Origin of the sequence: Humidesulfovibrio sp. (genome assembly GCF_031082295.1) — a bacterium.
GTDB lineage: Bacteria > Desulfobacterota > Desulfovibrionia > Desulfovibrionales > Desulfovibrionaceae > Humidesulfovibrio.
Window position 1 is genome coordinate 173,015 of record NZ_JAVHLD010000001.1, and the last position, 56,163, is coordinate 229,177.

The window sequence follows — 56,163 nt, forward strand, 5'->3', positions numbered from 1 at the left end:
CAGGAAGCCCCGCAGGCCGCGCAGTTCACCGACGAACTGGTGCTGCTCTGCTCTCTGGCCTACATCCCGCTCATGCTCCAGTTCCTGCTTGCCTTGAGCACTCGCGAAATCATCCTGGTGGTGCTCTCCACCACCGTATCCGATACGGCGGCCTTCTACGCCGGAACCCTCTGGGGCAAACGCAAGATCTGGCCGCAGATAAGCCCCAAGAAGTCCTGGGCGGGCAGCATAGGCGGGCTTGTCGGCTGCCTCCTGGCCGTGACGGCCTACGGCCTGACTCTTGGGCAGGCACCGCTTCCTGCCTGGCTGCTGCTGGGCGCGCTCTTGAACCTGTCGGCGCAGATGGGCGACTTCTTCGAGTCCGCCCTCAAGCGCAGCCTTGACGTGAAGGATTCCGGCACGGTCCTGCCCGGCCACGGTGGCCTGCTCGACCGCATCGACAGCCTGCTGCTGGCCCTGCCCTGCTACGCCCTGCTGCGGCTGGTGCAGCCCTACTTCGCGCCCTAGCGCAAGCCAAGGCCGTCCTCATGAAAAGCTACATCTCGCTCTGGCCTGCTCACGCACCAAAACTCCGCTTCCCGCGGACCCTGGCCATACTGGGCTCCACCGGCTCCATCGGCGTCAGCGCCCTGGATGTGGTGGCCCAGCACCCGGACCTGTTCCGCGTGGCCGCCCTGGCCGGGGGCAAGAACGCTGCGCGACTGGCCGAGCAGGCCGCGACCTTCCGGCCTGGCGTCCTGGCCGTGCTGGACGAGGACGTTGCGACCGAGCTCAAAGGCCTCCTGCCCGGCGGCTACGCCCCCGAGATACTGGTCGGCCCGGCGGCCTACGAGACCGTCGCCGCCCTGCCGGAGGCGGATCTGGTGCTCTCCGCCATCGTCGGCGCGGCGGGCTTTTTGCCCACGCTGGCCGCGGCGCGCGCGGGCAAACGCATCGCGCTGGCCAACAAGGAGAGCCTGGTCCTGGGCGGGCGGCTCATCCGCAAGGCCTGCCAGGCCTCGGGAGCGGTGGTCCTGCCCGTTGACTCCGAGCACAACGCCCTGTTCCAGGCCCTGTGTGGCCACAACGGCGACGAGGAACTGGCCAAGCTGATCCTCACGGCCTCGGGCGGACCGTTTCGCGGCAGGGACGCGGCCTTCCTCGCAAGCGTGACCCCGGCCCAGGCGCTCAACCACCCCAACTGGAGCATGGGCGCCAAGATATCCATCGACTCGGCCACCCTCATGAACAAGGGCCTGGAGGTCATCGAGGCCTGCCACCTCTACGGCCTGCCCGTCTCACGCGTTGACGTGCTGGTGCATCCGCAGAGCATCGTGCACTCCCTGGTGGAGTATGTGGACGGCTCGCAGTTGGCGCACCTGGGCGTGCCAGACATGCGCATCCCCATCGCGCACAGCCTGTGCTACCCCCGCCGCGTGGCCCTGGCCATGCCCCGGCTGGACCTCGCCAGCGCGCAGAACTTGACTTTCGAGGCCCCGGACGACACGCTGTTCCCGTGCCTGGGCTTGGCCAAGGCGGCCTATGCGGCCAGCCACAGTCATCCCGTGGCGCTGAACGCCGCCAACGAAGTGGCCGTGGAGCTGTTCCTCAAGGGGCGCATCGCCTTCCTGGACATCCCCCGGCTCATCGAGGCCGCCCTGGCCCGCCATGCGGCCTTGCCTGAAGACTGCGACGCGGCGGAACTCATCGCCGCCGACAATGATGCGCGGCGCGAAACCATGGCCGCCTGCTGCTGAACGACTGAATTGAAGCGTCGCCCCAGACGCATGAGGAGTATTACGTGGGAGCAATAGCCGTCCTTCTGGTCCTTGGGGGCCTTATTTTCTTCCATGAGCTTGGCCACTTCCTCATGGCCCGGTCCCTCGGCATCGGGGTCAAGGCCTTTGCGCTCGGCTTCGGCCCCCGCATTTTCTCCTTTACCTGGGGCATGACGGAGTACCGCCTTTGCGCTGTGCCCCTGGGCGGCTACGTCATGCTTGCGGGCGAATCCCCGGACGCTCCCGAAGATCCCGCCATCCCCAAAAACCTGCTCTTCTCCGCCCGGCCCGTGTGGCAGCGCATGGCCGTCGTGGCCGCTGGCCCAATGGCCAACTTCCTGCTGGCCTGGGGACTGTACTGGGCGCTTTTCGCCTCGCAGGGGCAGATGGGCCTGGCCCCCGTCATCGAGCAGGTGCTGCCGGACTCCCCGGCTGCCCAGGCCGAAATCAAGGCCGGCGACACAGTACTCTCAGTGGACGGCCACTCCATCATCTTCTGGGAGGAGCTCACCGAGCTCGTCCAGAAATCCGAAGGCCGCACCCTGGTGCTGGACATCAAGCGCGGCAAGGACCACGTGAAGGTGAGCGTGGCACCGGAGATGCGCCCCCGCAAGAACATCTTCGGCGAGACCGTGTCCTCGCCCATGATGGGCATCGTCGCGGCCAAGCAGATCATCTCGGTTGAGCTGGACGCTGCGCAGAGCCTCAAGGTCTCCGGCAAGGAAACCTGGCGCGCGGTGGTGAACATGGTCACCGCGCTCATCAAGATGATCGAACGGGTCATCCCGGCCGATTCCATCGGCGGCCCGATCCTCATCGCCCAACTCATCAGCAAGGAGGCCCAGAGCGGCTTCGTTGGACTCATCGCCCTCACCGCCGCGCTCTCGGCCAACCTGGGTTTCGTCAACCTGCTGCCCATTCCGGTCCTCGACGGCGGGCACCTCGTGATCTTCAGCCTGGAGGCCGTAACCCGCAAGCCGCTCAGTCTGCGCGCCCGGGCCGCGGCCATCCGCGTGGGCATCGCCATGCTGGCGGCCCTCATGATCCTGGCGACCTACAATGACCTGCGCCGACTGCTCCAGTGATTCTGGGCTCCTGCTGGCCCTGAACGGGGCCGACGAGCGCCTGCAACTCGCATTGGGGCGCATTGAGGACACTGGCGTCGCGTTTCTGGCGGCACAGGAATGGACGGTGCCCGGGTCCGCTGTGCGCTTCCTTGCGCCCGGCATCCGGCACATGCTCGACAGCCTGGGCCTGACCGCAAATAACGTTCGCCGCATCGCCTGCGTCACCGGCCCGGGCAGCTTCACCGGCCTGCGCATGTCCTTGGCTCTGGCACAGGGCCTGGCCGCCGGCACCGGCGCCGAACTGGCCGGGCTGAACCATCTGGAACTGCTGGCCGCGGAGGCCGCCCGCATGCTTGAGCAAGGCTCGGGCGCCGTGGCCTCGCTGGTCTGGTCACGCCGGGGCCAGGTCTACGCCCAGGCCTTCACGCACGGCCAAGGCCAAGCTGTCGCCGCCGCACCCCCGCAAGTGCTGGCCCTGACCGCCCTGCCCGAATTCTTCGCCACGCTGCCCAAGCCCCTGCGTCTGCTGGGCGGCGGTTTGCGCCGCAACCTGCCCTTCTTCGAGGAGTTGGCCGGACGCGACGCGAGCCTGCGCCTGCTGCCCACGACCTGGGACGCCCCGCGCCCGGCGACCCTGCTCGACCTTGCCAGCCGCGCGGGCTATGGACTGCAGGCTCTGGAGCCGGTGTACCTGCGCGCCTCGGACGCCGAGGACAACCTCGCTGCCATCGCCGCCGGGCGCGGCTTGAGCGAAGCCGACGCCCAGGCCATCCTCGACCGAGGCAGCCGTCCGGTCTAAGCTTCTCGCCAATCGTTCAAGAGGGTGCCGGTTAACGGCCTGTGAAGCTGTGGAGCCGCTAGACCAGCAGGCGGTCCACGGTGTTGCCGAGCTGTCGGCCAAGCGGGGTCTGGTGGGCGATCTCACGCTCCACGTGGATGATGCCCTTGAGCACCGTGGAATGCTTGCGGCCCAGGCGGTCGCCGATGGCGGCCAGGGAAAGATCGGTGTGGCGGCGGCAGAGATAAAAGGCGGTATTGCGGGCGAGGACGGTCTGCTGGCTGCGCGATTTCGATTTCAGTTCGCGCTCGTCGATGCCGTAGGTTTTGCAGACGAAATCCACGATGCGGTCCACGCCGGGCATGGGTGTCTGCACGGCGTAATTCTCCAGCACCTGCCAGGCAAGCTCCTCGGTGATCTGCTGGCCGAGCAGCCGGGCCTTGAGCACCAGGTTGTTCAGGCAGCTTTCCAGCTGGCGGATGTCGGTGGTCAGACGCTCGGCGAGCAGGCCGGTGACGTTGTCCGGAACCTGGACCTGGAGGCTCTTGGCCTTGCGGCGGACGATCTCCTCACGCGTGGCGTAGTCCGGCGTCTGCATCATGGCCATGAAGCCTGACGCGAAGCAGGACACGAGCTGCGGGTCCACGTCTGAGAGTTCGCGGGGCAAGAAGGAGCTGGTGAGCACCACCTTGCAGCCGCGTTGCTGCAAAGCCTTGAGCGTCAGCAGAAGCTCTTCCTGCAGCTTGCCCTTACCCTGGAAGAAGTGGATGTCCTCCAGGAGCAGCACGTCCACGGACTCGCGGAACTCGCTCTTGAAGCGCGCGGCCTCCTTGGCCTTGATGGCCAGCACAAGGCGCGTGGTGAATTCCTCGGCGGAGAGGCAGGCGATGGAGACGCGGCTGCGATTGGAGCGCTCGGCCAAATGGCGGCCGATGGCATGCAGGAGATGCGTCTTGCCCAGGCCCGGTCCGGCGCTCAGGAAAAGGTGGTCGGTGTTGAGCGAGTTGTTGCAGATGCCTTTGGCCGCGGCACAGGCCAGTTCGTTGCACGGCCCGACAACAAAGTCGTCGAAGCGGAAGCGCCAACGGCTCAAGGATTCCGTGCGGGGAGCATGGCCCAAGGGCAGCGCCAGGGACTCGGCAACCTGGCGAGGCTTGGGTTGAGCAGGAGACTGGAGCACGGAACGCTTCCCCACCGTCACCACAAACTCGACACGGCGCCCCGTCAGCTCCATGGCTGCATCGCGGATGGTTTCCAGCAGACGGTCTCGCACCCAGGCGGCCACAAACTCATTGGGGGCCGACAAGTGCATGACGTTATCCTCTACCTTGGCATCGAGCGGCTTGATCCAGAGGGTGAATAGCCCCTGTTCCAGTCGATTTTCGAGGATAGGAAGGATTTTTTGCCAGAGGTCCGCATTCATGTAGCGAGGTCTACGCTTTGGCTGGACTTTGGACAACATGGCCACAGCCTGGAAGCAGCCGAAGACAAGCCCCTGTTCTCTACAACATAACTACTTGATTTTACGTTATTCATTTGAAAAATTCGCAGTCTTGTACAAATAGCATACGTACTCGGAACGCTTGCAGAGTCTAGGCTAAGTGGCCTTCCGGCTGAATCCTCGACAACCCTGTTCAAAATATTATCAACATGGTAAAGTCTTAAAATCGACGAATTTCGAAAAATATAACTGAATTTCAGCGATACTGAAATACCGCGTGGTCATGAAACCTGTGAAACATTTGTACGCTTGGATGCCACCTCGCCAACTCGGCGACCTTGCTCGCTTGGCGGCATACGGGCCTTCCCAGCCGATTCAAGCCACTTCCCACATACCAACCGGGAGAGTTCACGAATTCAAGGCGCTAGGCGACTTTGCGGGGCGCAGAGGAAAGAACAAGGCTAACATTTTGGATTATTTTAAATAATGCTGGAGGAAAGGCAGGAAGCCTTGAGAGACGGGCAACGAGAGAAAAACCTGAAATCATATCCTATTCAAAAGGTTATTTCAATGGGCGTCAGAATTTTTCCCTATACCAACCTGCATCATTCCAGCGTCAGCGTCCGTTTCAGGGGAGACATGGCGCTACGCCTCGGCACCGTGACGGTCAGCAACCCCTCGCGCAGGACCGCGCTGATGCCCGCATCATCGGTATCCTCGGGCAACGGGAAGCGACGGGCAAAAGCTCCGTGCGCCCGTTCCAACAAATGATAGGCGGTTTCGGTCTCATCGCAATCTGCGGGGCGCTCGCCACGCACCACCAGCGCCCCGTCGGCGATCTCCACCAGAACCTGCTCGGGGGCAATGCCGGGCAGCTCGACACGAACAACAAGCGCCTGGGCCGTCTCCACGATATCGGCCAGAGGCATCCACACATACCCGGAACCGGGAACGCCAACGGGGCGTTGCCCCTGGCGAGCGGCATCCACCATCCTGTCCATCTGCTCGCGAAATTCGTCCAGGCCACGCCAAGGGTTCCATTCGCCTTTGCCCATCTTGTCCTCCTTCGTGCGCCTCATATTTTAGGATACTCAGACAAGCTATGCAAGGTTGTCCGTCATTGGGCATTGCAATCTTTCTTATTCTTGGTACTAATTTTTTGTTGCAAATTGCTAGCCATACCTTTATCAGTAATCATTCCTGTTCACAAATAGCAAAGGGGGGGGTTCTGATGGATGTTCTCATGCTCTCGCGGCTTCAGTTCGCAGCCGCAACCATGTTCCACTTCCTGTTCGTGCCGCTGACGCTTGGCATTTCGGTGCTTATCGCCTGCATGGAGACGGCCTACGCGCGCACGGGCAACGAAGTGTACAAACGCATGGCGAAATTCTGGGGGAAGCTGTTCCTGATCAATTTCACCTTGGGCGTTGTCACCGGCATCACGCTGGAGTTCCAGTTCGGCACCAACTGGTCTCGCTACTCGGCCTACGTGGGTGACATCTTTGGCTCGCTGCTGGCGATTGAGGCCACGGCGGCCTTCTTCCTTGAGTCCACCTTTATCGGCGTCTGGCACTTCGGCTGGGAGAAGCTTTCCCCCAAGGCCCACGCCATCACCGCCTGGCTGGTGGCCGGCGCGAGCAATCTTTCAGCCATCTGGATCCTCATCGCCAACGGCTTCATGCAGAACCCGCTGGGCTTTGAGATCAGAAACGGCCGCGCCGAGCTGACCGACTTCGTGGCGGTCATCACCAATCCCTGGGCCTGGAACCAGTTCGTGCACGTTGTGTCGGGCTCCTTCTGCGTCGCGTCGTTCTTCATCGCGGGCATCAGCGCCTGGCACCTGCTGCGCAAGCAGAACGAGGAGTTCTTCCTCAAGTCCTTCCGCCTTGCCGTCTATGTCGGCCTGGCTTCCTCGGCCATCGTCGCCGGGCAGGGGCACATCCACGGCAACCTGGTGGCCAAGCTGCAGCCGGTGAAGCTTGCGGCAATGGAATCGCACTGGGAGACCCGCAGCAACGCCCCCATGTATCTGCTGCAGATTCCTGACGAGAAGGGTGAGAAGAACCTGGTCGAGGCTTTGCCCGTTCCTGGCCTGCTGAGTTTCCTGGCCTACAACGATGCCAGCGCCGAGGTGAAGGGCCTGAAGGACTTTCCCGCCGAGGACCGCCCGCCCGTGGCCATCACCTTCCTTGCCTTCCGCGTCATGGTGGGCATCGGTACCCTCATGCCTCTCTTGATGCTCTTCGGCCTGCTCAAGAGCGATGTCCTGGCCAAGTACCCGCTGTACCTGAAGGCCATGGTCTGGGCCATTCCGCTGCCCTACCTGGGCATGCAGGCGGGCTGGGCCGTAGCAGAGGTCGGTCGCCAGCCCTGGATCGTGTACGGGCTCATGCGCACCTCCGACGCCGTCTCGCCCATCGCGGCCAGCCAGGCCGGAGCCTCGCTGGTGGCCATGGTGCTCCTGTACACCCTGCTCGGCGCGGCCGGTGCCTACTTGATGTTCACCTTCGCCCGCAAGGGCCCTGCGGACGCCTAAACCGTCCCATCAAAAGCCAACACAAGGGAGTCTGCTATGTTCGAGACCATCTGGTTTTTGCTCTGGGGAGTGCTTTGGGCTGTCTACTTCGTGCTGGACGGCTTTGACCTGGGCATCGGCACCTTGATGCCGTTCCTGGCCAAAAACGACTACGAAAAACGCGTCATGTACAACGCTGGCGGCCCGTTCTGGGACGGCAACGAGGTTTGGCTCCTGTCCGCAGGCGGCGTGACCTTCGCAGCCTTCCCCCAGGCCTACGCCACCATGTTCAGCGGGCTTTACTCGGCGCTCATGCTGCTGCTGTTCGCGCTGATCCTGCGCGGCGTGTCCTTTGAATTCCGCGGCAAGGTGGAGAGCGAGACCTGGCGCAAGATATGGGACACCTGCCAAGTCCTGGGCAGCTTCCTGCCTGCGCTGCTGCTTGGCGTGGCCTTCGCCAACCTGTTCCACGGCCTGCCCATCAACGAGGCCCACGTGAACACCGGCGGCCTGTTCGACCTGCTGAACCCCTACGGCCTGCTCGGCGGCGTGTTCTTCGTGGCCATGTTCTGCCTGCACGGGGCGCTGTGGCTGTCCATCCGCGCCAGGGGCGAGCTCCAGGCACGGGCCGCGGCCACCGCGGCGAAGCTCTGGCCTGCCGTGCTGGTGCTGGTGCTGGCCTTTCTGGCGTACACCTTCGTCAACACCAAGCTCTTCGGCAACTACTTCAAGAACCCGCACCTGTTCCTGATCCTGGTGGCGGCCGTGGCCGGACTGGTGATGTCGCGGGTGTACCTGGCCCAGGGCCACTACTGGAAGGCGTGGGGCGGCTCGGCGGTGTTCATCGCATGCGTGGCCATGTTCGGCGTGGTGGGCCTGTTCCCGTCCATCCTCATCTCCACACTGAACCCGCTCTGGAGCCTGACCATCCACAACGCCGCCTCCTCGCAGCTGACGCTCAAGATCATGCTCGGCGTGGCGCTGGTGTTCGTGCCCCTAGTCATCGCCTACCAGACCTGGTCGCTCATGACCTTCAGCAAGGCCATCAACTCCGAGCACGACCTGGAATACTAGTCCGCTCGCACGATCAAAAACAAAGGGCCGCTTCCGATGCATGGAGGCGGCCCTTTTCGTTCTCTCGGAAGAGAGGCTTACGTGACGCTCTTGCGCAGCGACAGCGCAAGCGCCGTGGTCAGCTTGACCACCTCTGCGTTGGAGCGGCGGATGGTGGCGGCCATGCGCTTGCCCAGCGTGAGCAGGAGCTTCACGCCCAGTTCCGGCTCGCGCCGTGCGAGATCGAAAAACTGCTCGCGGCTGGTGACGAGAAACGTGGAGTCCGTAATGGCCGTCACCGTGGCCGAGCGCTGGTCCGAGTCGATGAGCGCGACCTCGCCAAAGACCGGGTGGCTGGTGTCGTCCAAGGTGGCCAGCACCTTGCGCGGGGAGGCCATGTTCAGCAGCGGAACGCTCATTCCCGCCATGAGCATGGCCTTGGAGATCTGCACGCGCCCGCGCACCAGAATGTACATCTCCTCGCCGGTCTGGCCCTCGGCAACCACAACGCTCCCGGCCGGGCGGGTCTCCTCGTGGAAGATGGACTCGACCTTGCCGATCTCGGCGGCGTCTAGGCCATGGAACACCGGTATGGTGGAGAAATCCATGACGCTCATGACTTGTCTTCCCCTGCGTCCGCACGCAGCACCAGCACGCCGTCATAGTTGGCAAGGGGCTGGCCGTCCGGGGGATTCACCAGCACGCTGGCGCCCTGGCTGCCGAGCTTGGTCTCCCGGCCGTGGGACTGGAACAGCTCCAGGATGAACTGGTCCAGGGCCGAGCCGGCGTCGAGGATGTCCTCCAGGGCGAGGCTGCGCGCGGTTTGGCACAGGGCCAGGGCCAGGCTGCCGTCCTTGCGGCGCAGGTTGGCGGAGAGCTCTCCCCAACTGCCGGCCCTGTCCTGCTCCGAGAGGCGACGCAGACTGAGGCCCGGGCGCCCCTGAAGGCCGAGCATGGTCTGGAGCAGGCTCCAGGCCGGGGGCGCGGTGCCAAGCAGGGCCAGCACGCCGCTTGAAATCTCGCCCCGGTCGATGAGGTCGGTGACGCCGGCGCGCAGCAGGTGCACGCGGTTCTCGGCCATGGCCGCCTCGGCGTAGATGGGGACCTTTGGCGCCATGCCGCGCACGGTGAGGGCCGCGTAAATGCTCTGCTGGTCGGACTCGTGCGGGGGCATGTTGTCCTGGCGCAGGATGTAGATGAGCGAGGCGTTGTCCGGCCTGGCCTTGTGCACCACGTTTTCCTGGGCGATCTTGCCCGACACGAAGAACAACCGCTCGCCCAGGTCGAGCTGGAAGGCGATCTCGTCGCGGCGTTCCTGGGGCAGGTCCGTGACCAGCACCAGCCCGTCCCGGTCCAACAGGCCGTTATCGCGCAGGCCGCGCACCAGCCCAGGGACCGAGGAGTTCCAACCAAGGATGATGACGTGCCCGCTGATTTTCACTTCCAGGAGCCCCTTGCGTTTCTTGGCCTTGCGCTCCACCAGGAGCGAGGCCAGGTTGCCGGTGAGGGTGGAGACCAGGCCGATGCCGCTGGCCATGACAAGGATGCCGATGATCTTTCCGGTGTTGGTGGCGGGCACGATGTCGCCATAGCCCACGGTGGTCATGGTGACCACGCTCCACCACAGGGCGGCGAACAGCCCAGGCACGGTGGTGCGGCTCTCAAGCAGATAGATGCACGTGGAGCTCACGGTCAGGAGCACCACGATGGCAAGGGCGAGCTTGAAGGTGCCGCCCCGCATCCAGTCAGGCAGCGGGAGCTTGTTCACGATTCCGGATATTCCTTTGCGAACGAATGATACTCATACGCAGTGTATCAGACGCTCCGCAGGAATCAAGGTGGAAGTGGCGGGAGTCCCCGGCGGTTCAATCGTCCTTTTGCACCACGTGATGCCGAGGCTCCGGCCGCACGCGGAACAGGGGACGACGCAGGAACGACAAGACCCCGGCCAGGAAGGAGAAGGCCGCGCCCGCCGTAAGCGCCGCGCGAAAGCCCGTGCTGAAGGCCTCGACCGTGTCCAGGCCCGCAACCTGCGCCCGGCCCTGGGCCACGCTGAACACGGTGATGGCCGCTGCGATGCCCGAGACCATGCCCACGTTGCGCACAAGGGCCAGAAAGCCCCCCACCAGGCCGATCTTGTCCTGGGGCGCGCTGGTCAGCACGGAGTTGTTGTTGGGCGACATGTAGATGCCCACCCCAAGGCCGATGACGACCTGCCCCAGAAACACGCGCCACAGGGGGGTGCTCGGCACGAACAGCGACTGCCCGAGCAGGCCCACGCACAGGATGGAAAGCCCGACGGTGGTCAGGGTGGCGAAGTTGACGCGCTCGGACAGGTAGCCGCTGAGCGGGGAAACCACGGCCATGACCAGCGGCAAGGTGGAGAGCACGATGCCGGTCATGAACGGGGTGAGGTTCAGCTGCCCCTGCAGGTAGAACGGCAGCAGGATGGCGTTGGAAAACATGGACATGAAGGCCAGGAAGGCCACGATGTTGCCTGACAAAAACGGCCAGATGCGGAAAAGCGAGAGGTCGATCATGGGGTGGTTGGTGCGCTTTTCCCACAGCACGAAGCAGGGAAAGGCCACCAGGGCGACCAGCGCGCTGGCGAAAACCTCGGGCGAGGTCCAGCCCCAGTCGCGGCCGTGGGTCATGACCAGCAGCAGCCCGATCATGGCCGCGGCGAAAAGCGCCGCGCCAGCGAGATCCAGCGTTTCGTCGCGCAGGCGCTCGAGCGGGGGCAGAAAACGCCGCGTGAGCCACAGCCCGGCCATGCCGATGGGCAAATTCACGTAAAATACGCTGCGCCAGCCGAAAGCCTGGATCATGAGGCCGCCCAGGCCGGGGCCGGTTAGCGAGCCCAGGGCCACGGTCATGCCGATGATGCCGAGCGCACGGCCGCGTGTCGCGCCGGGGAAGGCCGCCATGATGATGGCCGGCCCATTGGCCATGAGCATGGCCGCGCCCACGCCCTGAAGCAGGCGCGCGCCGACGAGGGCCATGAGGTTCGGGGCCGCGCCGCAAATCATGGACGCCGCGGTGAAGGCGATGAAGCCGAGGGAGTACATGCGGCGGCGGCCATACATGTCGCCCATGCGCCCGAACAGCGGCAGCAGGCATGAGATGACCAGAAAGTAGCCCGTGACGCACCACTGGACTTCCGGCAAACTGGCCGCGAAGTTCTGCGCCACGGTGGGCAAGGCCGTGTTCACAATGCCCGAGTCCAGCGTGGCCATGAAGGTGCCGGAGGCGGCCACGCTGAATGCTCGCCAGTCGCCGGACGGCTGCTTCATTTCCTGCTGCTGCATATTCCTCCCCGCATTTGCGCGGTGTGGTGTCAGTATTCCATTTGACACCCTCAATCAAGCGTTTTAATCTAGCGTTTCAAATCGCAGCAAGGAGAGTCGCATGGCCCTGGATTCCGGTGAGGACACAAAGCGGAGGCTCTTGGACGCCGCCGGAGAGGTATTCTCCAGGCAGGGATACAAGGCCGCCACGGTGCGCACCATCTGCCGCATGGCCGGAGCCAACGTGGCCGCCGTGCACTACCATTTCGGCGGCAAGGAGGGGCTCTACTCGGCCCTGCTTTCCGAGGCCTTTGAAACCGGCCTGCGGCGCTATCCGCCGGACATGGGCCTGCCTGCGGACGCCCCGGCCGAAGCAAGGCTTTACGCCTTCATCCACTCCTTTCTCCTGCGCATGCTGGGCGAAGGCAAGAGCGCCTGGTGCGGCAAGCTCATGGACCGCGAAATGCGCGACCCCACTCCGGCCCTCGATTCGCTGGTGCAGCGCCACATCCTGCCGCTGTCCGAGCAGCTGCGCGGCATCGTGGCCCAGCTCCTCGGCAACGGCGCAGAACCCGATGCCCCGCAAACCCGCCTGTGTGCCATGAGCATCGCGGGCCAATGCCAGTACGTGTTCCGCTCCAAGGCCATCATCGACCGCCTGGCTCCGGAGATGCGCTTCGACGAGGCGGGCATTCGGGCATTGGCCGGACATATCACGCGCTTTTCGCTTTGCGCCCTGAAGAACTTCGCCGATTCCGCCGAAATGGCAGACAAGATTGGCTGCCCCCCCTAGGGCGCAATCCCATACGTTTCTCAAAGGACCTCACCGGATGACCCAGAGCGACCCCCGCGCCCGTCTCGTCCACAAGCCAAGCCTCATGCCGGGAGTCGTGTTCCTCTGCGCCTGGCTGCTGGCGGCCGGCCTGCTCTGCGCCTGCGGCAAGGGCGAGGACAAGGCGGCCAAGGGCAAGCGCCCCATCCCCGTCGCCGTGGCCGAGGCCAAAGCCATGGACGTGCCGGTGCTCGTGGTGGCAGTGGGCAACGTGGAGGCTTACGCCAGCGTGGTCATCAAGCCGCAGGTCAGCGGCGTCATCGCCAAGCAGCTGGTGCGCGACGGCCAGGACGTGCGCAAGGGCACCCCGCTCTTCGTCATCGACCAACGCACCTACCAGGCCTCGCTGCAAGAGGCACTGGCCCGCCTGCAAAAAGACCAGGCCCAGTCCAAGAAGGCCGAGGACGACCTCAAGCGCTTCCAGGCCCTGTACGAGCAGGGGGCCGTGAGCCGCGAACAGCTGGAGCAGATCCAGGCCAACACCATCGGCCTGCGCGCCTCCCTGGCGCTGGACCAGGCCCAGGTGCAGCAGGCCAGGCTCCAGCTTGGCTACGCCAGCATCGCCTCGCCCATCGACGGGCGCGCCGGGCATGTGCTCGTGCAGGAAGGCAACGTGGTCAAGGCCAACGACGACCGCGTGCTCGTGGTCATCAACCAGGTGGAGCCCATCTACGTTTCCTTCGCCGTGCCGGAACGCTATCTGCCGGAGATACAGAAGCAGGCTGCCCTGGGGGAGCTGCGCGTAGAGGCCCAGACCGCCGAGGGCGTCGTGCTCGACACCGGCAAGCTCGACAGCATCGACAACGCCGTGGACAAGGCCACGGGAACCATCCGCCTCAAGGCCGAGTTCCGCAACAAGGCCAAGACCCTCTGGCCGGGACAGTTCGTGCGCGCCTTCCTGCGGCTGGCGGAACGCAAGAACGCCGTGGTCATTCCAGCCCAGGCCGTGCAGACCGGCGTGTCCGGCTCCTTCGTCTTCGTGGTAAAGGCCGAGCAGACCGTGGAGCTGCGCAACGTCAGCGTGAGCCCGGCCCCTGAGCAGGCCGTTGTGGTGGACCAGGGCGTGGCTCCCGGCGAGAAGGTCGTGGTGGACGGGCAGGTCATGCTTGTGCCGGGCGCGATGGTGGAGATAAAGGCCGCGGCGCCGGCGGCACCGGCCAGCGCCACCCAGGCCAACGCCACCCAGGCCAACGCCACCCAGGCCAGCATCACCCAGGGCGTCGCCCCTCCGCTGGCCGGTACAAAGCCGTGAACCCCGCGCGCATATTCATCGAGCGTCCGGTCATGACCACCCTGGTCATGGCCGCCATCCTCATTTTCGGCGTCATGGCCTACTTCAAGCTGCCCGTGAGCGACCTGCCAAACGTGGACTTCCCCACCCTGCAGGTCTCTGCCAGCATGCCCGGAGCCAGCCCGGAGACCATGGCGGCCTCCATCGCCACGCCGCTTGAGAAGGAATTCTCCAACATCTCCGGCATCGACTCCATGACCTCCACGAGCACGCTCGGCAGCACCCGCATCACGCTGCAGTTCAACCTGGAGCGCAACATCGACGCCGCAGCCCAGGACGTGCAGGCGGCCATCGCCTCGGCCCAGCGCAACCTTCCCTCGGACCTGCCCTCGCCCCCGGTGCTGCGCAAGGTCAATCCCGCGGACCAGCCCATCCTGTACCTGGCCGTGTCCTCGCCCACCATGCCGCTCTATCAGGTCAACGAGTACGCCGAGACGCTGCTGGCCCAGCGCATCTCCATGATCAGCGGCGTGGCCCAGGTCATGGTCTACGGACAGCAGAAGTACGCCGTGCGCGTGCAGCTCGACCCCAACCAGCTGGCCAGCCGGGAGATCGGCGTGGACGAGGTGGCCGATGCCGTGCGCAAGGGCAACTCCAACATCGCCACGGGCACGCTCACCGGCCCCATGCGCGAGTACACCGTGCAGGCCAGCGGCCAGCTGAACGACGCCGCGGCCTACCGCCCGCTGGTGGTCGCGTACCGGGGCGGCGCGCCCGTGCGCCTCTCCGACATCGGCAACGCCATCGACTCCGCCGAGAACAACAAGCGCGCCAACCGCTTCAACAACGTGCCCGCCCTGATCCTGGCCGTGCAGCGCCAGCCCGGCACCAACACCGTGGGCGTCGTCGACGCCATCAAGAAGGTGCTGCCGGACTACGTGGGCCAGCTGCCCGCCTCGGTCAAGGTGGAAACGCTCATCGACCGCTCCGAGTCCATCCGCGAGAGCGTGGACGACGTGAAGTTCACCCTTGTGCTCACCGTTTTCCTGGTGGTGCTGGTCATCTTCCTGTTCCTCAGGAACGTCTCGGCCACCATCATCCCGAGCCTGGCGCTGCCCATGAGCGTCATCGGCACCTTCGCCTGCATGCTCCAGTTCGGGTTCAACCTGGACAACATCTCGCTCATGGCGCTGACGCTGGCCGTGGGTTTCGTGGTGGACGACGCCATCGTGGTGCTGGAAAACATCGTGCGCCACACCGAGGGCGGCCTGCTCCCGCGCGAAGCCGCCCTCAAGGGCTCGAAGGAGATCGGCTTCACCATCGTGTCCATGACCATCTCGCTGGCGGCGGTGTTCCTGCCGGTGCTGTTCATGGGCGGGGTGGTGGGACGGCTGTTCAACGAATTCGCCGTGACCATCGTCGCGGCCATCCTCATCTCCGGCTTCGTGTCCCTGTCGCTCACGCCCATGCTCGCCAGCCTGATGCTGAAAAAGGGCGCCCATGCCGAGCACGGCAGGCTCTACGCCGCCACCGAACGGGCGTTTCAGGCCCTGCTCAGGGGGTACGACACCACCCTCAAGTGGACCATGGTCCACCGAAGGATCACACTCGGCTTTTCGCTCGTGCTGCTGGTCTTCACCGGCGCGCTATTCGTTTACATTCCCAAGGGTTTCATCCCCAGCGAGGACATCGGCCAACTCACCGGCGTCACCGAGGCCGAGCAGGGCATCTCCCTTGAGTACATGTTGGAGCACCAGAACCGCGTGGCCGACATCATCGCCAAGGACCCCAACGTGGAGAGCTTCATGTCGCTCGTCGGCGCGGGCGGGCCGAACCCGGCTGGCAACTCCGGCCGGTTGCTCATCCGCCTGAAGCCCCGCCACGAGCGCAAGATGACCGCCGACGAAACCATGCAGTCCCTGCGCAAGAAGCTCGCAAGCGTGGTGGGCATCCGGAGCTTCCTGCAGAACCCGCCGCCCATCAACCTGGGCGCGCGCTACACCAAGGCCGAGTACCAGTTCACCCTGCAAAGCCCGAACACGGCGGAGCTGTTCCAGTACTCCCAGGCGCTGGAGGCACACCTGCGCGAACTGCCGGAACTCCAGGACGTGAACAGCGACCTGCAGCTGAAGAATCCGCAGCTGAACCTGACCATCGACCGCGACAAGGCCGCCTCCATGGGCCTGACGGCCATGCAGATCGAGGACGCCCTGGGCATCGCCTACGGTCCCCGCGAGGTGTCGACCATCTTCGCGCCAAACAACTCCTACAAGGTGCTGCTGGAGCTGGACCCCAAGTTCCAGCGCGATCCCCTGGCCGTGAACATGCTCTACGTGCGCGCCTCATCGGGCAAGCTGGTGCCTTTCTCCACCCTGGTGCGCCAGGAGTTGGGAGTCGGCCCCATGGCCGTGAACCACTCGGGCCAGCTGCCCTCGGTAACCCTCTCCTTCAACCTGCGGCCCGGCGTCTCGCTAAGCCAGGCCGTGGACAAGGTGCAGAACGCCGCGCGCGACCTGCTCCCGGCCGGGTTCAGCACGACCTTCCAGGGCACGGCCCAGGCCTTTCAGTCATCCTTCAAGGGGCTGTGGATGCTCCTCATCGTCTCCATAGTGGTCATCTACATCGTGCTGGGCATCCTGTACGAGAGCTTCATCCATCCGCTGACCATCCTCTCCGGCCTGCCGAGCGCGGGCGCGGGCGCGCTGCTCACGCTCATGCTCTTCGGGCTTGACCTGAACCTGTACGGGTTCGTGGGCATCATCATGCTCATCGGCATCGTCAAGAAGAACGCCATCATGATGATCGACTTCGCCCTGGAGGCCCAGCGCACGCAAGGCAAGGACGGCGCCACGGCCATCTACGAGGGCGCGCTGGTGCGCTTCCGGCCCATCATGATGACGACCATGGCGGCCCTCATGGGAACGTTGCCCATCGCCATGGGCTTTGGCGCGGGGGCCGAGGCTCGCAGGCCGCTGGGCCTGGCCGTGGTGGGCGGGCTCATGGTCTCGCAGCTGCTGACGCTCTACTTCACTCCAGTGTACTACGTGTACCTGGACAAGGCGCAAAAGAAGCTTTCCGGGGTGTTCAGACAAAACAAAACCGCCCCGGCGGGGGACCAGGGCAGTGACGGGGGGGGGACGGTTCCGGGCGGCGGCTAGCCGTCGATGAAATCCGAGATGAGCTTGACCAGCTTTTCGTAGTGGCCCACGGGATCTCCCGTGGCCACGGACTGCTCCTGGCAGCGCATGACATAGCGGCGCATGATCTGGGCCGTGGCCGAACGCAGGGCCGAGCGCACCGCCCGCACCTGGACCAGTATGTCCTCGCACTCCTTGCCTTCGTCTATCATGCGCTGGATGCCGCGCACCTGTCCCTCGATGCGCTTCATGCGCGCCATGACATCCTTCTTGAGCGCTTCCTGATCCTTGACTTCCTTAGCCATATCCGCCTCCTTGTGGGCTCCGGGCTCCCTCGCATGTGAGGTGCGGCAGCACGTCGAATGAAACTCATCCAACGGACCAGCGCATTCCCCCTGCCTGCATGGGGTACGCCGACCTTGGCTCACATCTTCTTCTATAACTGTGGCATCGAATGCGGCAGTTGGCAAGGGGAGCCTCTCAGCTTTATTCTTAGCCCGCACTCCGAACCGACGGATGGCAGATACAGAACATTTCCTACCAATGCAATCTGAAATATCCAATGTTGGAGAAGAGCCGGGAGCGGAACTGCCCGCCCCCGGCCCGTGCGGCTCTACTTCTTCTTGTTGTCGATGATTTCGCAGTTGCCATCCTTCGTGCACTTGGTGGTGGCTTCCAGGTAGTACACTTCCTTGACATCCTTGCGCATTTCGCGGGTCATATAGTAGGCCTCACCGCTGCGGGCACCGGTGGCGCACACGAACACGGTGGGCTTGTCGAACTTCATGCCGGGCAGCTTCTTCTCCAGCTCGTTGACGGTCATGTTGACCGAGCCCTTGATGTGGCCTGCGGCGAACTCGTCAGCGTCGCGCACGTCGATGATGGTGATGCTCTCCGGCTTCTCGGCGACGATCTTCTTGAACTGCTCGGTGTTGAAGGCGCCTTCCACGCCGCCGGTCTGTACCTTGAGGCCGCCGCCAGCCGCGCCATACGCCTTGGTCCAGGCGGGCTCGCCGGCCTCGAAGACCTTCACGTTGGTGTAGCCCAGGGCCTGGGCCTTCTTGGCGCTGGAGTGGCTCAGGGGACAGGCGTAGCCGCCGCAGAAGAACACCAGCTCGGTGGCCTTGTCGGCAGGCAGGAGGCCGGTCTTCTTGTCGAAGGCGGAGTCGGGAATGGAGACGGCGGAGGGGATGCTGCCCTCAAGGAACTTCACCAGCGGGCGGGAGTCGACCAACTGGAAGTTCTCACCCTTGCTGATCTTTTCCTTCACGACTTCCAGGCCAATGGCCGGGACGTTGCCAGCCTTCACCCATTCCGGGTAGCCGCCGGGGAACACCTTGACGCTCTTGTAGCCGAGCTTCTCGGCCTTCTTGGCGGAAGAGTGCGAGAGCTTGCACTCCGGTCCTTCGCAGTAATAGACCAGGGTGGTATTCTTGTCCTTGGGCAGCAGGTCGAGGTGCTTGTCGAACTCGCTGTCGGGGATGCTGACGGCGGTGGGGATGTATCCCTGGATGTACTTGCCCTTGAACGGGCGGGCATCGATGAGCATGACGCCCTCGGGGTGCGGCACCTTCACCAGGGGCTTCACGTAGTCGATGCCGACGAGGTTCTTGTAGAACCAGTCGGGGTTGGCGGCCTGGGCCTGGACCGTGAAGGCCAGAGCCAGGATCAGCGCCAGAAACACCTGGCCGATCCGGTGGTTGAGAAGCTTGCTGTGACGCATGGTTTTCTCCTGTGTGTCGAGGGTTTATGCCTTTTTCAGACCAGAGGGCTTCCCTCTGGCCCGTTCTTGACCGGTCTACTTCGTGCCCGTGTCGCCCTTGTCCAGGGTCTCCACCCACAGGCCGTGGTGATGGCGGGCGTAGTCCTCGGGCACCACGCCGGTGAACATGCTTCGGAAGCCGGGCTTTTCCTCCGGCGAGATGGCCGCCATGTAGATGTGCACGAGCAGGCCAGCGAAGACCAGGCCCACGGCCAAATAGTGCACGGTCACGGCCCAGCCGATGAGAACCGTGGCCGAGGCCGGGAGCAGCTTGTCGGACAGGAGCAGCACCGCGCCCGAAAGCACGATGGCCACACCGCCCGCAACCGAGGCCTGGGCAAAGGCCTTCTGGCCCATGTTGTAGTAGCCCTGGGGCGGCAGTTCACCGCCGATGCCCACCGTCATGCGGCCCATCTTGCGGATTATCCAGCTCATGTCGCCGGGGCGCACGCTGAAGATCTCCTTCAGGAAGAACCGTGCGCCGCGGGCGTTCACGGCAAGATAGGCGAGGATGCCCAGCACCCAGAGAACGCCGGCCACCTCGTGGATGACCAGCAGCACCGCTCCGCCAGCGCTGCCGCCGCCGAAAAGGGCGCGCAGGGCGTCGGGCAGCCATGCCCCCAGCGGGTTCAGGCGCTCGTTCTTGATGAGCCCGAGGCCGGTGATGAGCAGCACCAGCCAGCTGGCCGCGTTGAACCAGTGGATGAAGATGTCGGAAGCGTCGTGGCGCTTGAGGTTACGCATGACCGTCCTCCTTCTTGTCGCCTGTCGGCCTCTCGTCCGCCGGCTTGCCGCCATGATCATGCGGACCGGCCCCCGCGAACAGCTGCCGCCCGAGCATGGCCAGCACGCCGAGGGAGGACAGGCCCACCGCCCACTTCACCACCGGGGCCACAACCCCGGCCAGGAAGTCGAAGGACAGCGGATCCACGGGCTGCACGGCCCAGCCATCGGGCGCGGTGGAGGCGATGTAGTACATGTTGGGCTTGGTATCCCGGTTCTTGGCGACGACGCGCACCACCTTGCCCTGGTTCGCGGCCAGCAGCTTGGCGGCCTCGCTGTTCGGGTCGTTGATGTCGCCGAACACGCGAGCCTTGGTGGGGCAGGTGTCGACGCAGGCCGGGGCCAGCCCTGCGGCACGCCGCTCAGGGCAGTAGTCGCACTTGTCGGCGATGCGCTTTTGCGGATCGCGGAAACGCGCGCCGTACGGGCAGGCCTTGATGCAGTTGCCGCAGCCGATGCACAGCTTGGGGTCGATGACCACGGTGCCGTCGAGCGCGTTCTTGTAGGTGGCGCCGGTGGGGCAGGCCTGCACACAGGAAGGTTCGTCGCAGTGCATGCATGCGCCGGGCTGGAAGTGACCGTGCCCCAACTTCTTGGATCCACCAGGGCCGTTTACAAACGGAGGCACGGCCTCCTTGATCCAGTTGCGCCAGGCCCCGCGCGAGACGCCGTTGGCCTGCTTGCAGGCGGCCATGCAGCCCTTGCAGTCGATGCACTTGCTGGAATCTATGACCATGGCGAGCTTCTGGTTCATGCCGCCCCCTTCTTCTTCACGCTGAGGAAGGTCTCATGGATGGCCGAGTTGCCGCAGATGGAGTCGAAGCGGGTCTCCATGAGCTCCACGATGCTCGCCCCCACTCCCTTGGTGTGCGACAGGCCACCCGAGATGCTGCCGAAGCCGCTGAGCATGTAGACCGTGTCCTTGCGGATCTTCGGCGTGACCAGGGCCTTCAGTTCGCCCTTGCCCACCGGGCTCTCCACCAGGACCACGTCGCCCTGCTTGACGCCGAGCTCCTTGGCGGCCTCGTCGTTCAGCCAGAGGGTGTTCTCCGGCTCGAACTCGCTCAAGAGCGGGTTGTTGGTGCTGCTGCCCTGTGTGACGCAGGCGCTGCGGCCAGCCACCAGCCTGAACTTGCGGGCCGCGTCGGGCGAGGCCTTGGGCGGGGCGTAGACCGGCAGCGGGTCCAGGCCCATGCCCTCGTAACGCGAGCAGTACAGCTCGATCTTCTGGCTCGGGGTCTTGAAGGGCTGGCCGTCGGTGCCGCCCAGGGGCGGATTGGGCGGATAGAACACGCCATCGCGCTTGAGGATCTCCGCGGCCTCCGGGAAGGCGGCCAGCTGCTTCAGCCGATAGGCCGGGATGTCGAAGTCGAAGAACTCGCCCAGGCCGAGCTTGCCCGCCAGAGCCTTCAGGATGTCGAACACCGGACGGCTCTCGTACAGCGGGGGGATGACCGCGTCGCGCCAGACCAGGCACGCGCCCTCCGCGCCGGACTGCAGCGCCTGCACCGGGTCGGTGCGCTCCATGGCGCTCGGCGCGGGCAGCACCAGGTCGGCCATCCAGGCCGTGTCGCTCATGGTGATGTCCACCACCATCATGAAATCGAGCTTGTCGATCATTTCGCGGGTCTTCTGCCGCTCGGGCGCGGTGGCCATGGGGTTGGTCTTGTAAACGAACCAGCCCTTGATGGGGTACGGCGCGCCCTTGATGACCGCGTCGCGGGTGAGCACAAACGATCCCTCTTCGTCAAAGAGAAGCGGCACGCTGCCCGCGTCCACGCGGCCTGGGGGGTTGTCGTCGTACCAGGGCGGCTCGGCCGGGACCTTCTTGAGCCCCGCGGGCCGTGCCGGGACCAGTCCGCCCGGACGGTCGTAGTTGCCGAGCAGCGCGTTGACGATGGCGAAGCTGCGCCGGATCTGGGTGGAGTTCTCGTAGTCGGACGTGCGGCGCCCCGGGTAGACCATGGAGGCCGGCGCCGCGGCGGCCAGCTCGCGGGCGATGCGGGCGATGTCCGCGGCAGGGATGCCGGTCTGTTCCTCGGCCCACGCCGGGGTCAGCTCCGCCACGTGGGCGGCAAGCTTGTCCAGGCCGCTGACGCGCTCGTCGATGTATTTGGCGTCGTAGAGCTTCTCGGTGATGATGACATGGGCCAGCGCCAGCATGAAGGCCATGTCCGTGCCGGGACGGATGGCGTGCCATTCCGAGGCCAGGGCCGCGCTCTTGGTGTAGCGCGGGTCCAGCACCACGACCTTGGCGCCTTCCTTCATGATGGTGACGAGGTCCATGCTGTCGGGCGTGACGAGCGCCTCCAAACGGTTGGCCCCGGCCAGGATGACGTACTTGCTGTTCCTCACGTCCGGCAGGGGCACGTCGCCAAAGGTGTCCACAAAGGCCCGGTTGCCGGAGAGCAGGCAAAGCGACTCGTGGCTGGTGACGTTGAAGGAGCCGAAGACCTCGGCGAAGCGGTTGACAAAACCGCTCTGCATGTCCGCCCCGGCGCTGAAAAGCATGCCGCAGCGGGTATGCTTGGCGGCGATGTCCTTCATCTTGGAGGCGGCAAGCTCCAGCGCCTCGTCCCAGGAGATGGACTTCCACTTGCCCTCGCCGCGCTTGCCCACGCGCAGCATGGGGGTCTTCAGGCGGTCAGGATCGTAGACCTGCGCCACGCCCGCGTTTCCACGCGCGCAAAGCATCCCGCGCGACTTGGTGAACTTGGGGTTCGGGTCGAGCTTGGTGATGACGCCCTTCTCCACCCGGGCGATGAGCCCGCAGCGGTTGAAGCACATGTCGCAGACGCTGAACTTCGATTCCCAGTTGGGCGCCGTGGCGGCAGGCGCGGCCTTGGCCTCGGGCGCGGCGACGGCGGTCATGGCCGAGGCCGCCACCGTCGTTGCAGCCGCTCCGGCCAGGCGCATGAAGTCGCGCCGGGAAATCTGACTGGTGTCGCTATCGCTCATGGTGAGCCCCTTATTGGGTCTGGCGGCGGGCCAGAGAGGATATCTCCCGGCCCGCCGCGCGGTCCTGTGCTGCGGCTAGTTGCACTTGGCCGGCGTAGGAGAATCCTTGGCGTAGTCGTGCAGGTAGGCAAAAATGTCTGCGCGGTCGGCTTCGGAAACAGCCTTCCACTCCTTGACGCACTTGACTCCCTCCCACTTGGCGAAGGTCTTCTTCCAGTCGGCCTGTGTCTTGGAGCTGGGGGAAAGGTCGGAGGCGGTGGTTCCGTGGCAGGTGCGGCACTTCTGCCTGTACAGGAACTTTCCCTTGCGGGCGTTGCCCTCGGCATAAGCCAGGCTGGCTGCGGCCAGGGCCAGGATCAGGGCGGCGATCACGCCAATGCTGCTGCGCTTCATGGTATTCTCCTTTGTTTGCTTTCATACAGCGCGTGCAGCCCACCCGGACTCCACGCCGCTCTTCACTCTGCAATTCATATATACCCATACGGGGTACCAGTGTCAAGCCTCTGCAATGAACTTTAGCACAAAATAGATCAAAAGTATGGCCACAATCTCATGATTTCTCGCAACGTCGGAACCAGCACCCTAACCCCTTGACGTCACGCACAAAAATAAATATACATTAAAATACTCAACCAGGAGGGACAGCATGCCCGAATCTGTGCGAGAACTTGTTGAACGCTTCAAGCCGCCTGTGAGCGTGCGCACCTACGGAACCGTGTTCACGGACACCACGGAGTTCATGAACATCGGCTACGGGGATGTCATCAAGCTGGGCGGGAGGTACTACCTCGTTCTTGGCGACGAGCGCGAGCGCCGCTTCGGCATGGAGGACCCGAAGTTCTGGGTCAAGCGCTGCGTGGAAATGGAATCCGGACAGTACCGAATCCTGAAGCTGGAGTTTCAGGAGAGCTTCGACCAACACATCGGGTCGCTGACGATCACCTGCCACCGCAGCGCAGCCAAGGAGGCGCGTATTTTGCGGCTCGTCGCCGGGGACATGCGCTTCATGCAAGGCCTGGGCGTTCGCGACGAGCGCGGAAACCTTGCGCGCGTGCTCGAGCGCGTGGCCGGGCGCAGGCTGGACCTCAACATCGAGGACCTGCACCAGAGCCACCGCGAGTACTTCCAGGAGACCTTTCCCGGCATCCTGCAACGCTTCATCGGGGCGTGCAGGGCCATCCACCACCTGCACCAGCACGGCGAAACCCACGGCGACATCCGCCGCGACCACCTCTACGTGGACCACAAGACTGGCGAATACTGCTGGATCGACTTCGACTACGGCTACGACTCGGTGGAGAACCCCTTCGGCCTGGACCTCTTCGGCCTGGGGAACATTCTGTCCTTCATCACCGGCAAGGGCGTGCACACCATCCAGGACGTGGACGCCGAGGCCCTGGGCATCACTGAAGCCGACTGCGCCCTGTTCTTCCGGCATCGCGTGGTGAACCTGCGCAAGCTGTTCCCGTACATCCCCGCGGACCTGAACAACGTGCTCATGCACTACTCGGCGCAGTCGGAAGTCTTCTACGAATCCGTGCCGGAGCTGCTGGCCGACCTCGAACCCTGCCTAGAGAACCTGCGCCGGGCCTGAGGGCGCGGCCTCGTGAACGAAACGGAGGGCCTCATGGACATCAAGAACATCCTCATCAGCGTGGACGCCTCTGACAACGCCATGCGCGCCGTGGATTACGCCGCCAGCATCCTGGCCAACGCCGAGGGCGTGCGCGTGACCCTGCTCTACATCGAGCGCGCGCCCAACCGCGACAAGTTCGACGACGAGGCGGCCTGGCTGAACCAGTGCAAGCTCGACCACGACCGCGTGTTCGACTTCCTCAAGACCGCGCGCCAGAAGCTTGTGGCGGCAGGCCTCCCGGAAGCGTCGGTGCATGAGCGCACCGTCTTGTGCAGCGCCGAGCCGAGCATCGCCCAAACCATTCTGGACGTGCAGCAGGCAGAGGGCTTCGGCACGCTGGTGGTAGGCCGCCGCGGGCTCACCAAGGGCGAGGAGTTCCTGTTCGGCAGCGTCTCCAGCAAGCTGGTGCACAATGCCAAGAACTGCGCGGTCTGGGTCGTGCAGTAGGCAGCTGGCCCGCTGGACTACGCATTGCAATTCCGGGCGGTTTGGCTAACATCCCTGGACCTTTCCCCCTGCGAGGTGCCAGTCCATGATTTCGCGCGCGCTGTCCATGCTGTTCGCCGCCCTTCTGGCCGCCGTCCTGCTGTCATCCCCCGCCCTGGCGTCGGAGCGCCGCACGGCGCTGGTCATCGGCAACAGCGCCTACAAGTCAGCACCACTGAAGAACCCCGTCAACGACGCCCGCGACATGGCCGCTGCCCTGAAAGGGCTCGGGTTTGAGGTGCGGCTTTTGACCGACGCCTCGCACCAGAGCATGGAGGCGGCTGTGCGGGAGTTCGGCCAGAGCCTGCGCCAAGGAGGGGTGGGCCTGTTCTACTACGCCGGGCACGGCATCCAGGTGTCGGGGGAGAACTATCTGGTGCCCGTGGACGCGGTGATCCAGACCGAGAGCGACGTAAAGTTCGGCTGCCTGAACGCCGGGCTGGTGCTGGGGAAGATGGAGGACGCGGGCAACGGCCTGAACGTGGTCATCCTCGACGCTTGCCGCAACAACCCCTTCGCCCGCAGTTTCCGCAGCGCGGAACGCGGCCTGGCCAAGATGGACGCGCCCACGGGCTCCCTCATCGCCTACGCCACCGCGCCGGGTTCCGTCGCCAGCGACGGCAACGGCAGGAACGGCGTGTACACGGAACATCTGCTGCGCAACATGCGCACCCCGGGCCTGTCCATCACCGACGTGTTCATGCGCGTGCGCATCGGCGTCGTGGCGGCCACCGCCAAGAAACAGGTGCCCTGGGAGGCGAGCTCGCTCACCGGATACTTCTACTTCAGCGGCGCGCCCGAGGCCAACCAGCCCCTGCCGCCCGCGTCGGCCGAAACCATCGCACCCGCCGCCCCGGCGCCAGGCCCCGCCCTCGACCCCAAGGCCGAGCGCAAGCGCCTGGCCGAGGAAGCGGCGAGACTCAAGCGCGAGAAGGAAGAGCTGGCCCAACTGCAGTCACTTCAGTCCGAAAGGGAACGGCTGGAGGCGGAGCGCCACAGCATCGAGCAGGCCAAGCTGCTGGCCCTGGCTCCGCGGCCAAAGCAGCCGCCGACCTCCGAAGCGCCAGCGGCCAGCCACGCGGCCCAATTCGCGCAGCTCGCCCGCGCGGGCCTGCCCGACGCCCGCGCCTATTTCGAGCAGGCCGTCCAGGCCCGCCCTGACGACGCCGACGCCCGCGCAGGACTAGCCATCGCCCTTGTCTTCTCCGGTCGCGCCGGAGATGCGAAGTATCATGTTCAGCGGCTGAGCGAGTCCCGCACGCTGACCCCCGGGACGCGCGTGGCCAAGGGGCTCATGCTTGGGCTGGAAGGCAACGCCGACAGCGGATATCAACTGAACCGGGCCATGGAGGAAGGCGCGGACAAGGCGCTGGTGCTGCTCTGCCAGGCGGTTGCCGCGGAACGCAGAAACGAGATGGAGCGCGCCCAGAAGCTCATGGAAGACTACGCCGACCTTGCGCCCGAGCCCCAGCGCGGGGACTTCGCCAAGGCTCTCGCGCTGCGGGTCGACCTGCCGGGGCGCCTGGCCGGGTCATACACCTGGATCAACCAGGCGGGCACGGACATGGGCGAGTTCACCTTCGTCCGCGACGGCTCGGGAGCTTCCGGGCTTTCCGGCAGCGTGGCCGGGCTTGTGGATCGCGACTACCAGACCCACTCCCCGCTTGAAAACGTGCGCGTGGAAGGCCAGCGGCTCTCTTTTCAGGTGCGCCGCAGGCTGTTCTTCGCCATGCACACCTACAAGTTCGTGTGCGATCTCTCCAAGGGCCTGGACAGGCTGACCATCGTCGAGCTGGAATACGCCGGGGACACGCGCTCAAGCTACCTGTACACAACGCTTGTGCGCAAGAGCCAGCCCAGGCGCTGAAGCTGGCCCAGAACAGCCCAAGGCCGCCAACAGAAGCCTATCATCCGCCAGCGGCCTTGGGCCAAGGGTATGTTCTTTCGAGAGGTCACTCTCGCCAGTTGCCTTCTCTTCGGACGAGTCGGGCGAAAGCTTTAGCCTCCGGGCCGCTATTTCGCCGGTGCCGCGTCAGCAGCCTTGCGGTTGAAGGTCATCTTGGTGATGATGCCGGTCTTGGCCTTGTAGCTGACGAGCACGTTGTAGTCCTGGGCCGGGGCGTAGATGAGCTTCTCCTCGGCGGCCTCAAAGGCCTTGATGAAGATGGAGAAGATCTCCGTGATCAGTCCGCGGCCTGGTTCCGGCTCGGCCTGAATCTCAACTTTTCCGCCAAATTTCTCCACCTTGGACAGCCACTTGTCAATGCGTTCGGGAATGTTGTTCAGCGTGATCACAGCCGGGAAGAGCACATCCACGCTCGGCTGCTTGGCCTCAAGGGAGGCCGAGAGCTTGTAGTCGAAGCCGGTGGTGTCCATGAACTGGACTTCCTTCAAGGGCGCGGTCCCGGCTGCCGGGTTCCTGGCGGCGCAGGCCGCGAGCAGCAGAAACGCCAGGCAAGCAGCGCACAGAAACGAGATTGATTGTTCTCGCGACATGTTCCCCTCCGCTCTGATTGGAAATTATGCCATGTAAACGGCCTAGGATATCTAAGCAATCCTGTCAACACCCGGCCCCTCATCGCTTTCCCCCTGCGGGGAGCACCAGAGGCTTGCCCCTTGCCTGCTGGCGACGAATGGCGTACATCACACCCGTTTCAACGCCCTGCATACAACCACTCAAACTCACAAGCGGCGGAATCAATGCCCAAGCGCACAGACATCAAGAAGATCATGCTCATCGGCTCCGGCCCCATCGTCATCGGTCAGGCCTGCGAATTCGACTATTCCGGCACCCAGGCCCTCAAAGCCCTCAAGGAAGAAGGCTACGAGGTCATCCTGGTGAACTCGAACCCGGCCACCATCATGACCGACCCGGAACTTGCCGACCGCACCTACATCGAACCCATTGAGCCTGGCACCGTGGCCAAGATCATCGAGAAGGAGCGCCCGGACGCGCTGCTGCCCACCCTGGGCGGCCAGACCGCGCTGAACACCGCCATCGCCGTGGCCAAGATGGGCGTGCTGGACAAGTTCGGCGTGGAGCTCATCGGCGCCTCGGTGCCGGTCATCGAGAAGGCCGAGAGCCGCGAACTGTTCCGCGCCGCCATGGAAAAGATCGGCCTCAAGGTGCCCAAGAGCGGCATCGCCCGCACCATGGACGAGGTCCGCGAAATCGGCCGCTCCCTGCCCTTCCCGCTCATCATCCGTCCCGCCTTCACCATGGGCGGCACCGGCGGCGGCGTGGCCTACAACATGGAAGACCTGGAGTCCATCTCCGCCCAGGGCCTGGCCGCCAGCATGAAGAGCGAGATCATGATCGAGCAGAGCGTGCTCGGCTGGAAGGAATTCGAGCTTGAGGTCATGCGCGACAAGAAGGACAACTGCGTCATCATCTGCTCCATCGAAAACATGGATGCCATGGGCGTGCACACCGGCGACTCCATCACCGTTGCCCCGGCCCAGACCCTGACCGATGACGAGTACCAGAAGATGCGCGACGCGGCCCTGGCCATCATGCGCGAGATCGGCGTCGAGACCGGCGGCAGCAACGTCCAGTTCGCCATCAACCCCGCCGACGGCGACATGATCATCGTCGAGATGAACCCCCGCGTGTCGCGCTCCTCGGCCCTGGCCTCCAAAGCCACGGGCTTTCCCATTGCCAAAATCGCCGCCAAGCTCGCCGTGGGCTACACCCTCGACGAGATCCCCAACGACATCACGCGCGAGACCATGGCCAGCTTTGAGCCGTCCATCGACTACTGCGTCATCAAGATTCCGCGCTTCACCTTCGAGAAGTTCCCCGGCAGCGAGGACTACCTGACCACAGCCATGAAGAGCGTGGGCGAGACCATGGCCATCGGACGCACCTTCAAGGAGGCGCTCCAGAAGGGCCTGCGCTCCCTTGAGGTGGGCATGCCCGGCCTGGGCAAGAAGTTCGAGACCTGCACCGTCGAGCGCGAGGAGCTCCTGCGCCTCATGCGCAAGCCCAACTCCAACCGCCTCTTTGCGCTCAGAAACGCCATGCGCTGCGGCTTCTCCCTGGAGGAGATCCACGAGGCGTCCTTCATCGACCCCTGGTTCCTGCGCCAGATCCGCGACATCCTGCTCCTCGAGGACGAGCTGCAGTCCTTCGGCCTCAAGCAGCAGGTTTCGGCCGACAACGAGGCCGTGAAGCCCCTGCTCAAGCGCGCCAAGGAATACGGCTACTCCGACCGCCAGCTGGCCGTGCTCTGGAACATGAGCGAGGACGGCGTGCGCTCCTTGCGCAAATCGCTCGGCATCGAGCCCACCTACTACCTGGTGGACACCTGCGCGGCGGAGTTCGAGGCCTACACCCCGTACTACTATTCCACCTACGAGACCGGCCGCGAGATCGAGAGCAGGGACGTGAAGAAGGTGGTGATCCTGGGCGGCGGGCCGAACCGCATCGGCCAGGGCATCGAGTTCGACTACTGCTGCTGCCACTCCTCCTTCGCGCTGAAGGAAATGGGCGTGCAGTCCATCATGGTCAACTCCAACCCGGAGACCGTGAGCACGGACTACGACACCTCCGACCGCCTGTACTTCGAGCCCGTGACCTACGAGGACGTGCTGAACATCGTGGAGTTCGAGAAGCCGCTTGGCGTCATCGTGCAGTTCGGCGGCCAGACCCCGCTGAACCTCGCCGTTGCGCTGAAAAAGGCCGGAGTGAACCTGCTGGGCACCCCGCCGGAGAGCATCGACCGCGCCGAGGACCGCGAGCTGTTCAACGCTCTCATCCGCAAGCTGCACCTGAAGCAGCCCGCTGGCGGCACGGCCATGACCCTGACCCAGGCCACGGAGATCAAGGACAGCCTGGGCTACCCGCTGGTGCTCCGGCCCTCCTACGTGCTGGGCGGGCGCGGCATGGAGATCGTCTACGACGACGACGAATTCAACAACTACTTCAGCAAGGCGTCCATCATCTCGCCCGAGCACCCCATCCTCATCGACAAGTTCCTGGAGAACGCCATCGAGGTGGACGCCGACGCCCTTTCCGACGGCGAGGAGACCTACATCGGCGGCATCATGGAGCACATCGAGGAGGCCGGCATCCACTCCGGCGACTCGGCCTGCGTGCTGCCCCCGCACACCATCGCCCCGGAGATCGTGGCCGAGATCGAGCGCCAAGCCAAGGAACTCGCCAAGGAGCTCGGCGTGGTGGGCCTCATGAACATCCAGTTCGCCATCAAGGACGGCGAGGTATACATCCTCGAAGTCAACCCGCGCGCCTCGCGCACCGTTCCCTTCGTGTCCAAGGCCACGGGCGTTCCCCTGGCCAAGCTGGCCACCCGCATCATGCTGGGCGAGAAGCTCAAGGACCTGAAGCCCTGGGAAATGCGCAAGAAAGGCTACGTCTCGGTGAAGGAGAGCGTCTTCCCCTTCAACCGCTTCCCCGGCGTGGACATCCTGCTCGGACCCGAGATGCGCTCCACCGGCGAGGTCATGGGCATCGACCACAGCTTCGGCCTGGCCTTCATGAAGGGCCAGTTGGCGGCAGGCCAGCGCTTGCCAGGCGAAGGCACCGTGTTTATCTCCGTCAACAACCGCGACAAGGCGCTCATCGCGCCTGTGGCCAAGGCCTTTGCGGACCTGGGCTTCAAGATCGTGGCCACTGGCGGAACGGCCAGCCACCTGAAGGAGTTCGGTGTTGAGGTGACGCGCGTGTTCAAGGTGCAGGAAGGCCGGCCCAACGTGGTGGACCTGATCAAGAACAAGGCCATCGACCTGCTGGTGAACACGCCTTCCGGCAAGCGCACCATTAACGATTCCAAGGAGATCAGGCAGACCGCCCTGCTCTACGGCGTGCCCTACACCACCACGGTGGCCGGGGCTGCGGCCATGGCCCAGGCGATCCTTGAGGAACGCGGGGCAGGGCTCGGAGTCACCTGCCTGCAGGACTACTACGGCAGGCAATAGCAGTCCGCTTGCGGGCTGCGGCAAGAGCCGGGGGGCGCTGTGTCCTCCGGCGGATATCGTATTTGCTCAACCGGCGGACACAAGCCCCGGACAGGACACCCAATGAAGCGTGAGTATTGCGGCCTCTTCGGCATCTACGGACACCCTGAGGCCGCGCGCATGGCCTATTTCGGCCTCTACGCCCTGCAGCACCGCGGGCAGGAATCCGCAGGCATCGTCACCTGGGACGGCCAGGGCATCCGCGAGCAGCGCGGCATGGGCCTGGTCAACGAGGTCTTCAACGAGCGTCACCTGGGCAAGGAACTCAAGGGAACCGTCGCCCTGGGGCACATCCGCTACTCCACCACAGGCGTCTCGCTCATCAGAAACGCCCAGCCCTTCCTGGTGCGCTTCAAGGATTGGCACATCGGCGTTGGCCACAACGGCAATCTGGTGAACACGCTGGAGCTGCGGCGCGAGCTGGAAAACGACGGCTCCATCTTCCAGACCACCATGGACACCGAGGTTTTCGTCCACCTCATCGCAAAGCACATGAACGGCAGCACCATCGAGGAAGCAATCATCAAGGCCTGCTCGCGGGTCAAGGGTGCGTATTCGCTGCTCATTCTCGCCAACAACAAGCTCATCGCCGTGCGCGATCCCCACGGAATCCGCCCCCTGTGCCTGGGCCGCCTGAACGACAACTACGTCTTCGCCTCCGAAACCTGCGCCTTCGACCTCATCGAGGCCGAGTACATACGGCAGGTGGAGCCCGGCGAAATGATCGTCATCGAGAACGGCAGGCTGACCAGCCACCGCCTGCTGGAAAAAGCCCCAAAACGCCAGTGCATCTTCGAGCTCATCTACTTCGCCCGGCCCGACTCCATGGTCTTTGACGAGGGCGTGTACGAACGCCGCAAGGCCATGGGCGCCAGGCTGGCTGTGGAAGCTCCCGTGGACGCGGACTTCGTCATGCCCTTCCCCGACTCCGGCAACTACGCCGCCGTGGGATATTCCCAGGCTTCCGGCCTGCCGCTGGAGCTGGCCATGATCCGCAACCACTACGTGGGCCGCACCTTCATCCAGCCCAGCCAGGACATGCGCAACTTCAGCGTGCGCGTGAAGCTGAACCCCGTGCGCAGCATGATCGAGGGCAAGCGCATCCTCATCGTCGAGGACTCCATCGTGCGCGGCACCACCATCCGCACCCGCGTGAAGAAACTGCGCGAGATGGGCGCACGCGAGATCCACATGCGCGTGTCCTGCCCGGCCATCCGCTTCCCATGCTTCTACGGCATCGACTTCTCCAGCAAGGGCGAGCTCATCGCCGCCACAACCCCGGTGCACGACATCGCCCGGTTCATCGGCCTGGACAGCCTGCACTACCTGTCCATCCCCGGCCTGCTTGATTCCGTGGTGGAAAAAGATGCCCACTGCCTGGCCTGCTTCGACGGCAACTACCCCATTGCGCCCTGCGCGCACCAGGGCAAGATGTGCCTTGAGGCCGAGTCCAAGGTGGTAGGCTAGGAAAAGCCATGAACGACTGCCCAGGCAGCGGCACACACCCGCTTTCCGCTTCCGGCGACTGGCTTGAGCTGGCCCGCGAGGTCCTGGACATCGAGATGGAGGGCCTGGCGGCCGTTCGCGGCCAGCTGAACGGCGGCTTCACCGAGGCCCTGGGACGGCTGGCGGCCTGCACGGGACGCGTGGTGGTCACGGGCATCGGCAAGTCCGGGCTCGTGGCCCGCAAGATCGCGGCCACCCTGTCGAGCACCGGCACCCCGGCCTTCTTCCTGCACCCGGTGGAGGGTGCCCACGGCGACCTGGGCATGATCCGCAAGGAAGACGTGGTGCTGGCCCTGTCCAACTCCGGCGAGACAGACGAGCTGAACAACCTGCTGCCCGCACTGCGCGCCCTCGGCGTGTCCGTCGTGGGCATCACCTCCGGCGCGGACTCCACCCTGGCGCGCATGTCCGACGTCATCATCGAGGCCAAGGTCCCGCGCGAGGCCTGCCCCATGAATCTGGCGCCAACGGCCAGCACCACCGCGGCCCTCGCCGTGGGCGACGCGCTCGCCGTGTGCCTCATGCGCATCAAGGACTTCGGCACCAAGGACTTCAAGCGCGTGCACCCGGCAGGAGCCCTGGGCGCCCGCCTTTCGCAGCCGGTTGCGTGCCTGATGCACGCGGAGAACCTGCCCGTGGTAGACGTCACCGCGCCCGTTTCCGAAGCGCTGGCCAGGCTGAACAGCGGCGGCTTCGGGCTGGCGGCGGTGACCGATGCTACCGGACAGCTGGCTGGCGTGCTGACCGACGGCGACGTGCGGCGCATGCTCTGCAAGGCTGGCTTCGACCCCGCCCGCCCCGTGTCCGAGGTCATGACCAGGAATCCGCAAAGCGCTCCGGCCACCGCCACCGCCGCACAGGTGCTGGACCTCATGGAGGCCAGGCAGATCACCGTGCTGCCGGTGCTCACCGAAAACGGCTCGCTGGCCGGACTCGTGCACGTGCACGACCTGCTGGGCAAGGGCCGAGTGCGCTTCGCTCCGGAGTAGCCTCTGGACGCAATCGCCACAGAACCTGTCCGCGACGCGGACGCCTGCAGCCGCTGCGCGGAATACTCCGGCACCTGCTGCACGCTTTCGACCGGATCAGAGGAATTCTGCTTCCCGCTCTCAGCGCGCGAGCGCAAGGAAATGGAAGCCGCCGGGGCCACGCCCGAGGTGTTTTTCAGCCAGCCCAACACGGCTGGCTTCGTGGACAACTTGAGCCGCCTGTTCCCTGGCGAGGGCGTGCACATTCATGAGCTGTTTCCGCCCGAGGGCGTGCACGACCGCCTGGCTGTCGACGCAGACGGCGCGTGCCTGCTGCTGGGGCCAGAGGGCTGCCGCCTCCCGCGCGAGGCGAGGCCGTACTACTGCCGCCTGTTCCCCTTCTGGATACGCTCAGGCCGCCAGATGTATTTCGAGTTCAAGGAATGCCAGGCCCTGCGCGAAAGCCGCGGCGGGGCAGGCCTGCTGAAACGCCTGGGCATGACCGAAACGGGCGTGTTCGATCTGTACCACCGGTTGCGCGAGGCCTGGGGCCTCCTGGAGCGCAGATAGATGCCGCCGAAAAGCACAAGCAAAAATGCCAAGAAGAAGCCCAGAAGGGACTCATCCATGAGACGCAGCAAACGATTCAAGCGCAGGGTTCTCTGGACTCTTTTGGCCCTGCCAGCCATTGGCCTCGCCATGGTGGTCGCGGCCTTCTGGTGGCTGTCCCACGACCTGCCGGGATTCCGCACCATCACCGACTACAAGCCGCCTCTGGTGACCACCGTGCTGGCGCGCGACAACCAGGTGCTGGGCTACTTCTACAAGGAGAAGCGCTTCCTGGTGCGCCTGCAGGACATGCCCGAGCACCTGCCCAAGGCGTTCCTCGCGGCCGAGGACTCCGGCTTCTACAAGCATGACGGCATCGACCCTTGGGCCATCATCCGGGCCATGTTCATGAACCTCAAGGCCGGCGGCATCAAGCAGGGCGGCAGCACCATCACACAGCAGGTGGTCAAGCGCCTGCTTTTGACCCCGGAAAAGAGCTTCGAGCGCAAGATCAAGGAGGCCATGCTCTCCTACCGCCTGGAGCAGTATCTGACCAAGGACGAGATCCTGACCATCTACCTGAACCAGATTTACCTGGGGTCCAAGGCCTACGGGGTCGAGGCGGCGGCGCGCGAGTATTTCGGCAAGCACGTCCAGAACCTGACCCTGGCCGAGAGCGCCATTCTGGCTGGCCTGCCCCAGGCCCCCAGCCGCTACAACCCCTACTCCGACCTCCCGGCAGCCAAGGCACGCCAGAAGTACGTGCTTGACCAGATGCTGACGCAGGGCTTCATCACCAACGCCCAGCACGAACAGGCCCTGGCCCAGAAGCTCGTGTTCAAGAGCATGGAAGACCATTCCTGGAAGGTCGGCGCATACTACCTCGAAGAGGTGCGTCGCTTCCTGGTTGACAAGTACGGCGAGGACGAGGTGTACCAGGGCGGGTTGACCGTCGAGACCGCCTGCGAAATTCCGCACCAGATCGCCGCGGACAACGCCATGCGCCGGGGACTGGCCGACATCGCCAAGCGCAAGGGCTGGGAAGGTCCGGCCGGGCATCTGCAGCCGGAGGAATACGCCCGCTTCCTTGAGGACAGCCGCAACGGCGAGCCCGTGAAGCCCGGCGGCTGGCTGCGCGCCCTGGTGGTGGAAACCGCCAAGGACAAGGCCCAGGTACGCTTCGGCCAGTACACCGGCGAGATCCTGGCCAGCAGCACCACATGGTGCCGAAACGCCATCAAGGGCGTCACCGGCGCCGCGGCGGCAGTGCCCGGCGATCCGTCGCGCATCCTGCACAAGGGCGACCTGGTGTGGGTCTCCGTGCGCGAGGCCAAGGGCAACAACCACTTCATCCTCAACCTGGAGCGCGAGCCCGGCCCCGAGGGCGCGCTGGTCTCCATGATGCCCGAGACCGGCGAGGTCGTAGCGCTTTCCGGCGGCTTCAGCTTCGAGAAGAGCCAGTTCAATCGCGCCACCCAGGCCAAGCGCCAGCCCGGCTCGTCCTTCAAGCCCATCGTCTATTCCGCCGCGCTGGACAACGGCTTCACCCCCGCCTCGGTGATCATGGACGCGCCCATCGTCTTCGCCAACGTGGAGCAGGGAACCATCTGGCGGCCCGAGAACTACGAGGACATCTTCTACGGCCCCACCCTGCTCTCCACCGCGCTGGCCAAGTCGCGCAACCTCGTGACCATCCGCGTGGCGCAGAAGATCGGCATCAGAAACGTCATCGAGCGCGCCAAGGCCATGGGCATCGAGAGCGAGCTGCCGGAGAACCTGTCCATCGCGCTGGGGTCCTCCGCCCTCACCCTGATGAACCTCTGCCAGGCCTACACCACCTTCCCGCGCGGCGGCTCCTATGTGAAGCCGCGCATGGTGCTCTCCGTGCGCAGCGCCTGGGGCGAGACCCTGTTCAAGTCCGAGCCGGAGTACTTCGAGGCCATGAGCCCGCAGACCGCCTTCATCATGGTGTCCATGCTCAAGGAAGTCATCAACGTGGGCACCGGCGCCTCCGCCAAGGTCCTCGGTCGCCCGCTGGCGGGCAAGACCGGCACCACCAACAACGAGCAGGACGCCTGGTTCATGGGCTTCACCCCGTACCTGCTCACCGGCGTGTACGTGGGCTACGACCAGCTCCAGAGCATGGGCCGAGGCGGCACCGGCGCCGGGGCGGCCCTGCCCATCTGGCTGGCCTACCGCCAGGCTGTGGAGGACCGCTACCCGCCCCAGGACTTCACCCCGCCCGAGGGCATCGTCTGGTCGCGCGTGGAGAACAGCCAGGCCATCAGCTCCAAGGGCGAGCACGTGTCCGAGAGCTACTTCCTGCCCTTCGTGGAAGGCTCGCAGCCCACTGTCACCGACGTGGGCGCGGCCAGCGGCAGCGCCACCTCGGACGCGGACCTGATGAAGCAGGCGTTCTAGACGAGACATCTTCCGCAGGCCGGGGAGCCCTTCCTTGGGGCACGCCCCGGCCCTAGACATGGGAGGCCAGCCATGCCCAAGTCCTGTCCGCTGTTCCAGGTCGACGCCTTTGCCGAGGGCGTGTTCTCCGGCAACCCGGCGGCCGTCGTGCCGCTGGACGCCTGGCTGCCCGATGCGACGCTCGCCGCCATCGCGGCGGAGAACAACCTTTCGGAGACCGCCTTCTTCATACCGCTCGGCGGCGAACGGGGCTATCACCTGCGCTGGTTCACCCCCACCTTCGAGATCGACCTCTGCGGCCACGCCACCCTGGCAGCCGCTTACGTGCTCTTCCACGAGCTCGGCTTTTCCGGCCCGCGCCTGCGTTTCGAGTCGAAAAGCGGCCCGCTCTATGTGGAGCGCGTCGTTGATCAGAACGGCGAGATGCTGGCGCTGGACTTCCCGTCCTGGCCGCCCAAGCCCGTGGCCATCACCGAGACCATGGCCAGGGCCTTCGGCGCGACGCCGCTCGAGGCCTATGCCGGACGCGACCTGCTCTGCGTGTTCGCCGACGAGGACACGGTCCGCAACCTCTCGCCGGACCTGCCCGCCTTCCACGAGATGCCCTACGTCTGCAACATCGCCAGCGCCGCCGGGCGGCCCGGCGGGGAATTCGACTTCGTGTCGCGCGTGTTCTGCCCGGAGGTGGGCATCCCCGAGGATCCGGTGACGGGCTCGGCGCACAGCCTGCTCACGCCCTTCTGGGCCGAGCGCCTGGGCAAGACCCGCCTCGACGCCTACCAGGCGTCTTCAAGGGGAGGACGCCTGTTCTGCGAGTTGAGGGGCGACCGCGTGCGCATCGCCGGCCGGGCCGCGCTGTACCTGCGCGGGACGATCTACGTGTAGCTTTCCGCACTCCGACCTGCGCTCTGGCTCTGCGCAGCGTCAGGGGCCGCCCACCTCTCAATCCTGCCCTTTCCTCCTATTCCCTTGCCAATTTACACGCTGGTAACGTAAGCCCTCTCAAGGGACAACCACCAACAACCGCAGGCTTCTACATGCCCACCGAGGGCCAGATTCTGCTCGATGGCCGGGACATCCGGCGCATGGCCGCCAATGAGCTGCGGCGCAACTACGGCGTGGTGCCGCAGGAGACCATGCTCTTTTCCGGCAGCATCTACGACAACCTCATCGCCGCGCATCCGCACGCGGACTTCAAGGACATCGTGCAGGCCTGCAAGTTCGCGGAAATCCATGACGTCATTGAGAAACTGCCACAGGGGTATCAGACCGAGCTGGGCGAGCACGGCGTGGGGCTGTCCGGCGGGCAGCGCCAGCGGCTGGCCATCGCCCGCGCGCTGTTGAAGCGCCCGAAGATCCTGATCTTCGACGAGGCCACCAGCAACCTGGACGCCGAAACGGCCGAACATTTCGCGCGCACCATCAACCGACTCAAGGGTCAGACCACCATGCTCTTCATCGCCCACATGCTACCCAAGGCGCTGCTGGTGGATGAAGTCGTGCGCTTCGGCCCGCCGGAGAGCGTGAACCAGGGCTCTGGCGGGGGAGCGGGGCAGGCGACCGGACCGAGGAAGGATGGCAAGGGGCTGGATGGGGCGTGAGGGCGGGGAATCTGCATGAGCTGGAATAGTGTGCCGCGGACAGGTAAGGAGAAATCATGGTCGCTTTGATGTTATTTGGAGCAATTGCTGTTTATGCCTTACTTGCTATTGTGATTGTACGGTTCGCAACTTCATTTGCGGCTACAGAAAAGTGGAAGAAACGAACAAAAATTTTTACACTCATAGTTGCATTATATTTTCCAGTACTTGAGCCACTTGGCTCATTTTTAGTTTATCAAACATATGGCTTGGTTCTTGCGAGGGCAACAGTCTATAGTACTGCGCGTGATGTAAATAGAATATTATTAGATGGCAATGCACTTGGAGATATGATTATGATGAAACAACGTGGTGATGGTGGTGCATCGAGGAAGTTTGCAGGGTATGCATATTTTGAGTACTACAGACACGAATCAAACAAATATGTTGAGGTTGACACAAAGCATGTTGGGAAAGGGGTTGTCATTGACAATCAATGTGCAAAGTACATCATCGCAGAAAACGATTCTCCGCTCACTCCATTTTGCAAAAAGCGCACCATAACAATTAGAGATAATTCAGGCGCGGTGTTCGGTGAATATGTTGAGATCCTGTGGTTTGGCAGTCATCTGAGCCAATGGTTGGCCTCGATGACTCATGGCCGTGATCATTCCGGAACGTATTCGCCTGATCAACCGTTCCGTCAGTTCATTCAGTCCGTGCTCGTACCGGCAGAACAATCTGAATAGCTAAGGAGAGCTATATGGCGACGATCGACAGCAGATACTACACGATGTCCATCTTGAGCGGGGCCGCCTATGCTACGGACACCAATTATTCCACAACTCTTGGGGCTACACTCGGTGGCCTTGTCGGAGATGGAAAACAGTACTACACGATCGATCAGAAAGACACCGGAACCACTAAATATGGTTTCGCAGCGTATGTCTACGGGGACACGTCCAATCCGGGCGTTAAGACCATTGCCTTCCGGGGTACTGAGCTCAGTGATCCCCTTGATCTCGCTGCCGACACGGACATCCTCACCCACGGCGTGGCCATGCAGCAGATTGTGGACATGTACAACTACGTGAGCAGCCTGCGCACGGGCTCCCAAAGTCAATACCGGCTTGTAATGAGCGCGAATCCGCCGCTTGACAACACGCCCTGTGTGCAGGCCATGGGCTCACTTATTCCAGGTGCCCCTCCCTCGCTGGTCTATTATTCTCTTGAGCTTTCCGGCACGGTCGTGGGCAGCGGCGTTATCCAGCCCGGCGACACAGTGAACCTCACCGGACATTCCCTTGGCGGCCACTTGGCGCTGGATGTCAACGGCTTTGCCGAGGCCACTGGCTGGGTCGGGCCGGACAACTCCCTCAATCTGTCCACACTACATTTCTCCTAACCCCCAGAGTCACCCGTGGACAGCATCTTCATCGCCGCCATCAGCCTCATCGCGGGCGTTCTGCTGCGCCTTTCCGGGCGGCTGCCCGCCGACGCCGACCGCGTCCTCGCCGTGGTGGTCATCCAGTTCTGCGTGCCGCCGGTGGCCTTCCTGGCCGCGCGGGCCATGCCCCTCACGCCCGAGATACTCCTGCCCGGCAGCATGGCCTGGATCATGTTCGCCGGGGCCTTCCTGTTCTTCGGGCTTTTTGCGCGGCTGCTCGGCCTGTCGCGCCAGACCTTCGGCTGCCTGATGCTCACAGGCGGCCTGAGCAACGTCATCTTCATCGGCCTGCCCATGATCGAGGCCTTTTTCGGGCCGAACATGGCCTACGTTGCCTTCCTGTGCGACAACCCCGGCACCAGCGTTGTCCTGGCCGTGCCCGCCGTGCTGCTGGCCTCGCACCTGTCGGGCCAGAACGACGCCCGGAGCCGCCGCGAAGCGCTTCTGGACGCGCTGAAGCGGATGCTGCTCTTCCCGCCCTTCCAGGCCCTGGTGCTGGGGCTGCTGCTGCGGCCCGTGGCCCTGCCGGACTTTGTGCTCTCCGGCCTTTCGCGCATCGGCACGACCCTTGTCCCGCTGTCGCTGGTGACCGTGGGCCTGGGGCTGACCCTGCGCCTGCCGGGTTCACGCACCAAGGCCCTCACCGTGGGGCTGGCGTACAAGCTGGCGCTGGCCCCGGCGCTCATCTGGCTGGTGGCGGCCCAGGGCTTCGGCAACACGGGGCTGGTGGCCCAGGTGACGGTGTTCGAGGCGGCCATGCCGCCCATGGTGCTGGGCGCCATCCTGGCCACGGAGTCCGGGCTCGATGCCGAACTGGCCTCGCTCATGGTGGGCATCGGCACCTTGCTGTCCTTCGCCACCCTGCCGGTGTGGCGCTGGCTGCTGGGCGGGCTTTAGGGCAGGCGCCTAGGCGAAGCGCAGGAGCACGAAGAACCAGGCCACGCCGAAGCAGAGCAGCAGCGCGCAGGGCGCGACGAGCCGCCGCCAGGCCTGGGCCAGATCGACGTGGAAGAACTGGCAGGACAGAATGAAGCAGACGTGCAGGGGCGAGACCATGACCCCGGTGAACCCGGCGAAAAGGCCCAGCACAAGATAGGGCATGAGCTGCGCGCTGGCGCCGGTGTTGTCGATGATGCCGAACAGGATGGGGAAGGTGGAGCCCACGAAGGCCATGGTGATGCCGGAGATGGCCCCCACCAGGAAGGGCAGGGTCAGCGTGAGCACGAAGAGCGCGCCCGGCCCGGAGGCCACCTTTGTGAGCTGCTTCACCGCGCCGGAAGCCCCCAGCACGTCCTTGAACATCAGGATGGCCAGCACCAGCCCCACCACCTGGTAGAGTTCCCTCTTGCGCAGCACCCCGGCCACGAATCCCGGCCCCACGCGATTCTGCAGCAACGCGCAGAGTATCGCCAGGAAAAGCGCGGTCATGATGCCCAGTTCGAAGGGCTGGCCCGGCGCGTAGAGGGTCATGCCCACCTCAAGCCCCAGCCCGCCGATGATGGCCACCAGCATGGGCAGCCCGTCCACCAGCGCCGTCTTGAGATCGCGCGGGGCGTCCGACGGCGGGGCGTCCTTCAGGTGCGCCACGGCAGGCCGCAGGATGAACACCCAGCCGAGGGCCATGCACACGCCGATGCACGGCAACGTGTACACAACGAGCCGCGCCAGCGGAATCGCCGCCAGGGACGAGGCCAGGATGATGCCGGGGTACAGCGGCCAGCAGAGTTCCCAGAGGTGCCGGAACCAGTAGTTCACCAGGGCCGTGTCGCGGGGGGTCAGGCTGAGGTCGTCGGCCATGTCGCGCACCATGGGCGCGGAGAACACCGCCCCGCCGGGCATGGGCAAAAATCCCACAAGGGCCGGGAAGAAGGCCAGGCGCAGGCGCGGATCACGCAGGAAGCCAGAGGCCGACTGCATGAGCCGGGCGGTCTGGCCGGTCTTGTCCAGCACCTCGCTCAGGAACAGGATCAACGCCAGGATGATGACCAGGAACACCGTGTCGCGCTGGATGATGGAGGCCGCCGAGACCTGGAGCCATTCCAGCGGCGCCATGCCGAAGAGCAGGGCCAGGGCCAGGCCTCCCGCCAGCACGGAAAGCCACAAGGGCTGGCGCAGCCGCAGGCCCAGCAGCATGATGGCAAAGGCGGCGAAGACCTTGGCCAGAGGCAGGTACGTGGCGAGGAGTTCCGTCACAAGCTCTCCCGTAGAGGCACGCTGGCGCATGAGGCGTTGCCAGCGGCAAGTGCGGGTGATACTCCCTTTGCGCGCGGACGAAAAGCCCGGAGCGCCCACCCGCTTCCGTCCACAACGCGCACGACACAGCATCATCAGGAGGAATTTCCATGCCCATGACCGCAGACGACGCCCGCGCCCACATCACCGCCCTGCTCCTGGAGCGCACGTCCCAGGACGAGGCCCGGCGCAAGGAAGCCCTGCGCGACTACCTCGACGTGACCCAGGCCACCACCGACCAGGCCACCTCCGAGGCCCTGGCGGGCCTGATCCCGGCGCTGATGCCGACACTCTACGCCAAGTGGATCGGCATGTTCGCCGACAGGCTGCTCGAAACCGTGCCTCTCAACCAGGTGGAACTGGTGTGCGACGGCAGCGCGGAAAACGCCGCGGCCCTGACGCTGGCCTATGTGATGTTCCTGGAATCCGCGCGCATGGAGAAGCAGATCGACGAGGATCTGGCCGCGCTGGGCGCAGGCGCCGCAGCGGAGAGCCAGGACCAGGAACTGGCCGACATGGCCGCCAGCTACATCCGCGCGCGCCTGAGCGTCCTGGCGGAGAAGGCGAAAAAGCAGTAGTCGGCCGTTTGCCGGACCCCTAGAGGAGCCGGCCTCAGGCCTTGGCGGATAGGGCCCGTTCCACGGCCTCGGCCATTATCACCGGATCAGGCAGTTTCGACGCGTCGACGCCGTCCCCGTCATCCCCTTCCGCTTCCTGCGCAATGGCGCTCTCCACCAGGGCTATCTGAAGATTCAGCTCGCGCTGGAGCGGCACGTTGTGCGGGTCGAAGTGCAGCTTCCAGACCACGGCGGCCTTCTGCACCCGCTCCAGCCGCACCATGACCAGTCCCAGGTACACGATGGCGCGATTGTTGTTGCGGTTCTTCTGCATGATGCGCTCGAACTCGACCTTGGCCGGGATGTAGCGCCCCAGGTTGTACAGGCACTCGCCCAGGCGCTGCCGGGCCTCGACGTTCTCGCGCTCGGCCTCGAGGAATTTGCGGTACGAAGCGATGGCGGCCTCCCAGGATCCGGCGGCGAAGGCGGCGTTGGCCTCGGCCAGGACGGGCGCGGTCTCCGAGGCGCTGGCCACGGGCGCGGATTCCGGAACGCCGCGAAGCTTGTCCATGAACCCGAACAGCAGCTTGCGCCGCTTGACGTCGATCTCTTCCTTGGCCACGCGTTCCTCCCTATCAGCACTTGGCGCCCTTTTGGGCCTTGCGATTCCTGGCGGCAGAGCATACTTCTTTCGGCCACGGGGTCAAGGCCCCAATTCTCGCGAAGCAAGGGAGCAGACGCATGGCTGGGCCTAGACTCTTCGGGTGGGCAGGCAAGATACTGCGCGTGGACCTGGGCGCAAAGACCCAGGACGTGCTGCGCCTGCCAGAATCCGTGTATCGCGACTACCTGGGCGGCAAAGGCCTGGGCGGCTATCTGCTGCGCGACCACGCCACCCTGCCTCCGGGGCACCCGGACCTCCCGCTCGTCATCGCCGTTGGCCCGCTTAACGCCACCATCGCGCCCACCTCGGGCCGCTGCCACCTGACCACCCGCTCACCCCTCACCGGGGCCGTGGCCGACTCCAGCGCGGGCGGCCGCCTGGGAACGGAGCTGGCCCGCGCGGGCTGGGACGCCATCGTGATCGTGGGCCGGGCGGAACGCCCCACCGGCATCGAGATCGACGACGAGGCCGTGCGCGTGGTGGATGCCAGCGCCCTCACCGGCCTGGACACCCACGAAGTCTTCGCGCGCCTGCGCGAGCGCCGCAAAGGCGGGTCCATCGCCGCCACCGGCCCGGCGGCGGAATCGGGCTGCCTGTTCGCGAGCCTCATCGTGGACACACACCACGCGGCCGGGCGCTGCGGCCTGGGCAGCGTGGCGGGGGGCAAGAACCTCAAGTACCTGGCCGTGCGTGGCACGGGTCGGCGCAAGGTCGCGGATTTGCCCGGCCTGAAGACCGCGCGCGAGGACATCCTGCGCCTCACGGCGGCCTCCCCTGTGCTGCTCGGCCAGCACGGCTTCTCCTGCTTCGGCACGGGCAGCATCTTCGACCTCATGGACTCCCGGCGCATGATGCCCACGGACAACTTCCGGCGCACGCGCTTCCCCGGAGCCGAGGGCCTGAACGCCTACGCCTACAAGCAGCGCTACCAGCCGCGCCGCCACGGCTGCCAGGGCTGCCACGTGCTCTGCAAGAAGATCGCGGCGGACGGCCGCTCCATGCCCGAGTTCGAGACCATGAGCCACTTCACCGCGCTCATCGGCAACACGGACCTGGAACTGGTGCTCAAGGCCAACGACCTGTGCAACCGCCTGGGGCTCGACACCATCAGCGCAGGCTCCACCCTGGCATGCCACCGGGAGATTTCCGGCCAGGACCTCACCGGCGAGCGCGTGCTGGAACTGCTCACCGGCATGGGCACGGGCGTGGGGCCGGGCGCGGAGTTGGGGCTCGCATTGGCAAAAGGCTCCGCAAACTACGCCGCGAGCATGGGCCGCCCGGAGCTCTCCATGAGCGTGAAGGGGCTTGAGCTGCCCGCCTACGACCCGCGCGGGGCCTACGGCATGGCGCTGGCCTACGCCACCAGCGCGCGCGGCGGCTGCCACCTGCGGGCCTACCCCATCAGCCATGAGATCCTGCGCAAGCCCGTTGCCACGGACCGCTTCAGCTTTTCCGGCAAGGCGCGCATCGTGAAGATCGCCGAGGACGCCAACGCCTGCGTGGACTCGCTCATCGCCTGCAAGTTCCTGTTCTTCGCCGCCAGCCTGGAGGAATACGCACGGGCCTTTTCCTCGGTGACGGGCGTCGCCGCCACCACCCACGACCTGCTCGTCATCGGCGAGCGCGTGGACTACCAGGAGCGGCTCATGAACGCCCGGAACGGCTTCAGCGCCAAGGACGACGACCTGCCCGCGCGCTTCTTCAACGAGGAAGGCACCAGCGGCCCGGGCCTGCCCATCCCGCCCGTCCCGCGCGAGGACTTCCTGGCCGCCCGCAGCGCGTACTACCGCATCCGGGGCCTGACTCCGGACGGCCTGCCCACGCGAGAGACGGCGGAGCGGCTGGGGCTGCCCTGGCCGTCCGGCCTGGCCAGCGGGGAGGTTGGCCGATGAACACGCTGATGGCAAAATACGCCGCCAAGCTGTCCGCCACGGGCCTGTGCGCGCCGGGAGACGTGCTCATGGCCGCCCTGGACGACGAACTGGCCTGGAGCCAACCGACGGACACGGGCGACCCGCGCCGAAAGCTCATGGGAGCCGTGTTCGCGGGCATGAACATCAGCGCGCTGCTCCTGGCGCGACCGGCGGGCGTGTACCAGGCGGTCATGGTCGAACTGGCCCGACAGGCCCTGGCCGACGGCACCACGAGTGGATGGGGGTCCATCACCCCCGGCGACTGCGAAACGCGCACCTTCCTGCACGACCTGCCCGTGGTGGACTCCATGGGCGCGGATGTCGTCATCCAGGCGCTGCGCCAGCGCAAGGGCTGCGTGATCCTGAACGGCGACGAGGTTCTCGTGGCCGCCTTCGGCACCGTGAGCCCGGAACAGGCTTATGTCACCTTCAGCTCCATGTGCTTCGCCTGCTTCGTGGCCTACTTCGCGGACCACCTGCTCCGCGCGCGCCAGGGCAGCCTTACGCCGGAGCGCCAGGCGGCCTTCGAGCGCATCAAGGCCTTGCTGCCGGAAGACCGCGACGACCTGCCGGACCTGCTGCCCGGCCCCTTCGAGAGCGAGGACGCCGCGCGCGAGGCTCTTATCCAGGCAGGCCGCCACACGGTGGAGTACGGCCTGGTGGACTCCTACTTCGGCAATATTTCGTATCGGTTGGGCGACACCATCCTCATCAGCCAGACCGGCAGCTCGCTGGACGAGCTCGGCGCATGCATCGACCCCTGCCGCATGGACGGCAGCTCCTGCGCTGGCATCACCGCCTCCAGCGAGTACTCCGCGCACAAGGCCGTGTACGAGGCCGAGGACAACGCGCGGGCCATCCTGCACGGCCACCCGCGCTTCTCGGTGATCCTGTCGCTGGACTGCGAGCGGCTGGACTGCCCGAAGCTGGGCGAGTGCCACCGCGCCTGCGACACCCCGCGAGCCGTCACCGACCCCAGCGGCGGGCTCGGCGTGCCCATCGTGCCGGGCGAGGTCGGCACCGGTCCCTTCGGCCTGTGCAACACCCTTCCCGCGGCCCTCACCGGCACCAGCGGCGAAAAGCGCGGGGCCATCGTCTACGGGCACGGGCTGTTCACCCTGGGCGCGGTGGACTTCCGCGACGCCTTCGCCACCCTCATGGGGGTGGAGCACTTCTGCCGGGCGGAGTATTTCCGGCGAGTGGCCCGGCTCGGCGGAGAATAAATCCAGGCGGGTGAGGACTCCCGCGCCACATTATCCCCATCCATGCATTCCCATCCGCGAGCAGGGGTGATACCCCTGCCTTCCTGCCAGTGACGGCAGACAAAACGGGGTGAACACATGACAGACCTTGAACGTCGGCAGCGGCGCGCCGCCCTTTTGCCAGTGCTGGCGCTCACCGCGGCCAGCATCCTCTGGGCCAGCGCGTTCATCGCCTTCAAGCTGGCCTTCCAGGCCTACGACCCCATGTTCGTGCTCTTCGCGCGCATGCTCGTGGCGTGCCTGTGCTTTCTGCCGCTGGCCGCGCGCTTCCGCAATCAGGTCTACCTGCCCGGCGACTGGAAACCCATCCTGCTCATGAGCCTGTTCGAGCCGTGCCTGTATTTTCTCTTCGAGACGGCGGCCATCAAGAACACCGAGGCCGCCCAGGCGGGAATGATCGTGGCCATGCTGCCGTTGCTGGTCGCCATCGGCGCGCACTTCTTCCTCAAGGAAAAGGTGACGCCGCGCACCTGGACCGGGTTCGCCCTGGCCGTGGGCGGGGCCGCAATGCTCTCGCTCCAGTCGAGCGCCACGGAGAACGCACCCCATCCGGCCCTGGGCAACTTCCTTGAGTTCCTGGCCATGTGCTGCGCCATGGGCTACACGATCCTGCTCAAGAAGCTCTCGGCGCGCTACTCGCCCCTGTTCCTGACCGCCAGCCAGGCCCTCATCGGCTGCCTGTTCTTCCTGCCGCTCATGTTTCTGCCCGGCCAGCGCCTGCCCACGGAGTTCGTGCTCATCCCCGCCCTCTCGGTCATCTACCTGGGCGCCGCCATCACCCTGGGCGCCTATGGCCTGTACAGCTACGGCGTGAGCAAAATCCCCGCCAACCAGGCCTCGGCCTTCATCAACCTCATCCCCGTGGCAACCGTGCTCATGGCGCGCTTCGCCCTGGGCGAGGTCTTCGGGCTGGGGCAATATCTGGCCTCGGCCCTGGTGCTCGTCGGCGTGGTGGTGAGCCAGGACAAGAAGGGCAGGCAAGCCGAGGCCGAAGCCGCAGCCTAGACAAGCACCCGGCTCCCGTGAGAATTGCGGACATGCTTGAACTGCTGGAGATCACCCACGCGGGCCAGCGCATCCTGGTGCAGGTCCGTTACGACCGCTTCCGCACGCTGCGCCTCTCGGTGCGTCCGGAAGGCACGGTCCTGGTGCGCGCGCCGCGCCGAGCAAGCCAGACGCAGATCCGCGCCCATGTGGAGACCAAGGCCGGGTGGATCATCCGGCACCTGGAGCGCTTCCGCGTCCTGCGCGAGGCCGCGCCGCAACCGCTTACCTATCTCAGCGGAGAGACCCACGCCTTCCTCGGGCGAGAGTACACCCTGGAGGCCCGGCAGGACGAGCGCAACGCCGTGCGTCTGGAAGACGGCTGCCTGGTCGTGACCACCCTCTTCCCCCCCACCCCGGAAAAGGTGCGCAAGCTGCTCGACACCTGGCACCTGGAGCAGGCGCGGGAGCTGTTCCATCGGTTTCTCCGCGCCTTGCAGCCGCAGTTCGACGCCCTGAACGTGCCGCGCCCGGCGTGCCTCAAGATTCGGGCAATGACCAGCCGCTGGGGCACCTGCTCGCGCTCGGGCACCATCACCCTGAACCGGCATCTCACCCGGGCTCCGCTGGAATGCGTGGAATACGTCGTGGCCCACGAGCTCTGCCATTTGCGGCATTTCGGCCATGATGCGCATTTCTATGGTCTGCTGGAGCGCGTCGTTCCTGACTGGAAGGCGCGCCGGAGGCGGCTGCGGAGCGTGCCGCTGTAGAAGCAGGCGCTATGCCTCCAGAAACACGTCCGGCGGCAGGTCGCCCAGTCCTTCCGCGCGGCGAGCCTCGGCCAGGAGTGCCAGAGTGGCGGCCTCGCCTTCCGGCCCGATGTCCAGGCTGGCCTCGGTGACGAAGGTCTCGATATGCCGGGCGATGACGCCCTCGTCCATCTCCTGGGCGTGCTGCCGGATGTAGCCGAGGCTGGCCTCGGGGTGTGCGCGTGCGTGCTCCAGGCTGGCGCGGATGCCAGCGTTGACGGCCCGGGCAAGATCAAGCCCGAGCGACCGGCGCAGGATGATGCAGCCCAGCGGAATGGGCAGGCCGCGGTCCTCCTCCCACCAGGCGCCCAGGTCGAGCAGCCGCGTGAGGCCGTGCTCGGCGTAGGTGAAACGCCCCTCGTGGATGACCACCCCGGCTGCGCACCCGCCGCTGGTGACGGCGGGCATGACCTGGTCGTACACCAGCTCGACGAGTTCAGGCCTGATGCCGCGCTCCCGGCAGAGCAGGCCGAAGATGAGGTTGGCGGTGGTGCGTCGGCCCGGGATGGCCACGCGCTTGCCATGCAGATCTTCCAGGCGCTGCCCCTGGCTGGACACCAGAATCGGCCCGACGCCGCGCCCCAATGCCCCGCCCGCGCGCAGCAGACGGTATTCGCCAAGCACACCGGCGGCCGCCGCCACGGAAACCTTGCAAACATCCGGCAGCCCGGCGCTCGCGGCCTCGTTCAGGCGCTCCACATCGGCCAGGGTGATGCCGAACTCCACCCCCGGGACGCGCACAAGGCCGGCGGCCAGCGCATGGAAGATGAACGTGTCGTTGGGGCAGGGCGAGTAGTGGAACTGCAGGCGCATGGAATCCTCCGGCTGGGCCGCCTGTTCATTGACACGGAGCGGACGCGGGCATAGAAGTGACCACCTGGTCATTCCCACGCAGACTACCCAACCATGCCCCGGGAGGCAAGCGCCTTCCGCAAGGAAACCCGGCAGATGAACCTTTCGCGCTCGACATTCGACAACCTGGACCCGCAAAAACAGCGGCGCGTGCTGGACGAGTCCCTGCGCGAGTTCGCCGAGCGGGGCTACAACCAGGCCAGCATCAACCGCATCGTGGCGCGGCTGGATATCGCCAAGGGCTCGCTCTTCCAATACTTCGGCAGCAAGGAAGGGCTGTTCAAGCATCTCTTCCGCAAGGCCGTGGACGAGATCAAGGCCCCGCTCCGCGCGATCCGCGACGCCAGGGGAGCGGAGAGCTTCCCCGAGCGCCTGAAGCGCGTCTTTTCCGCCAGCGCGGCCTTTGCCCAGGCCCACCCGTTCCTCTGGAGCATCTACCGGCGCATGCTGACCCAGGAGGACTTTCCGCTCCGGGCCACCCTGCTCACCGAGGTCCGCGCCGAGGCTTTGACTTTTTTCCGCGAGCTGGTCGAGCTTGGCCAGCAGCGCGGGGAGGTTCGCGCCGACCTGGACCCGGCCCTGGCGGCCTTTGTCATCGAGGCCACGCTGGACCGCGCGCTGAGCGCCCAGGACTCGTCCGTGCTCGACGCGGGCCTTGGGCTTTCCGCCGATGCCGACACGCGCCAGGCACGCCTGGACGCCCTGGCCGAGGCCCTGTGCCTGGGCTTTTCGCAATCCGCAGCAGTCGAAGGAGTGACGCATGTCTAAGATATTGGGCCATGACCTGAAACGATACGAGGCGCTGGGCCTGGGCGCGATCGCCCGCAAGGTCCACGCCGGGGAGCGCCTGAGCCTTGCCGAGGGCCACGCGCTCTTCGACTGCACGGACGTGACCGCCGTGGGCGCCCTGGCGCACGCACGCCGCACCGCCCTGCACGGCGACCGCACCTTCTACGTGGTCAACCGGCACATCAACTACACGAACGTTTGCATCAACGGCTGCGCCTTCTGCGCCTATCAACGCGAAAAGGGCCAGGACGGCGGCTTCGAGCTTTCCGTGGCGGATGCCGTGGAGCGCCTGCTGGAGGCGCCCCTGCCTCCGCGTGAAGTGCACATCGTGGGCGGCTGCCACCCGGACCTGCACCTGTCGTTTTTCGTGGAGCTGCTCTCCACTGTGCAAAATGCCCTGCCGGACGCCGCGCTCAAGTGCTTCACGGCGGTAGAAATCGCCCACTTCGCCAGGCTTGAGGGCATCAGCACCAGGGAGGTGCTGCAGGTCCTGAAGAACGCCGGATTGGCCATGCTGCCGGGCGGCGGGGCCGAAATCTTCGCGCCAGAGGTGCGCCGCCGCATCTGCCCCAAAAAGTCCAGCGCCGAGGAATGGCTGCGCATTCACGGGGAGGCGCATGCGCTCGGGCTGGCCACCAACTGCACCATGCTCTTCGGGCACCTGGAGAGCATCGACGACCGCCTGGACCACCTGGACCGCCTGCGCACCCAGCAAGACAAGACCGGTGGCTTCACCTGCTTCATCCCCCTGCCCTTCCAGACCGAGAACAGCGCCATCAAGGTGGAGCGCCCGCTCACGGGGCTGGACGAGCTGCGGACCATCGCCGTGTCCCGCCTCATGCTCGACAACATCCCGCACGTGAAGGCCTACTGGGTCATGCTCACGGTGAAGCAGGCCCAGGCCGCGCTGTTCTTCGGTGCCGACGACCTGGACGGAACCGTTGTGGAGGAGAAGATCGGACACATGGCCGGGGCAACCAGCAGGCAAGAGCTCACCAAGTCCCAGCTACAGGACATGATCCGTGGCATGGGCCTGACCCCGGTGGAACGCGACGCGCGATTCAAGCCCATCAGCGACGAGGAGCGCCGCTCCGCGCTTCAGGAGGCCTAGGCATGAGCCAGATCATCCAGCAGATTCTCGACGAGGCGGCGGAGGGCCGCAGGCTGACCCTGGACGAGGCCAGACTGCTTCAGCGCGAGGCCGGTCTGCACGACCTTGGCCATGCCGCCCACCGCGTGCGGTTGCGCAAGCACCCGGAGCCGGTGGTCACCTACGTGGTGGACCGGAACATCAACTACAGCAACGTCTGCGTTTGCGCCTGCCGCTTCTGCGCCTACTTCCGAGCGCCCGGCAACGACGAGTGCTTCGTGCTCAGCTTCGAGGAGATCGGCAAAAAGATCGAGGAGACCATCGCCCTGGGCGGCACCCAGATCCTCATGCAGGGCGGGCACCACCCGGACCTGCCCCTGTCCTGGTACGAGGACATGCTGGCCCACATCAAAGCCAATTACGACATCCACGTGCATGCCTTCTCGCCCCCGGAGATCGTGCACTTCGCCAAGATCTCCGGGCTCACCACGGCCCAGGTCATCGAACGCCTGAAGGCCGCCGGGCTCGACTCCATCCCGGGCGGCGGGGCTGAGATCCTCGTGGACCGCGTGCGCGCGACCGTCTCGCCGAACAAATGCCCGGCAGGCCAGTGGCTGAGCGTCATGGAGGAGGCCCACAAGCAGGGGCTGCGCACCACCGCCACCATGATGTTCGGACATGAGGAAACCGAGCTAGAGCGCCTGGAGCACCTGTTCGCCGTGCGCGACAGCCAGGACAGGACGGGGGGCTTCACGGCCTTCATTCCCTGGACCTTCCAGCCGGACAATACGAGCATCGAGGCCCGGCCCCTCAGCAGTCCGGAGTACCTGCGCATGCTGGCGCTCTCGCGCCTGGTGCTGGACAACGTGGACAACGTGCAGGTGTCCTGGGTCACCATGGGACCGAAAATCGCCCAGCTGGCGCTCTACTTCGGCGGCAACGACTTCGGCTCCACCATGATCGAGGAGAACGTGGTGCGCGCCGCCGGAGTCAGCTTCCGGTTGTCGCAGCACGAGATCGACACCCTGGTGCGCGCCGCCGGGTTCGAACCGCGCCAGCGGCGCATGGACTACCGGCTTGTGGAGGCGCAGGGCTGATGCCGGAAAATGATCGCGCTCCGATCCGGCTTGGCCGCATCGGCTATCTGAACGTGCTGCCCCTGCACTATCCCCTAGAGACCGGGGTGCTCAGCGGCAACTTCGAGCTTGTGTCCGGTCCGCCAGCGGAGCTCAACCAGCTCATGGACCAGGGCAGGCTGGACCTTTCTGGCTGCTCGTGCATCGAGTACGCACGGCACCCGGAGAAGTACTACATCGTGCCGGACCTGGCCATCGGCAGCCGGGGACCGGTGCAGAGCGTGCTGCTGCTCTGCCGCACCCGGCCTGAGGACCTGCACGGCAAGACCATTCTTGTCAGCGCCCAGACGCACACCTCCGCGGCGCTTGTAGACCTCTTGCTCAAACGCCACGTCGGGGTGGCCCCGCGCTACCAGACAGGCGACGCCACTGGGTTGCTGGCCGCAGGGGAACGGCCCGAGGCCATCCTGTGCATCGGGGATGAGGCGCTGAACCTGAGGAGGCATCCCGACTACCCAGGCCGCATGGACCTGGGTGACGCCTGGCGCCAGTGGACGGGCCAGCCGTTCATCTTCGGGCTGTGGATCGCGAACAGGGAGACTGTACGGGCGAGGCGAGGCGAGGTTCAGGCCGGCGCCAGGCTGCTCATCGAGGCCAAGCGCTGGGGACAGTCGAATCTGACGGAAATCTCAGCGGTTGCAGCACAGAACAGCATCCTCACCGAGCAGGAGATGCGCTCCTACTTCGAGGGGCTGGTCTACGACTTGGGTGCGGAGGAACTGGCGGGGCTGAAGCTGTTTTACAAAATGCTCGCAGGGGCTCGCGTCATCGATGCAGCCCCGCCACTGGAGTTCCTGCCCCTTGACTGAAATCGCTGGGCCTAGCCGCCAGCGGAATTCCGCACGTGCTCGATGAAGAGGTTTGCGGCAGGCAGGAGTTCGCGCCCCTGACGCTGGATGAGGTAGAAGGAACGCTCCAGAACCTGGGGCATGACCTCAAGCGCCACAAGCTCGCCGCGCTCAAGATATGGCTGGGCCGCCAGCCGCGAAACCACGCTCACACCAAGGCCCGCGCGGGAGCACTGCAAGGCGGCCTCGGTGCTTTCCACCCACAGAGAGACCTTGAGTTCGCCGATGGACATGCCTGCGCCCTTGAGCAGGGTCTCGAGGTAGCGCCGCGTGCCGGAACCACGCTCGCGCAGGATCCACGGCCAGGGCCGAAGGTCCTTGAGGCTTTTGGGAGCTGGCCTGGCGGCAGCGATGTCGGCTGCTGCGACAAGCACAAGTTCATCACGACGCAACGGGTAGAAGGCGATACCCTGCTGCTCCGGCTGGGAGCCGACGACGCCAAGCTCAAGGCGCCCCTGGCCGACCTGGCGGATGATGGAATCCGTGTCGCCAATGGTCAAATGAACGCGCAGGGAGGGATACAAGGCGAGAAAAGTCTTGAGCAGGTTTGGCAGGATGTAATTGGCCGGGATGGTGCTGCCGCCCAAAAGCAGGTCGCCAACAACCATGTCACGCAACAATCCGATCTCCGAGTTGATGCGACCTACCTGCTGAAAGACCTGCTTCGCCCCTCTATAGAGAACCTCACCAGCTTGCGTTGGCAACACTGTACGTCCCAGACGATCAAACAAAGGGACTCCGAGTTCTTCTTCCAGGTTGGCGACATGAGCACTTATGGTCGGCTGGGAGAGCTGCAACTCCAAACCAGCCTTGGAGAAACTTTTAAGTTCATAGACCTTGCAAAAGGCCTCTAGCTTACGAAAGTCCATTGACAACCTCCGATGTTTGGAGTGTCATACATTGGTCATCCCGATAGCGCAAGCAAAAAAAGAGGGTGGACAAGCCACCCTCTCGATTACTCATAGATATAGCTCTATTCAGCTGCGGGCTCTTTCTTTGCCTTGGGGGTCTTTGCCTTGGGAGCAGCCTTTTCACCTTCTGCCTTGGGGGCTTTGGGGGTCTTGGGCTTTGCAACCTTGGCAGGCTTCTCAGCCTTTTCCTCGGCCTTGTCCTCGCTCTTGGCAGCAGCCTTCGGCGCTTCCACAGCGGGTTCTTCAACCTTCTTTTCAGCCAGCTTGGTCAACTCGAAGATGACCATGGGAGCGGCATCGCCAGGACGCACAGTGGAGAGCTTCACGATGCGGGTGTATCCACCCTGACCGCCAGCGTAGCGCGGTCCGACGTTGTCGAACAGGTGCTGCACCAGCTTGTGGTTGCCAAGAATTTTGAAGGCCTGGCGACGAGCCGGGAGGTCGTTCTTCAGGGCCAGAGTGATCAGCCCATCTACCACGCCGCGAAGCTCCTTGGCCTTGGCCTCGGTCGTGCGGATGGTTTCGTGAGCCATGACGGCACGCGCCATGTTCTTGAACATGGCCTTACGGTGCGAGCTGTTCCGGTTCAGCTTTCTTCCGGACTTATTATGCCTCATTTCTGTCTTTCCTCTTGAGCAATTCCTGGAATTTCTTCTCGGAGGTCTCGTCGGTCATGCCGAAGCGCAGGTCCATGCTTTCGAGCACACGACGGATCTCGTCCAGGGACTTGCGGCCAAAGTTCTTGGTCTTGAGCATGGCGTTCTCTGTGCGCTGAACCAGTTCGCCAACGTATGCGATGTTGGCGGCCTTAAGGCAATTGGTGGCGCGCACAGAGAGCTCAAGCTCGTCAATGCTCTTAAGCAGGTTCGGGTTAAGATCAAGATCGTTATCGGCGCTCTTTTTCTTATCCGAAGAAGTCTCATCGAAGTTGATGAAGACGGAGAGCTGATCCTTGAGGATCTTCGCGCTGTATGCCACGGCGTCCTCGGGGGACAGCGAGCCGTCAGTCCACACTTCGAGCAGAAGCTTGTCGTAGTTGGTCATCTGGCCGACGCGAGCCTGCTCCACCATGTAGGCAACTTTCCGCACTGGCGAAAAACTGGCGTCCAGGGTGATGAGACCAATCTCGTCGTCCAGGCCCTCGTGCATCTCGGAGGGCACATAGCCCTTGCCCATACGGATCTCAAGTTCCATGCGGAACTCGCGGTCCTCGGACAGGGTGGCGATGTGCTGCTCAGGGTTGAGCACGCGGACGTTCTGGTTCTCCTTGATATTTCCAGCCGTCACCGGCCCCTTCTTCTTGGCCTCGAGGACAAGCTTCTGGGGTTCGACGCTGGTCATGGCCAAGCGAACCTGCTTCAAGTTGAGGACGATCTCGGTGACGTCCTCAAGCACACCTTTGACGGTGGTAAACTCGTGCTGCACTCCTTCGATCTGGGCGGCGACGATAGCCGCGCCCTGGAGGGAGGACAGGAGCACCCGGCGCAAGGAGTTGCCAATGGTGGTGGCAAATCCGCGCTCCAGGGGCTCACACACAAACTTACCATACATCTCGGTGGACTTGGGGTCGCGCGCGAGCTGTTCCGGCTTTACCAGCTCGGACCAGTTGCGTGTGTTGATAAGCTTGTCGCCGTTTTGAATAAGCATGCTTACCCCTGCTTATTTGGAGTACAGTTCGACGATGAGCTGCTCGTTGATCGGGAACTGGATATCCTCACGGGTCGGCAGCGCCTTTACCACGCCCTTGAAGGCTGCGCCATCGCTTTCGAGCCAGGAAGGGCATCCGCGACGAGCAACAACCTGCTGGGCCTCGGTAATGACAGGAACCTTGCGGCTCTTTTCACGCACCTCGATGACGTCGCTCGGGCGCACCATCAGGGACGGGATATTGACCTTTCGGCCATTGAGCACGAACAGGCCGTGACGCACCATCTGGCGGGCCTGATCCCGGGAATTGGCAAAGCCAAGGCGATAGACGACATTGTCGAGGCGGCGCTCAAGGAGAATGAGCAGGTTGGCGCCAGTGACGCCTTTCTGCGCTTCAGCACGCTCGAAGTAGTTGCGGAACTGGCCTTCGAGAATGCCGTACATGCGGCGCACGCGCTGCTTTTCACGCAGCTGAACGGCGTAGTCGGTGAGCTTCTTGCGAAGCTTGCCGGCAAAACCAGGAGCGTACGGACGGCGCTCATAGGCGCACTTATCCGTGAAGCAACGGTCGCCCTTGAGGAAAAGCTTCTGGCCTTCGCGGCGGCAGAGCCTGCATTTCGCTTCGGTGTAACGAGCCAAGTTGATTCCTCCTTGATCTTAGACGCGACGGCGTTTGGGAGGCCGGCAGCCGTTATGCGGAATGGGGGTCACGTCGCGGATGAAGCTCACTTTCATTCCAACGTTGTTGATGGCGCGCATGGCAGCCTCGCGACCGGAGCCGGGTCCCTTGACGAAGATGCCGACAAGACGCATTCCGCAATCCTGCGCCTTGCGGGCGGCAGTTTCAGCGGCGATCTGTGCGGCAAAGGGCGTGCTTTTGCGGGAGCCCTTAAAGGAAGCGCCAGCGCTAGCGCAGCTCACCACATTCCCCTTCAGGTCAGTGAAGGAAATAATGGTGTTGTTGAAGCTGGCATGCACGTGGACCAAGCCCACCGGAATGCTCTTCTTCTCTTTCTTTTTCCCAGTGCGACGGGGTTTAGCCATGTCTGTCCTCGCTTCGCCCGGAGGCGATTATGTGCTTCTTTCAGGAAATGCCGATGCGCCATGATCGCTCATGGCGTCATCCGGCGTAGTCCGAGCCTTAAGCCGTGACTACTTGGTGGGCTTTTTCTTGCCCATCACGGTGCGCCGCGGCCCCTTGCGGGTGCGGGCATTGGTGTGGCTGCGCTGTCCGCGGACCGGCAGGCCCTTGCGGTGACGCAGGCCACGGTAGCAGCCAATGTCCATGAGGCGCTTGAT

52 protein-coding genes (2 of these 52 only partly in view) are annotated in these 56,163 nt (G+C 64.8%); 31 read left to right on the top strand and 21 right to left on the bottom strand.

Annotated features, from left to right (window positions below; genetic code table 11):
- The 4 genes in view from RDU24_RS00760 to tsaB are tightly spaced (at most 44 nt apart) and all read left to right on the top strand, a layout consistent with a single transcriptional unit that may run on beyond the window.
- Window positions 1-507, top strand: partial view of a phosphatidate cytidylyltransferase gene (locus RDU24_RS00760; RefSeq protein WP_308733809.1) — the 3' portion only. Its footprint begins 318 nt before the window's first position; only the last 507 of its 825 coding nucleotides appear in the window; its start codon lies beyond the left edge, outside the window; it ends in the stop codon at window positions 505-507.
- A 20-nt stretch (window positions 508-527) separates the two neighbouring features.
- A complete protein-coding gene (locus RDU24_RS00765) occupies window positions 528-1,736 on the top strand; it encodes a 1-deoxy-D-xylulose-5-phosphate reductoisomerase (RefSeq protein WP_308733810.1) in 1,209 nt (402 codons plus the stop codon).
- A gap of 44 nt (window positions 1,737-1,780) precedes the next feature.
- The gene (gene rseP / locus RDU24_RS00770) at window positions 1,781-2,842 is read left to right on the top strand and encodes an RIP metalloprotease RseP (RefSeq protein WP_308733811.1); all 1,062 of its coding nucleotides are present in this window, start codon (window positions 1,781-1,783) and stop codon (window positions 2,840-2,842) included.
- Window positions 2,817-3,623, top strand: a complete 807-nt coding sequence (tsaB, locus tag RDU24_RS00775; RefSeq protein WP_308733812.1) for a tRNA (adenosine(37)-N6)-threonylcarbamoyltransferase complex dimerization subunit type 1 TsaB — start codon at window positions 2,817-2,819, stop codon at window positions 3,621-3,623. Before rseP ends, tsaB begins: the two co-directional genes overlap by 26 nt.
- Before the next feature lie 58 nt (window positions 3,624-3,681).
- Here tsaB and dnaA read toward each other — a convergent pair whose 3' ends face one another.
- The gene (gene dnaA / locus RDU24_RS00780) at window positions 3,682-5,064 is read right to left on the bottom strand and encodes a chromosomal replication initiator protein DnaA (RefSeq protein ID WP_308733813.1); all 1,383 of its coding nucleotides are present in this window, start codon (window positions 5,062-5,064) and stop codon (window positions 3,682-3,684) included.
- A 584-nt stretch (window positions 5,065-5,648) separates the two neighbouring features.
- Complete coding sequence (locus RDU24_RS00785) at window positions 5,649-6,098, bottom strand: Hsp20/alpha crystallin family protein (protein ID WP_308733814.1); 450 nt, start codon at window positions 6,096-6,098, stop codon at window positions 5,649-5,651.
- 176 nt (window positions 6,099-6,274) lie between these two features.
- Here RDU24_RS00785 and RDU24_RS00790 point away from each other — a divergent pair, with 176 nt between their 5' ends.
- Entirely contained in the window at window positions 6,275-7,579 is a 1,305-nt protein-coding gene (locus RDU24_RS00790; RefSeq protein WP_308733815.1) for a cytochrome ubiquinol oxidase subunit I, read from the top strand.
- A 36-nt stretch (window positions 7,580-7,615) separates the two neighbouring features.
- Entirely contained in the window at window positions 7,616-8,632 is a 1,017-nt protein-coding gene (gene cydB, locus RDU24_RS00795) for a cytochrome d ubiquinol oxidase subunit II (protein WP_308733816.1), read from the top strand.
- Between the two features lie 77 nt (window positions 8,633-8,709).
- On the opposite strand, the gene RDU24_RS00800 is transcribed toward cydB, so the two are convergent.
- From RDU24_RS00800 to RDU24_RS00810, 3 genes are all read right to left on the bottom strand, one after another.
- Entirely contained in the window at window positions 8,710-9,228 is a 519-nt protein-coding gene (locus RDU24_RS00800; RefSeq protein ID WP_308733817.1) for a cyclic nucleotide-binding domain-containing protein, read from the bottom strand.
- Window positions 9,225-10,379, bottom strand: a complete 1,155-nt coding sequence (locus RDU24_RS00805; protein WP_308733818.1) for an ion channel — start codon at window positions 10,377-10,379, stop codon at window positions 9,225-9,227. Before RDU24_RS00805 ends, RDU24_RS00800 begins: the two co-directional genes overlap by 4 nt.
- A gap of 97 nt (window positions 10,380-10,476) precedes the next feature.
- Window positions 10,477-11,919, bottom strand: a complete 1,443-nt coding sequence (locus RDU24_RS00810) for an MFS transporter (protein ID WP_308733819.1) — start codon at window positions 11,917-11,919, stop codon at window positions 10,477-10,479.
- A gap of 100 nt (window positions 11,920-12,019) precedes the next feature.
- Here RDU24_RS00810 and RDU24_RS00815 point away from each other — a divergent pair, with 100 nt between their 5' ends.
- The 3 genes from RDU24_RS00815 to RDU24_RS00825 are packed head-to-tail and all read left to right on the top strand — an operon-like array spanning window position 12,020 to window position 17,119.
- On the top strand, window positions 12,020-12,691 hold the full coding sequence (locus RDU24_RS00815; RefSeq protein ID WP_308733820.1) for a CerR family C-terminal domain-containing protein: 672 nt from the start codon (window positions 12,020-12,022) through the stop codon (window positions 12,689-12,691).
- 37 nt (window positions 12,692-12,728) lie between these two features.
- On the top strand, window positions 12,729-13,982 hold the full coding sequence (locus RDU24_RS00820; protein WP_308733821.1) for an efflux RND transporter periplasmic adaptor subunit: 1,254 nt from the start codon (window positions 12,729-12,731) through the stop codon (window positions 13,980-13,982).
- A complete protein-coding gene (locus RDU24_RS00825) occupies window positions 13,979-17,119 on the top strand; it encodes an efflux RND transporter permease subunit (protein ID WP_308733822.1) in 3,141 nt (1,046 codons plus the stop codon). Before RDU24_RS00820 ends, RDU24_RS00825 begins: the two co-directional genes overlap by 4 nt.
- Here the strand turns inward: RDU24_RS00825 and RDU24_RS00830 are convergent.
- The 6 genes from RDU24_RS00830 to RDU24_RS00855 all read right to left on the bottom strand — a co-directional run bounded on the left by RDU24_RS00830 (window position 17,116) and on the right by RDU24_RS00855 (window position 22,994).
- Window positions 17,116-17,403, bottom strand: coding sequence for a metal-sensitive transcriptional regulator (locus tag RDU24_RS00830; protein WP_308733823.1), 288 nt, complete (start codon window positions 17,401-17,403; stop codon window positions 17,116-17,118). The two genes, RDU24_RS00825 and RDU24_RS00830, sit on opposite strands and share 4 nt — an antisense overlap.
- Before the next feature lie 308 nt (window positions 17,404-17,711).
- Window positions 17,712-18,821: a rhodanese-like domain-containing protein gene (locus tag RDU24_RS00835; RefSeq protein WP_308733824.1), complete on the bottom strand. Its 1,110-nt coding sequence runs from the start codon at window positions 18,819-18,821 to the stop codon at window positions 17,712-17,714.
- 75 nt (window positions 18,822-18,896) lie between these two features.
- Window positions 18,897-19,604: a formate dehydrogenase subunit gamma gene (locus tag RDU24_RS00840; protein WP_308733825.1), complete on the bottom strand. Its 708-nt coding sequence runs from the start codon at window positions 19,602-19,604 to the stop codon at window positions 18,897-18,899.
- Complete coding sequence (locus RDU24_RS00845; protein ID WP_308733826.1) at window positions 19,597-20,397, bottom strand: 4Fe-4S dicluster domain-containing protein; 801 nt, start codon at window positions 20,395-20,397, stop codon at window positions 19,597-19,599. The genes RDU24_RS00840 and RDU24_RS00845 overlap by 8 nt, the downstream gene beginning before the upstream one ends.
- Window positions 20,394-22,601, bottom strand: a complete 2,208-nt coding sequence (locus tag RDU24_RS00850) for a molybdopterin-containing oxidoreductase family protein (RefSeq protein ID WP_308733827.1) — start codon at window positions 22,599-22,601, stop codon at window positions 20,394-20,396. The genes RDU24_RS00845 and RDU24_RS00850 overlap by 4 nt, the downstream gene beginning before the upstream one ends.
- Before the next feature lie 75 nt (window positions 22,602-22,676).
- Entirely contained in the window at window positions 22,677-22,994 is a 318-nt protein-coding gene (locus RDU24_RS00855; RefSeq protein WP_308733828.1) for a c-type cytochrome, read from the bottom strand.
- 253 nt (window positions 22,995-23,247) lie between these two features.
- On the opposite strand from RDU24_RS00855, the gene RDU24_RS00860 reads away from it, so the two are divergent.
- From RDU24_RS00860 to RDU24_RS00870, 3 genes are all read left to right on the top strand, one after another.
- On the top strand, window positions 23,248-24,195 hold the full coding sequence (locus RDU24_RS00860) for a serine/threonine protein kinase (protein ID WP_308733829.1): 948 nt from the start codon (window positions 23,248-23,250) through the stop codon (window positions 24,193-24,195).
- Window positions 24,196-24,228: 33 nt separating this feature from the next.
- Window positions 24,229-24,684, top strand: a complete 456-nt coding sequence (locus tag RDU24_RS00865) for a universal stress protein (RefSeq protein ID WP_308733830.1) — start codon at window positions 24,229-24,231, stop codon at window positions 24,682-24,684.
- An 85-nt stretch (window positions 24,685-24,769) separates the two neighbouring features.
- Window positions 24,770-26,590 carry a caspase family protein gene (locus RDU24_RS00870; protein ID WP_308733831.1) on the top strand — a complete coding sequence of 607 codons (1,821 nt, stop codon included), beginning with the start codon at window positions 24,770-24,772 and terminating at the stop codon, window positions 26,588-26,590.
- A 146-nt stretch (window positions 26,591-26,736) separates the two neighbouring features.
- Here RDU24_RS00870 and RDU24_RS00875 read toward each other — a convergent pair whose 3' ends face one another.
- Window positions 26,737-27,219, bottom strand: a complete 483-nt coding sequence (locus RDU24_RS00875) for a hypothetical protein (protein WP_308733832.1) — start codon at window positions 27,217-27,219, stop codon at window positions 26,737-26,739.
- A 204-nt stretch (window positions 27,220-27,423) separates the two neighbouring features.
- Here RDU24_RS00875 and carB point away from each other — a divergent pair, with 204 nt between their 5' ends.
- The 10 genes from carB (at window position 27,424) to RDU24_RS00925 (ending at window position 40,067) form a co-directional block, all read left to right on the top strand.
- Window positions 27,424-30,660 carry a carbamoyl-phosphate synthase large subunit gene (carB, locus tag RDU24_RS00880; RefSeq protein ID WP_308733833.1) on the top strand — a complete coding sequence of 1,079 codons (3,237 nt, stop codon included), beginning with the start codon at window positions 27,424-27,426 and terminating at the stop codon, window positions 30,658-30,660.
- Window positions 30,661-30,762: 102 nt separating this feature from the next.
- Window positions 30,763-32,166: an amidophosphoribosyltransferase gene (purF, locus tag RDU24_RS00885; protein ID WP_308733834.1), complete on the top strand. Its 1,404-nt coding sequence runs from the start codon at window positions 30,763-30,765 to the stop codon at window positions 32,164-32,166.
- 8 nt (window positions 32,167-32,174) lie between these two features.
- Window positions 32,175-33,194, top strand: coding sequence for a KpsF/GutQ family sugar-phosphate isomerase (locus RDU24_RS00890; RefSeq protein ID WP_308733836.1), 1,020 nt, complete (start codon window positions 32,175-32,177; stop codon window positions 33,192-33,194).
- Between the two features lie 141 nt (window positions 33,195-33,335).
- Complete coding sequence (locus RDU24_RS00895) at window positions 33,336-33,743, top strand: YkgJ family cysteine cluster protein (protein WP_308733837.1); 408 nt, start codon at window positions 33,336-33,338, stop codon at window positions 33,741-33,743.
- Window positions 33,744-33,800: 57 nt separating this feature from the next.
- Entirely contained in the window at window positions 33,801-36,143 is a 2,343-nt protein-coding gene (locus tag RDU24_RS00900) for a penicillin-binding protein 1A (RefSeq protein WP_308733838.1), read from the top strand.
- A gap of 72 nt (window positions 36,144-36,215) precedes the next feature.
- On the top strand, window positions 36,216-37,028 hold the full coding sequence (locus tag RDU24_RS00905) for a PhzF family phenazine biosynthesis protein (protein ID WP_308733839.1): 813 nt from the start codon (window positions 36,216-36,218) through the stop codon (window positions 37,026-37,028).
- A 152-nt stretch (window positions 37,029-37,180) separates the two neighbouring features.
- Window positions 37,181-37,744, top strand: coding sequence for an ATP-binding cassette domain-containing protein (locus RDU24_RS00910; RefSeq protein WP_308733840.1), 564 nt, complete (start codon window positions 37,181-37,183; stop codon window positions 37,742-37,744).
- A gap of 56 nt (window positions 37,745-37,800) precedes the next feature.
- On the top strand, window positions 37,801-38,472 hold the full coding sequence (locus tag RDU24_RS00915; RefSeq protein WP_308733841.1) for a hypothetical protein: 672 nt from the start codon (window positions 37,801-37,803) through the stop codon (window positions 38,470-38,472).
- 14 nt (window positions 38,473-38,486) lie between these two features.
- Entirely contained in the window at window positions 38,487-39,128 is a 642-nt protein-coding gene (locus RDU24_RS00920; RefSeq protein ID WP_308733842.1) for a hypothetical protein, read from the top strand.
- A 15-nt stretch (window positions 39,129-39,143) separates the two neighbouring features.
- Complete coding sequence (locus RDU24_RS00925) at window positions 39,144-40,067, top strand: AEC family transporter (RefSeq protein ID WP_308733843.1); 924 nt, start codon at window positions 39,144-39,146, stop codon at window positions 40,065-40,067.
- 9 nt (window positions 40,068-40,076) lie between these two features.
- Here RDU24_RS00925 and RDU24_RS00930 read toward each other — a convergent pair whose 3' ends face one another.
- On the bottom strand, window positions 40,077-41,363 hold the full coding sequence (locus RDU24_RS00930; RefSeq protein ID WP_308733844.1) for a DUF401 family protein: 1,287 nt from the start codon (window positions 41,361-41,363) through the stop codon (window positions 40,077-40,079).
- A gap of 149 nt (window positions 41,364-41,512) precedes the next feature.
- On the opposite strand from RDU24_RS00930, the gene RDU24_RS00935 reads away from it, so the two are divergent.
- A complete protein-coding gene (locus tag RDU24_RS00935) occupies window positions 41,513-41,980 on the top strand; it encodes a hypothetical protein (RefSeq protein WP_308733845.1) in 468 nt (155 codons plus the stop codon).
- Between the two features lie 34 nt (window positions 41,981-42,014).
- On the opposite strand, the gene RDU24_RS00940 is transcribed toward RDU24_RS00935, so the two are convergent.
- Entirely contained in the window at window positions 42,015-42,581 is a 567-nt protein-coding gene (locus tag RDU24_RS00940; protein ID WP_308733846.1) for a tetratricopeptide repeat protein, read from the bottom strand.
- Between the two features lie 119 nt (window positions 42,582-42,700).
- Here RDU24_RS00940 and RDU24_RS00945 point away from each other — a divergent pair, with 119 nt between their 5' ends.
- The 4 genes from RDU24_RS00945 (at window position 42,701) to RDU24_RS00960 (ending at window position 47,552) form a co-directional block, all read left to right on the top strand.
- On the top strand, window positions 42,701-44,515 hold the full coding sequence (locus tag RDU24_RS00945) for an aldehyde ferredoxin oxidoreductase family protein (protein WP_308733847.1): 1,815 nt from the start codon (window positions 42,701-42,703) through the stop codon (window positions 44,513-44,515).
- Window positions 44,512-45,759 carry a class II aldolase/adducin family protein gene (locus RDU24_RS00950; protein ID WP_308733848.1) on the top strand — a complete coding sequence of 416 codons (1,248 nt, stop codon included), beginning with the start codon at window positions 44,512-44,514 and terminating at the stop codon, window positions 45,757-45,759. Before RDU24_RS00945 ends, RDU24_RS00950 begins: the two co-directional genes overlap by 4 nt.
- A 117-nt stretch (window positions 45,760-45,876) precedes the next feature.
- On the top strand, window positions 45,877-46,803 hold the full coding sequence (locus RDU24_RS00955; protein ID WP_308733849.1) for a DMT family transporter: 927 nt from the start codon (window positions 45,877-45,879) through the stop codon (window positions 46,801-46,803).
- 32 nt (window positions 46,804-46,835) lie between these two features.
- A complete protein-coding gene (locus RDU24_RS00960; RefSeq protein WP_308733850.1) occupies window positions 46,836-47,552 on the top strand; it encodes a M48 family metallopeptidase in 717 nt (238 codons plus the stop codon).
- A 9-nt stretch (window positions 47,553-47,561) separates the two neighbouring features.
- Here the strand turns inward: RDU24_RS00960 and RDU24_RS00965 are convergent, their stop codons facing one another.
- Window positions 47,562-48,404 (bottom strand): 1,4-dihydroxy-6-naphthoate synthase, encoded by an 843-nt coding sequence (locus RDU24_RS00965; protein WP_308733851.1) that lies wholly within the window; start codon window positions 48,402-48,404, stop codon window positions 47,562-47,564.
- A gap of 135 nt (window positions 48,405-48,539) precedes the next feature.
- Between RDU24_RS00965 and RDU24_RS00970 the strand changes: the two genes are divergently transcribed.
- Genes RDU24_RS00970 through RDU24_RS00985 form a run of 4 tightly spaced genes read left to right on the top strand, consistent with a single transcriptional unit; the run spans window position 48,540 to window position 52,267 of the window.
- Window positions 48,540-49,211 carry a TetR/AcrR family transcriptional regulator gene (locus RDU24_RS00970; protein ID WP_308733852.1) on the top strand — a complete coding sequence of 224 codons (672 nt, stop codon included), beginning with the start codon at window positions 48,540-48,542 and terminating at the stop codon, window positions 49,209-49,211.
- Window positions 49,204-50,343 (top strand): aminofutalosine synthase MqnE, encoded by a 1,140-nt coding sequence (mqnE, locus tag RDU24_RS00975; RefSeq protein ID WP_308733853.1) that lies wholly within the window; start codon window positions 49,204-49,206, stop codon window positions 50,341-50,343. The genes RDU24_RS00970 and mqnE overlap by 8 nt, the downstream gene beginning before the upstream one ends.
- Window positions 50,344-50,345: 2 nt before the next feature.
- Window positions 50,346-51,419 (top strand): cyclic dehypoxanthinyl futalosine synthase, encoded by a 1,074-nt coding sequence (mqnC, locus tag RDU24_RS00980; RefSeq protein ID WP_308733854.1) that lies wholly within the window; start codon window positions 50,346-50,348, stop codon window positions 51,417-51,419.
- Window positions 51,419-52,267: a menaquinone biosynthetic enzyme MqnA/MqnD family protein gene (locus RDU24_RS00985; RefSeq protein ID WP_308733855.1), complete on the top strand. Its 849-nt coding sequence runs from the start codon at window positions 51,419-51,421 to the stop codon at window positions 52,265-52,267. Before mqnC ends, RDU24_RS00985 begins: the two co-directional genes overlap by 1 nt.
- A gap of 11 nt (window positions 52,268-52,278) precedes the next feature.
- Here the strand turns inward: RDU24_RS00985 and RDU24_RS00990 are convergent, their stop codons facing one another.
- From RDU24_RS00990 to rpsM, 6 genes are all read right to left on the bottom strand, one after another.
- The gene (locus RDU24_RS00990; protein WP_308733856.1) at window positions 52,279-53,175 is read right to left on the bottom strand and encodes a selenium metabolism-associated LysR family transcriptional regulator; all 897 of its coding nucleotides are present in this window, start codon (window positions 53,173-53,175) and stop codon (window positions 52,279-52,281) included.
- Window positions 53,176-53,279: 104 nt separating this feature from the next.
- Window positions 53,280-53,834: a 50S ribosomal protein L17 gene (gene rplQ, locus RDU24_RS00995; protein WP_308733857.1), complete on the bottom strand. Its 555-nt coding sequence runs from the start codon at window positions 53,832-53,834 to the stop codon at window positions 53,280-53,282.
- A complete protein-coding gene (locus RDU24_RS01000) occupies window positions 53,824-54,864 on the bottom strand; it encodes a DNA-directed RNA polymerase subunit alpha (RefSeq protein WP_308733858.1) in 1,041 nt (346 codons plus the stop codon). Before RDU24_RS01000 ends, rplQ begins: the two co-directional genes overlap by 11 nt.
- Before the next feature lie 12 nt (window positions 54,865-54,876).
- Entirely contained in the window at window positions 54,877-55,503 is a 627-nt protein-coding gene (rpsD, locus tag RDU24_RS01005; RefSeq protein WP_308733859.1) for a 30S ribosomal protein S4, read from the bottom strand.
- Window positions 55,504-55,521: 18 nt separating this feature from the next.
- Window positions 55,522-55,908: a 30S ribosomal protein S11 gene (rpsK, locus tag RDU24_RS01010; RefSeq protein WP_308733860.1), complete on the bottom strand. Its 387-nt coding sequence runs from the start codon at window positions 55,906-55,908 to the stop codon at window positions 55,522-55,524.
- A gap of 108 nt (window positions 55,909-56,016) precedes the next feature.
- Window positions 56,017-56,163 carry the end of a 30S ribosomal protein S13 gene (rpsM, locus tag RDU24_RS01015; protein WP_308733861.1) on the bottom strand. 231 nt of this gene lie beyond the right edge of the window, so the window shows 147 of its 378 coding nt (coding positions 232-378); its start codon lies beyond the right edge, outside the window; its stop codon occupies window positions 56,017-56,019.

What these genes read in the sequence shown, in the direction of transcription:
- RDU24_RS00860 (WP_308733829.1), top strand. Translation starts at nt 23,248, where the DNA reads ATGCCCGAATCTGTGCGAGAACTTGTTGAACGCTTCAAGCCGCCTGTG.
- tsaB (WP_308733812.1), top strand. Translation starts at nt 2,817, where the DNA reads ATGACCTGCGCCGACTGCTCCAGTGATTCTGGGCTCCTGCTGGCCCTG.
- RDU24_RS00785 (WP_308733814.1), bottom strand. Translation starts at nt 6,098, where the DNA reads ATGGGCAAAGGCGAATGGAACCCTTGGCGTGGCCTGGACGAATTTCGC.
- RDU24_RS00820 (WP_308733821.1), top strand. Translation starts at nt 12,729, where the DNA reads ATGACCCAGAGCGACCCCCGCGCCCGTCTCGTCCACAAGCCAAGCCTC.
- RDU24_RS00875 (WP_308733832.1), bottom strand. Translation starts at nt 27,219, where the DNA reads ATGTCGCGAGAACAATCAATCTCGTTTCTGTGCGCTGCTTGCCTGGCG.
- RDU24_RS00915 (WP_308733841.1), top strand. Translation starts at nt 37,801, where the DNA reads ATGGTCGCTTTGATGTTATTTGGAGCAATTGCTGTTTATGCCTTACTT.
- RDU24_RS00850 (WP_308733827.1), bottom strand. Translation starts at nt 22,601, where the DNA reads ATGAGCGATAGCGACACCAGTCAGATTTCCCGGCGCGACTTCATGCGC.
- RDU24_RS00815 (WP_308733820.1), top strand. Translation starts at nt 12,020, where the DNA reads ATGGCCCTGGATTCCGGTGAGGACACAAAGCGGAGGCTCTTGGACGCC.
- mqnE (WP_308733853.1), top strand. Translation starts at nt 49,204, where the DNA reads ATGTCTAAGATATTGGGCCATGACCTGAAACGATACGAGGCGCTGGGC.
- RDU24_RS00935 (WP_308733845.1), top strand. Translation starts at nt 41,513, where the DNA reads ATGCCCATGACCGCAGACGACGCCCGCGCCCACATCACCGCCCTGCTC.
- dnaA (WP_308733813.1), bottom strand. Translation starts at nt 5,064, where the DNA reads ATGTTGTCCAAAGTCCAGCCAAAGCGTAGACCTCGCTACATGAATGCG.
- RDU24_RS00810 (WP_308733819.1), bottom strand. Translation starts at nt 11,919, where the DNA reads ATGCAGCAGCAGGAAATGAAGCAGCCGTCCGGCGACTGGCGAGCATTC.
- RDU24_RS00990 (WP_308733856.1), bottom strand. Translation starts at nt 53,175, where the DNA reads ATGGACTTTCGTAAGCTAGAGGCCTTTTGCAAGGTCTATGAACTTAAA.
- RDU24_RS00910 (WP_308733840.1), top strand. Translation starts at nt 37,181, where the DNA reads ATGCCCACCGAGGGCCAGATTCTGCTCGATGGCCGGGACATCCGGCGC.
- RDU24_RS00790 (WP_308733815.1), top strand. Translation starts at nt 6,275, where the DNA reads ATGGATGTTCTCATGCTCTCGCGGCTTCAGTTCGCAGCCGCAACCATG.
- RDU24_RS01000 (WP_308733858.1), bottom strand. Translation starts at nt 54,864, where the DNA reads ATGCTTATTCAAAACGGCGACAAGCTTATCAACACACGCAACTGGTCC.
- RDU24_RS00955 (WP_308733849.1), top strand. Translation starts at nt 45,877, where the DNA reads ATGACAGACCTTGAACGTCGGCAGCGGCGCGCCGCCCTTTTGCCAGTG.
- RDU24_RS00920 (WP_308733842.1), top strand. Translation starts at nt 38,487, where the DNA reads ATGGCGACGATCGACAGCAGATACTACACGATGTCCATCTTGAGCGGG.
- carB (WP_308733833.1), top strand. Translation starts at nt 27,424, where the DNA reads ATGCCCAAGCGCACAGACATCAAGAAGATCATGCTCATCGGCTCCGGC.
- RDU24_RS00855 (WP_308733828.1), bottom strand. Translation starts at nt 22,994, where the DNA reads ATGAAGCGCAGCAGCATTGGCGTGATCGCCGCCCTGATCCTGGCCCTG.
- RDU24_RS00970 (WP_308733852.1), top strand. Translation starts at nt 48,540, where the DNA reads ATGAACCTTTCGCGCTCGACATTCGACAACCTGGACCCGCAAAAACAG.
- RDU24_RS00900 (WP_308733838.1), top strand. Translation starts at nt 33,801, where the DNA reads ATGAGACGCAGCAAACGATTCAAGCGCAGGGTTCTCTGGACTCTTTTG.
- RDU24_RS00840 (WP_308733825.1), bottom strand. Translation starts at nt 19,604, where the DNA reads ATGCGTAACCTCAAGCGCCACGACGCTTCCGACATCTTCATCCACTGG.
- RDU24_RS00845 (WP_308733826.1), bottom strand. Translation starts at nt 20,397, where the DNA reads ATGAACCAGAAGCTCGCCATGGTCATAGATTCCAGCAAGTGCATCGAC.
- mqnC (WP_308733854.1), top strand. Translation starts at nt 50,346, where the DNA reads ATGAGCCAGATCATCCAGCAGATTCTCGACGAGGCGGCGGAGGGCCGC.
- rplQ (WP_308733857.1), bottom strand. Translation starts at nt 53,834, where the DNA reads ATGAGGCATAATAAGTCCGGAAGAAAGCTGAACCGGAACAGCTCGCAC.
- RDU24_RS00960 (WP_308733850.1), top strand. Translation starts at nt 46,836, where the DNA reads ATGCTTGAACTGCTGGAGATCACCCACGCGGGCCAGCGCATCCTGGTG.
- RDU24_RS00830 (WP_308733823.1), bottom strand. Translation starts at nt 17,403, where the DNA reads ATGGCTAAGGAAGTCAAGGATCAGGAAGCGCTCAAGAAGGATGTCATG.
- RDU24_RS00945 (WP_308733847.1), top strand. Translation starts at nt 42,701, where the DNA reads ATGGCTGGGCCTAGACTCTTCGGGTGGGCAGGCAAGATACTGCGCGTG.
- RDU24_RS00870 (WP_308733831.1), top strand. Translation starts at nt 24,770, where the DNA reads ATGATTTCGCGCGCGCTGTCCATGCTGTTCGCCGCCCTTCTGGCCGCC.
- RDU24_RS00985 (WP_308733855.1), top strand. Translation starts at nt 51,419, where the DNA reads ATGCCGGAAAATGATCGCGCTCCGATCCGGCTTGGCCGCATCGGCTAT.
- rpsK (WP_308733860.1), bottom strand. Translation starts at nt 55,908, where the DNA reads ATGGCTAAACCCCGTCGCACTGGGAAAAAGAAAGAGAAGAAGAGCATT.
- RDU24_RS00895 (WP_308733837.1), top strand. Translation starts at nt 33,336, where the DNA reads ATGGAAGCCGCCGGGGCCACGCCCGAGGTGTTTTTCAGCCAGCCCAAC.
- RDU24_RS00865 (WP_308733830.1), top strand. Translation starts at nt 24,229, where the DNA reads ATGGACATCAAGAACATCCTCATCAGCGTGGACGCCTCTGACAACGCC.
- RDU24_RS00800 (WP_308733817.1), bottom strand. Translation starts at nt 9,228, where the DNA reads ATGAGCGTCATGGATTTCTCCACCATACCGGTGTTCCATGGCCTAGAC.
- RDU24_RS00890 (WP_308733836.1), top strand. Translation starts at nt 32,175, where the DNA reads ATGAACGACTGCCCAGGCAGCGGCACACACCCGCTTTCCGCTTCCGGC.
- RDU24_RS00765 (WP_308733810.1), top strand. Translation starts at nt 528, where the DNA reads ATGAAAAGCTACATCTCGCTCTGGCCTGCTCACGCACCAAAACTCCGC.
- RDU24_RS00965 (WP_308733851.1), bottom strand. Translation starts at nt 48,404, where the DNA reads ATGCGCCTGCAGTTCCACTACTCGCCCTGCCCCAACGACACGTTCATC.
- purF (WP_308733834.1), top strand. Translation starts at nt 30,763, where the DNA reads ATGAAGCGTGAGTATTGCGGCCTCTTCGGCATCTACGGACACCCTGAG.
- RDU24_RS00950 (WP_308733848.1), top strand. Translation starts at nt 44,512, where the DNA reads ATGAACACGCTGATGGCAAAATACGCCGCCAAGCTGTCCGCCACGGGC.
- cydB (WP_308733816.1), top strand. Translation starts at nt 7,616, where the DNA reads ATGTTCGAGACCATCTGGTTTTTGCTCTGGGGAGTGCTTTGGGCTGTC.
- RDU24_RS00905 (WP_308733839.1), top strand. Translation starts at nt 36,216, where the DNA reads ATGCCCAAGTCCTGTCCGCTGTTCCAGGTCGACGCCTTTGCCGAGGGC.
- RDU24_RS00835 (WP_308733824.1), bottom strand. Translation starts at nt 18,821, where the DNA reads ATGCGTCACAGCAAGCTTCTCAACCACCGGATCGGCCAGGTGTTTCTG.